Below are 53874 nucleotides of genomic sequence, written 5' to 3'. Positions count from 1 at the left end.
GAGGCTAAAAGAATTATCCGGTATTAGCTCCGGTTTCCCGAAGTTATCCCAGTCTACAGGGCAGGTTGCCCACGTGTTACTCACCCGTCCGCCGCTAAATCAGAGAAGCAAGCTTCTCGTCATTCGCTCGACTTGCATGTATTAGGCACGCCGCCAGCGTTCGTCCTGAGCCAGGATCAAACTCTCCATAAAAAGTGTTTGAAAGCTCATTTGCTTTGCTAGCGTTATCTTGCTCGATAACATTTTTTTCGATTCAATTGAACCGAATTTATTGTGATTACATCTTGCTTGTTCAGTTTTCAAGGTTCATTTCGTTGTCAGTAAGTTTCCTTAGCGACTTAATTATTCTAACATAACTCATTTTCGATGTCAAGAACTTTTTTCAAATTCTTTTTTCGAATTTTTTATCGTTTTGTTAGCGTCACCTCTTAGCGACTTAAATATTATATCAAGTAGAGAACTTAATGTCAACAACTTTTTAAAAATATTTAAATGCTTTATTTCAGCAACTTTATTAGTATACAGCTGCTAACGAAGTTTTTCAAGTATGAATACCTCGTTGATGACAAATACTATTCTAATGTAATTTTGCAGTTATTACAAGACTTAAATTGAACTATTATTACTCTCATAAGAACGTCTTTCGCTATTTCAAGTTCTCTCATTTTAAACATCCTTATAAAATCACTGTTTTTAAACAAAAAGAAAAGGAGCTAGCATAAATCTAGCTCCTTTTTCTACTATTATTAATTAGCGTTGGCGCATTAATGGGAATAATAATACGTCACGAATTGATTGTGCATTTGTTAATAACATGATCATACGGTCAATACCAATACCTAGACCACCTGTTGGCGGCATACCATACTCTAAAGCTTCTAAGAAGTCTTCATCCATATCATGCGCTTCATCATTACCTTGTTCTTTTTCTACCATTTGCGCTTCGAAGCGTTCGCGTTGGTCGATTGGATCATTAAGTTCTGTGAATGCATTTGCATGTTCACGACGTACGATGAATAATTCGAAACGGTCAGTGAAACGAGGATCTTCAGGGTTTTTCTTAGCTAATGGAGAGATTTCCACTGGGTGACCATAGACAAATGTAGGTTGTACTAATGTTTCTTCTACTTTTTGTTCGAAGAATTCATTAATAATGTGACCAACTTCCATTGTATCTTTGATATCAATGTGGTGTTCTTTCGCAAGAGCTTGTGCTTCTTCTTTCGTCATTTCTTGGAAGAAGTCAACGCCTGTAGCTTCTTTAACTGCATCTACCATGTGTAGACGTTTCCAGCCTTTAGATAAATCGATTACGTCGTCGCCGTATTGTAATTGAGTTGTACCAATTACTTCTTGTGCTACGTGTACGAATAAATCTTCTGTTAAGTCCATGATATCGTTGTAGTCTGCATATGCTTCATATAACTCAAGAAGTGTAAACTCTGGGTTGTGACGAGTTGATACACCTTCGTTACGGAATACGCGGCCGATTTCATACACTTTTTCCATACCACCAACGATTAAACGTTTTAAGTATAGTTCGATTGCGATACGCATATACATTTGTGCATCTAAGGCATTGTGGTGTGTCACGAATGGACGTGCTGCTGCACCACCTGCTACTGCATTTAGCATCGGTGTTTCTACTTCTAAGAAACCTTTTGTATTTAAGAACGAACGAATTGCGCTAATAATTTGTGTACGAGTCACAAATGTTTTCATGCTATCATCACTTGTAATTAAATCTAAGTAGCGTTGACGGTAACGTTGCTCAACATCTTGTAAACCGTGGAATTTCTCTGGTAATGGGCGTAAACCTTTAGAAAGGAACGTAAATTCAGTAACTTTAACTGTTAATTCACCTACATGTGTTTTGAATAGGTTCCCTTTTACACCGACGATATCGCCAAGATCGGCTTTTTTCACGATTTCATAAGGATCTTCACCGATTGCATCTTTACGTACGTAAATTTGAATTTGTCCACCGAAGTCTTTGATGTTTGCGAAAGTTACTTTACCTTTACGACGTTTCGTCATGATACGACCTGCTAGTACTACTTCTACAGGGTTTTCTTCGAATTCTTCTTGCGTTGTGTCAGCGTATTGAGCGCGTAAGTCACTTGTTAAGTGCGTACGGTCAAAACGGTGACCGAAAGGATCGATGCCTTGTGAACGGATTTCATCCATTTTGTCGCGTCGAACCTGTTGTTGGTCATTAATTTCTTCTGCCACGATTATTTCACTCCTTAGTATTGTTACAAAAACAGTCCATAATGGATTAATTGTACACAAAAATGCGTGCTAATTCACTACTTCTGCTTAAATTATTTGAAAATCTACCCTTCTATAATAGCAGAAATGAACGAAGTCGCCACTAATTCCTCTACAGCTTACGTCCATTCCACTGTGTTTAAAGGCGCTCTTATGCAAAAGTACACGCTCTGAATTTTTTTAGAATGAGCGATAAATACGTACGCCACCATCGCCAATTTCTTGTAGATGTTCACTAATCGTACGTTTTGTTGTTGGCAATGCAATGGCTTTATCTAATTCCATTAATGGTACGAGCACAAACGCACGCTCATGCATACGTGGATGCGGTACGCTTAATGTATCGGTTTCAATTACTTCATCATTAAATAATAAAATATCTAAATCAATCGTACGTGGCCCCCAGCGAATGATACGCACACGCTTTAATTCCTGCTCAATTTTCTGGCACACTTCGAGTAAGGGCTGTGCGGCGAGTGTCGTTTCAATTTTTACGACAATATTCAAAAACACATCCTGCTCCTCATAGCCAACGGGGTCCGTATCATATATAGAAGAAACTGCTAACACACGGATGCCTTCATGTTCATTTAAAAGCGCAACGGCATGGCGTAGTGCCTCCTCTTTATCGCCCATATTGGACCCTAGTGAAATATAAGCTTCATTCATTAAAAGTCACCTCGTGTAATTTCCACAGCGACCTCGCGGTAATGTCCACGAATCGGTGGATCTGGCTTAATGACTTCAACACGAATGCCTTTCACTGCTGTTGGATACGCCTCACGAACCGCTTTTGCGATGTGCTCTGCTACCGCTTCAATTAATTGATACGGCTTGCCTTCAACGATTTTTTGGCAAATCTCAAATACCTCCGCATAGCTTACCGTATCGGTTAAATCATCCGTTTCCCCTGCATGCTGTAAATCAACCGCAATCGCAAGTGTCACACGAAAGCGCTGACCAAGTACAGTCTCCTGCTCAAGCACACCATGGTAGCCGTAAAATTCCATATCCTTAATATGAATATAATCCATTTGTTTTCCTCCTATTTCAGTGCATCCATCATTTTCATCATGCGTGCAATCGGCTTCACATCATGCACACGTACCATATGACAGCCCTTGTCTACGCCATAACAGCATGTAGCAGCTGTTCCTTCCATTCGCTCGTCCTTCGGTAAATCAAGTACATCACCAATGACGCGCTTACGCGATGTCGCCAACAGAACGGGATAGCCCATATCACTTAGCTCTGGTAGACAACGCATGATTTCTAAATCCTGCGCGCGTGTTTTCGCAAAGCCTACACCTGGGTCGAGCCAAATATGCTCATCAGGAACACCAGCATTTTTCGCAATCGTAATGCTTCGCTCGATATCAGCTTTTGCAGACGCCCAGAAGTTATCGCCGTAATCGGTATTAACACGATTATGCATTAAAATAATTGGGACATGCAGTTCTGCTGCCACATCCGCGATTTTCGGGTCATGCTGTGCCCCCCAAATATCATTAATAATATGCACACCCGCTTCAACTGCTGCGCGTGCTACCTCAGATTTGAATGTATCGACGGATAATAACACATCAACTTCACTACGAATCGCACGGATGACCGGTAAAATTCGTGCCATTTCCTCCTCAGCAGAAATTGGTGTATGCCCTGGGCGTGTAGACTCGCCACCAATATCGATAATTTTTGCGCCATCTGCGACCATTTGCTTCGCATGGGCAACGGCTGTTTCGACCGTATTAAATTGACCACCGTCAGAAAATGAATCCGGGGTCACGTTTAAAATACCCATCACAAAGGTTTCATGTTGAAAATCTAATGTATGTCCAGCTATCTCGACTGGCTTATAATGCTCTAAATTCACCGTTAAGACTCCTTTATCGTTTCAATATAACGTGCATGCAGTGCCTGATAGACCGCACCATCACGTCCCGCAAATTGCTTATCACCTACTGCACGAATCGGAATCAATTCCTGAATCGACGTCGTAATAAAGCATTCATCTGCTCGTAGCATATCCTCTTTTGTAAATGTACCTTCTATCACCGGGGCAAGTGTCATGACATGTGCACGCGTAATTCCTGGTAAAATACCTGTTGATAGTGCCGGTGTATAAATGATACCATCCGTTACCCAAAAGATATTCGACGTAATGCCCTCTGCTACATAGCCCTGATCATTTAAAAAGAAGCCTTCAAGCGATGCTAATGAAGGTATTTCAAAGCGAGCTACGATATTATTCGCATAATGATGTGACTTAAAACGGGTATGTTGCTCCGGCGAATTACGCACCGTATCTAGCCACACTGCATTTTTTTCCGTACCACGAGGCGGCAGCTCAAGCGGCTTGCGAAAAACGATGACAGTTGGCTCGTCGTAAGTCGTCTTCGCAAGACCAATGCCCGCTTCACCGGCTGACACATTTATACGGAAATAACCATCATCACCGCCATTACGCACATTTAATTCCATTATAACATCGTGTAACTCCTGCTCTGTATACGGCAATTGAATATGATAGACACTAAGCGCCTCCTGCATTCGTGTAAAATGTTCATGCCATAAAAAAGGCTTGCTATCATAAGTTCGCAGTGTTTCAAAAACACCTAGACCATACAAATAGCCATGATCAAACGGTGAAATGCGTAAATCCTCTGCCTTTACATACATACCATTATGAAAACACCACATTTATCCGACCTCCACATATGCATCAATAAAGTTTTGGAGCAGCTGCTTGCCACTTTCGGTCATGATCGACTCGGGGTGGAACTGTACCCCTTCGACTGCAAGCGCCTTATGTCGTAGCCCCATGATTTCCCCCTCTGCTGTCCATGCCGTAATTTCTAGACAATCTGGTAGGGTCTTGCGGTCTACAATTAGCGAATGATAGCGCGTCGCCAAATATGGATTTGCGAGTTGCTGATGGACGCCGGTATTGTTATGAAGAATTGGTGAAGTTTTACCGTGCATTAAACGCGTTGCGCGCACGACATCGCCGCCAAATACTTGCGCAATGGCTTGATGCCCCAAGCACACACCAAAAATCGGAATCCGTCCCGCAAAGTGACGAATCACCTCGAGGCTAATGCCCGCATCATCTGGTGTACGTGGTCCTGGTGAAATAACAATCATTTCTGGCGCTAGCGCCTCAATGTCTTGAAGTGTCAGTTGGTCATTGCGTACAACACGAAGCTCCTGACCAAGCTCGCCAAAATACTGTACTAAGTTATACGTAAATGAATCATAATTATCAATCATTAAAATCATCGTGCTACGCCTCCGCCATCTGTTTTGCCTGCCACATTGCCTTCGCCTTATTAAGCGATTCGATATATTCACGCTCTGGTACCGAGTCAATGACAATGCCTGCACCTGCTTGAATATATGCCGTATTATGCTGAATATACGCAGTGCGAATAACGATATTTAAATCAAAATCGCCATTGAAGCCAAGCCAGCCAATCGAGCCGGTATACAGACCACGGCGTACGGGCTCCAGTTCTTCAATAATTTCCATCGTACGAATTTTCGGTGCACCCGTAATCGTTCCTCCTGGGAATACGGCTCGAATCATATCTGCATTCGTTTGGTCTTTGCGTGCTGTACCTCGTACATTCGATACAATATGCTGCACATGGGAATATTTTTCGATAACCATAAATTCATCGACATGGACGGAGCCATATGCTGCTACACGCCCTAAATCATTGCGCTCTAAATCTACAAGCATCACATGTTCTGCACGTTCTTTTTCATTGTCGATTAATTCCTTCGCTAAGGCTAAATCCTCCGCATCATTTGCACCGCGTGGACGTGTGCCAGCAATCGGACGCGTCGATAAAGCGTCGCCCTTTTTCTCAATTAAGAGTTCCGGAGAGCCAGATGCTACCGCAAACGTAGGTGCCGCGATATAGGACATATATGGTGATGGATTAAATGTACGTAGCGCCTCGTATACATCAATTGGTGGGACATCAAGGGTTTCCTCCTGGCGCACCGATAAATTGACCTGAAAAACGTCACCTGCCGCGATATAGTCCTGAATTTTTGTCACAGCTGCTTCAAACTGCGCGCCTGACATTGATTTTAAACGACGTACATCCATCGCTACCGGTAAGGCGTCTGTTTGATTGAATTTTCGCATAGTAAGCCCTACAGTCGCTGCCGCTTCGTAGTCTCTTGCCGCCTGCTCGACATCGATAGAGCTACTTTCTAGCTTCATCATACGTGCGGTATTTGTTGCGACATCTAATACTGCCCAGTGATCAACAACATAAAAGAAAATATCCGGTACCTGTAAGTCATCTTCAGCAATCGTCGGTATTTTTTCGATTTGACGTACATAATCATACGTAATAAACCCAATTGCCCCGCCATAAAAATAATCATGCGGGCAATCAGTGCGATACTGCATAACAAAATCTTCCGCAAGCTGTAGTGCCTCACCGTATTGTTGCTCTACGCGACCATCACGCCACGTAATTTTGATACCACCTTCAATTGCTTCCACAATAGCGAGTGGATTCCATGCGGCAATGGATTGCTTTCCACCTCGGCCACTCTCTAAAAAAAGATGATGTGCTAGATGCGCTGTTTGCTGCTTATAGCCGTAAAAAAAGGCATCTGGTGTTAATGAAAAAGTGTTTGACTGTACAATGTTCACGTCTCGCTACCTCCAACATGTTCTCTGTCTTTTTTCTTACCTACGTGCATCATATAACATAAGTTGTGCTCTGGGACACTTTTTTCCATTAAAAAAAGGAACCGCGTAAAAACGCGATTCCTCTTGCTTCAAACGAATTAATCGTCGAAGTGATATAAAGGAGTTGATAGGTAACGTTCACCGTTAGAAGCAAGTACTGCTACAACGTTTTTGCCTTTACCTAATTTTTTAGCTGTTTCAACAGCAGCCCAAATCGCAGCACCTGAAGAAATACCACCTAAGATACCTTCTTCTTTTGCTACTTTACGAGATGTTTCGAATGCATCGTCATTTTCTACACCGATTACTACATCATATACTTCTGTATCTAGCGTAGCTGGTACGAAACCTGCACCGATACCTTGGATTTTGTGAGGACCTGGTTTACCGCCTTCAAGAACTGGCGAATCTTTTGGTTCAACAGCGATGATTTCAACGTCAGAGAAGTTTTCTTTTAACGCTTTACCAACGCCTGATACTGTACCACCAGTACCAACACCCGCGATGAATGCATCTACTTGAAGATCAGCTTCTTTGAATGCTTTTACGATTTCTTGACCAGTTGTTTCGTAGTGCATTACTGCGTTCACTGGGTTTTCGAATTGTTGTGGTAAGAACCAACCGTTTTCTTTAGATAGTTCTTCCGCTTTCGCGATTGCACCTTTCATACCGTCCGCACCTGGAGTTAAAATTAATTCAGCACCGTAAGCGCGTAATAGGTTACGACGTTCTAGAGACATTGTATCAGGCATTACGATGACTGATTTATATCCTTTTGCTGCAGCGATCATCGCAAGACCGATACCTGTGTTACCTGATGTTGGTTCGATTAATGTGCTACCTTCTTTTAGGATGCCATCTTTTTCTGCTTTTTCTACCATTGCTAATGCTAAACGGTCTTTTACAGAAGAACCTGGGTTCATATACTCTAATTTCACGTATACGTTTGCATCGTTCGGGCCTGTAGCGTGATTTAATTTTACTAATGGTGTGTTACCAACTAAGTCAGCAACAGAATTTGCGATTTGGTATGTCATAATGTTTTCCACTCCTAATTCCTAGTAATTTTATATGTTTTAAGTTTACTCTCACCGTTTCCGAATGTCAACGAAAAAACACACAATATTTTTTAGAATATTGTGTGTTTTTACATAATTCACTTTTTGTATATTACTCTGCCGGGAACCAGCCGTTTGGTTCGACAGATAAACGGATATTAATTTGCTTCACTTCTTGGAATTCTTCAAGGCTGTACTTGCCTAAGCTACGACCAATCCCAGATTGCTTGTAGCCACCCCAAGGAGCTTCTACATATGTTGGATGGTAATCATTCACCCATGTAATCCCAGCGCGTACTTTTTTAATGACGCGCAGCGCCTTCGCACCGTCACCCGAGAACACGCCCCCTGCAAGGCCATAATCGGTATCATTTGCGAGACGAATTGCTTCTTCCTCTGTTGAGAATTTTTGAATCGTCACGACCGGTCCAAAAATCTCCTCTCGTACAATACGCATCTCTGGCGTACAATCTGCAAACACTGTTGGCTCTATAAAGAATCCTTTATCAAGATTATTATCGACAACACGCTTCCCGCCTGCAACAAGACGCGCGCCTTCTGATTTACCAATCTCAATATAGTCTAAAATACGATTCAACTGTTTCTCACTAACGATTGCACCCATATTCGATGTAGGATCTAACCCTGGTCCTACTTTGATCAACTGCGCACGCTCTGCAAAGCGCTCTACATAGCGGTCATAGATACTTTCCTCTACTAGGATGCGGCTCCCTGCTGAGCACACTTGTCCTGAGCCAAAGAAAATACCAAATAAACCATAATCAACCGCCGTTTCTAAATCGGCATCCGCAAAAACGATATTTGGCGATTTACCACCTAGTTCAAGCGAAATCTTTTTCAAATTACCAGCAGCGGCTTTCATAATTTCACGGCCAACTGCTGTACTTCCTGTGAATGACACCATGTCCACCTCATGGCTTTCTGAAATTGTCTGACCGACCGTTGGACCGTCGCCGACAACCATATTTACCACACCGTGTGGGACACCCGCTTCTTCAAAAATCTCAAATAAACGCTGTGCATTCATTGGTGTTACCTCTGAAGGCTTATATACAATGGCGTTCCCTGCTGCTAACGCTGGTGCAAGTTTCCATACAGACATTAAAATTGGGAAATTCCACGGTACGATTAAACCCGTCACGCCAACTGGCTCCTTCACGACCATCGCTTGTACGTTGTCCGGCACGTGATAGGTTTCGCCATCTGGGTGCATAATAATGCCCGCGTAATAACGGAAGCATGTCGCCGCATCAGCTACATCAAATTCGGCTTCGGCTAAGATTTTACCATTATCGATTGTCTCTGCTTTTGCGAGTTCTTCTGCTTCAGCTTCGATTAAATCAGCAATTTTCAACAGGACAGCTGCGCGCTCATGCGTTGTTGCGTCAGCCCATACACCACTATCAAATGCCTGACGTGCGGCATCAATTGCACGCTCCGTATCCTCTTTTGTTGAAAAGGCAATTTTCCCAATCACTTCACCTGTCGCTGGATTAATAACATCTTCCACGCGGTCTGATGAAGGCGCCTGCCATTCACCATTAATATAGTTTTTTAATGTTTTCACTGCTTGCGTTGCTTCCATTTTTGTCATCCCCTTTTCATATGATTTGTTATTTTACTAACGCTTCGTCAAACTTCTCTGCTAATACTTTTTTAAATGTCCCAATTACTTGGTCTGCCTCTTCATATGAAATGGTTAGTGGTGGCTCAATACGAATTGTTTTCGAGTTGATTAATGTACCTGCTACAAGCACGCCCTCATCGAACATTCCTTTTGATACCTCATAGCCGATTTCATCTGTGTGGAATTCGATACCGATCATTAAGCCGATACCACGAATTTCTAATACTTTATCACCGTGTGCTTCCGCTGCCTCGCGAAGACCTTTTAGCATATATTCACCGACTTCTGCCGCACGTTGTGGTAGCTCGTCCTCGATTAAAACGCTAATTGTCGCAAGTGCTGCTGCACAAGCAAGTGGGTTCCCACCAAATGTAGTCGTATGCATGAATGGATTTTCGAATAATACCGAGAATACTTTTTCATTCCCAACAACCGCACCTGCTGGCATAATACCACCGCCGAATGCTTTTGCTAGCGCTAAAATATCTGGTGTTACGCCGAATAACTCGGATGCGAACATCGCACCTGTACGCCCCATCCCTGTTTGTACTTCATCAAAGATTAATAATGCGCCGAACTCGTCACATAAATCGCGGACACCTTGTAAGTATTCACGCGTTGGGATGATAATACCGCCCTCACCTTGGATTGGCTCTAAAATAACCGCTGCTACGTCATCACCTGTTGCCTGACATGCTTCAAATGTTTTACGCATATAATCTAAATCACCGTATGGTACATGGCGGAATCCTGGAATTAACGGTTGGAATGGCTTACGGAAAATGCCTTTTGCTGTGCTTGATAATGCACCTAAACTTTTACCATGGAAGGCTTTTGTTGCTGCGATAAAAGTTGAGCGCTCTGTATTGTACATTTTCGCAATTTTCAGCGCACACTCTACAGATTCCGTCCCACTATTTGTGAAGAATGAATATTTTAAATCCCCTGGCGTAATTTCTGCTAATACTTTGCCAAGCATACCGCGTAGTGGATCTAATAAATCCTGTGAGTGAAGTGCTTGGTGTTGTAATTGATCTGTTACCGCCTTTAATACTTTCGGGTTACGGTGACCGACATTGTAAATACCGAAGCCGCCTAAGCAATCGATGTATTCTTTACCATTAACATCTTTAAAATGAGAGCCCTCATCTGACCATTCTACTGCGGCAAATTGGTTATCAACTGTTACCGTTTTACGATACTCTAAGAAGCCCGGGTTAATATTTTCGCGGAAGCCTTCAACTGTTTCTTCTGTAATCCATTTTGCATCCTCTGGCGTTAACTCTTTCTTTTCTACTAAGCTTAAAACTTGGTTAATATAATTTGCTACTTGTTGGTTTTTTGTCATGATTACTCTCTCCTTTTTAGTCGAAATCAACTTTATTATTTAAAATGTATGGACGGTGTTGTTCTTCTTCAGGTGGTTCCTCATCGTCGTGTGCATGAATTTCATCATAGGTATCAAGCTTCGCAATTTTAATATCGAAGTAGCCAAAGATGACGGCGATGATTGGGCTAATGATACAAAGAAAAGCGTACGGGGCATATTGGACGGTGGCAACGCCAAGTGTAGCCGCCATAAAAGCACCGCATGTATTCCAAGGTACGAGCGGGGAGGTCATCGTTCCAGCATCCTCGATTGTTCGGGACAATGCCTTTGGGTGTAACCCGCGTTTCTTATACGCTGAAAGATACATGCGACCTGGTAGAAGGATTGAAAGATATTGGTCGCAAGCAATGACATTTGCTGAAATACATGTCACTACCGTCGTAGCAATCAAACTACCTGTCGACTTCGCGAACTTTAGTAAGCTCGTCACGAGCGTTTCCAAAATGCCTGTGCTTTCTAAAATCCCGCCTAAACTCATCGCGAGCATCACGAGACTAATCGTGTACATCATGGCTTCGATACCGCCATTGTTCAGTAAATTGCTGATGATTTCATTGTCTGATTTTTGTGTGTATCCTGATACCATCATCGCGAGCATTTCCTTTATCGAAACACCCTGCACAACCACTGCCATCACAAGTCCTAAAATGGAACCGATTAATAACCCCGGTATCGCTGGCATTTTTAAGCCAATCAATACGAGCACAACGACCGGTACAAGCAATAGCCATGGTGAAATGGTGAATAATGCATCTAAATCGTTTTGTAATGTTGTAATCGTATCGGCGCTTCCACCTTTACTATGCTGTGTCCAGCCTAAAAAGAAGAACAGAATCACCGAAATCACCCAAGCGGGCATCGTCGTAAACATCATATTGCGAATATGGTCGAACAACTCAACACCTGTAATCCCAGGCGACATATTCGTCGTTTCAGATAGAGGGGACATTTTATCACCAAAGTAACAGCCCGAGATAACAGCTCCCGCAACCATCGCTGGGTTGTAACCAAAAACCGTTCCAATACCCATTACCGCAATCCCAATCGTTCCCGCTGCAGTCCAAGCATTCCCAGAGGAAACAGCAACAAGACTACAAATGATAATGGCAAGCGGTAAAAATAAACCTTGTGATAAAAACTCGACCCCGTAATAAATCATCGTCGGTACAATTCCAGCTGCTAACCATGTCGAAATCAATGTTCCTAAAATAATTAGAATAAGCAATGCTTGTAAGGAAAGGGTAATTCCCTTGATAATACCTTGCTCTAATTCCTTCCAAGAAAATCCCAAGTACAATGCAACTAAACTCGCAACGACAGCGCTGATCATGATCGGTATGTGCGGGTCAGCTCCATAAATGAAAATCCCTACAAATAACACGATGACCATGGTGATAATGGGTATTAGAGCAATACCCACTGTTGGCACTCTTTTCTCTCGCATTCCCAAGCGAAGTCCCCTCCTTCAAGCTCCTGTTTATTCAGATTATGATGATCCGTTTAACTGGCTATGTGCATGACGCCTCCTTTTTGGTATGTCCTGATTATTTTTCAGAAAAATAAGAATATGGTATAATGACTCCGAGTCATTTTTAGTGCAAAAAAAATTGAGTTTTCTTTTTACATCACACTATTTCTCGTTCGAACATTTTTACGCTGTAAATAATCTTATTCTTCTAACATTACTGAAATTATGCCGATTTATTCAGCAAAAGAAAAGAACCACTTTTGAAAAAAAATAAGAACCAGTTTTCTTAAAGGGAGTTGTGCCGCATGATTCTTCAAGATAAAAAATATAAATACCAAGTTGTGTACGAACGCATCAAAGAACAAATTTTATCAGGAAACTATCAGCCTCACGAAAAACTATTATCAAAACGTAAAATTTCCGAGCAATTTAATGTCAGTATTAATTCCGTCATTGTCGCACTCGACCAACTAATCGTTGAGGGCTATCTCTATAGCTTAGAACGTAAAGGGTATTTTGTTGAGGACATTACGCATTATAGTCAGGATACGCAAAAGTGGCCGAAACTACCTGAAGAGTTAAAAGAGAAGCCTTATAAACATCGCCATGTCACATCGTTTTCGCATATGGCGACGAATCTTCAGCAATTTCCTTATAACGAATGGGCCAAATGTGAACATAAAGCATTCCACGAATTTCGCGATGAGCTCTCTCATCTTTCTCATCAGCAAGGTCCTTATACAGTACGTCAAACACTTGCGAAACATTTAAATTTCAAACGCGGCGTACGCTGTGAGCCCGAACAAATCATCTTTCATTCCTCTAGCCAAGGTCTAATGAGTCAAGTACTGGCGCTATTTGAACCTGGTACGATTGCGCTCGAAAATCCTGGCTATGCACGCTACCGCACATTAATTGAACAAGAGCAGTGGCAAGTGCACCCTGTACCCATTGATGAGCAGGGCTTTAATGTAGCGCATGTAAAAAGTGATGTAAAGCTGCTGTATACGACGCCTGCGCATCAATTTCCAATGGGCGTCATCATGCCGATTTCACGACGCTTTGAGCTACTGAACTGGCTTAATGTTCCACAGGAGCGTTACATTATCGAGGATGACTATGATAGTGAATACAAGTATGAAACTGCGCATATTCCGTCACTGCAAAGCCTTGATAAAAGCCAGCGCACGATTTATATGGGCACCTTTTCAAAAACATTGTTTCCTGGCATTCGTATTAGTTATATGGTGCTACCTCCAGCATTATTAAAACGCTATAAGGAACACTTTTCTCACCTACTTCCTTCATGTAATACGCTCAATTTATATACACTGCACTATTTTATGAAGGACGGTTACTACCAAAAGCATCTAGCGACGATGGCCCAACATTTTGAGAGCATTCGTAAAAAACTAATTCAAGAGTTGCGACATGTATTCGATGAAAAATTAACAATTGTTGATATACCAGCAGGGCTACATTTCATCATTCATTATGACACCACTACGTCATACGAGGAGATTATCGCAAGAGCTCAGGAGGAAAATGTGGAGCTTTTCACACTCGAGCGATTTCTATTAACGATGCTACCTACAGCCAATCGTTCGTTTATTATTGGGTTTGCGAATCTACAAATGAATGAAATACCAAAAGCGGTACAAAAACTAAAGACTGTTTTAACGGCATAAGAAAAGAGGTCAGGAATCAACTCCTGACCTCTTTTACGTGTCAATTAGCGAGATGCTTTTTGTACGCGAATTTCTTCGATCATACCTGCAAGCTCTTCTTCTGAATATTGATATTTTTCCATACAGAAGTGGCATTGTGCTTCAGCACCATGATCTTCATCAATCATCGCTTGTAGTTCCACTTCACCAACACCGATTAAAGCGTTTGAGAAACGTTCTTTTGAACAATTACATGCGAATGCAACTGGTTTTGTATCTAAAAATTCAACGTTATCTTTACCTAGTACTGCTTCTAAAATTTGTTCTGGCGTATAGCCTTTTTCAATCATTTTAGAAACGGGTTCGATATTTGATAATGCTTGTTCGATTTGTGTAATCGTTTCGTCATCCACACCTGGCATTACTTGAACGATAAAGCCGCCCGCTGCAAGAATCGAATCGTCTGGATTTACAAGTACACCTAAGCCTACTGCTGATGGTGTTTGCTCTGATTTTGTGAAGTAATATGCGAAATCTTCGCCTAGTTCACCTGAAATTAATTCTACTTGGCCTGTGAAATAATCACGTAAGCCTGTATCTTTTACGACAGATAGAGAACCTGTTGTTCCTACTGCGCGACGCACATCTAATTTTCCTTGTGCATTTAAATCAAAGTGTACATGAGGATTCACAGCATAACCGCGTACTTCACCTTTTGCATTAGCATCAACGATAATTCCTCTAATATCGCCATCACCTTGTACTTTAATTGTTAAAAGGTCATCACCTTTTTGCATTGCGCCCATCATGGCAGCAGCTGTCATCGTACGACCTAGTGCTGCTGAAGCTGTTGGCCATGTATCATGGCGACGTTGAGCTTCACCTACTGTGTCTGTTGTACGAACGGCAAATGCACGCACGCTACCACCAAAGCCTAAAGCTCGAACTAAATAATCTGACATGCTAAAATTCCTCTTTTCTATAAATGACTTGCGTAAGTTCTGAAAGAATCATAACATAATTTGTTTTGGTTACAAAAGAAACTGTTTGAAGCAACAAAAAAGCGGCTAAAGTCAATGCCTCAGCCGCCTGTTTGGATTAATTAATCTCGTTCTTCTTGAATACCGTCATTATTTTTTCCAGTAACATTTTCATCAGGTAGATCTTTTTTCGTTGGGTCTGTATTTTTCCCTAAAGATACTTTCTCTTCAGATACTACTTCTCCACCGCGTACATCACCCTCTAAAGCTTCTTCCTTTTCTTTAGCAGAAAGGCCTTCAGAGTTGACTGTATGTGTACTACTATACGTACGTTCTGGTAATTTACCGTATTTTTCAAGGTGTTCGATTTGTTCTGCATCTAATGTTTCTTCCACTAATAGTGTTTGAGCGATTAGTTCTAGCAGTTCGCGTCGTTCAGTTAAGATTTCTTTCGTACGTGCGTATTGTTCTTTTACCATACGTTGCATTTCTTCATCAATTTCTTTTGAAATCGCGTCTGAGAATGCTGCACTTGATTCGCCGCCAAGGAACATGTTCCCGCCGCCGCCTTGTTTGCTCGTATATTGTAATTGACCAATACGATCACTCATACCGTACTCTGTCACCATCGAGCGAATAATGCCCGTTACGCGTTCAAAGTCATTATGAGCGCCTGTAGAAACTTCACCAAATGTGATATCTTCTGCAGCACGACCACCTAGTAAGCCCGCTACTTTATCAAGTAACTCTGGTTTTGTCATGAAGTAACGATCTTCTTTTGGAAGCATTACTGCATAACCGCCCGCTTGGCCACGAGGTACGATTGTTACTTTATGAACTTTTTCCGCTTCATCTAGCGTTAAGCCGACAACAACGTGTCCTGCTTCATGGTACGCTACAATGTTACGTTCTTTTTCAGAAATAACGCGACCTTTTTTCGCAACACCCGCGATTACGCGGTCTGTTGCTTCATCGATATCGCCCATGTCGATTTTTTCCTTATTACTACGTGCCGCAACAAGCGCTGCTTCGTTTAATAAGTTTTCTAAATCTGCACCAGAGAACCCTGGTGTACGTTGAGCGATAGCCTTTAAATCTACCGTTTCATCTAAAGGTTTTTTGCGAGCATGTACTTTAAGTACTGCTTCACGACCTTTAACGTCTGGGCGACCGACAGTAATTTGACGGTCAAAACGTCCTGGACGAAGTAATGCAGGGTCTAAAATGTCTGGGCGGTTTGTTGCAGCGACGATAATAATACCTTCGTTTGCACCGAAACCATCCATTTCAACAAGTAATTGGTTTAATGTTTGCTCACGTTCATCGTGACCACCACCAACACCTGCACCACGTTGGCGACCAACTGCATCAATTTCATCAATGAAGATGATACATGGTGCATTCTTTTTCGCGTTCTCGAATAAATCACGAACACGACTTGCACCAACACCGACGAACATCTCTACGAAATCAGAACCTGAGATCGAGAAGAATGGTACGCCAGCCTCACCCGCAACTGCACGAGCAAGTAATGTTTTACCAGTACCCGGAGGCCCTACTAATAGGATACCTTTCGGGATACGAGCTCCGATTTTCTCGAATTTCGTATGGTCTTTTAAGAAATCAACCACTTCAACAAGCTCTTGTTTTTCTTCATCCGCACCAGCAACATCTGTGAAACGAACCTTTTTCTTCTGATCGTCATACAGTTTTGCTTTGCTTTTACCAAAGCTCATCATGCGATTACCGCCGCCTTGAGATTGGTTCATTAAGAAGAAGAACAGAATTAAAATGATCACGAATGGGATAATGCCCGTAAAGAATTGAACGAAGCCGTTCGTTTCTGGGGCTTGTTTGAAGTCAAACGCGTTATCTTTCGCAGCAGCTCGAATATCATTCATAAGCTCTTGGTCATCACGAGGGATGTTTGCTACGAAGCTTTCGCCTTTATCATATCCTTCTAACTTACCTTTAACGACATACACTAGATTATCGGGCTGAATATCAGCTTCGGTAATTTTACCGTTCTCTAATGCTGTCACAAAATCGTGATATGATAATTCTTTCGTTGGTTTGTTTGCACTATTGAATGTGCCAAAAATCCCAACAATAACAAGGAAAATTAATAAATAAAGTATGGTGTATCGAAATATTCGATTCATCCCTAGCCTCCTCACAAGGTAAACAGAAAAACTTTATTGAACCTTTTTCCTACGAACAATGCCTACGTAATCCTACCTGTATAAATTACGCTATCATTTCTATTAGTAGACAATCCCCGTAGCTCAAACGGTTGTTGGTATACTCAGCTGTAAGTCCAATCGGGTTTTTTCAATACAGATAATCCCGATTCTCCTATACAACTAAAGTTGGGAATACTTTCAACTTTACAATAAATCTTATCATATGCAATTTTCGGCGTACAATAAAAAGCACTAAAAATGACGAACTTTCAAATGATTGTTCGCCATAAATTTCTCACAAGCAATTAAGACTTAAAATGAGTAAACAGATTTTTTTAATACACCGATGTAAGGAAGATTACGATAACGTTCTGCATAGTCTAAACCATAGCCAACTACGAATGCATCTGGAACGTCAAATCCAACGTAATCTGCTTTTAAATCTACTTTACGGCCTGTTGGTTTATCTAATAAAGTAACGATTTTGATTGATTTCGCTTTACGGTGTTTAAATAGCTCTACTAAGTAGCTAAGTGTTAACCCACTATCGATGATATCTTCGATAATAACAATGTCGCGACCTTCAACGCTTGTGTTTAAATCTTTTAAGATTTTTACTTCACCTGAAGATACCGTTGCGTTACCGTAGCTAGAAACATCCATAAAATCGATTTCTACATATGTGTCAATACGTTTCATTAAATCTGTCATGAAAGGCATTGCACCTTTTAAAACACCAATTAATAACGGGAATTTATCTTGGTATTCTTCTGTTAATTGAGCACCTAGTTGACCAATTTTCTCCTGAAGTTGTTCCTCTGAAAGTAGTACTTCTTCAATATCTTTTTGAAGCATTGTAAGTTCCTCCTTGATTGTCCTTCTAGACATTATAAGTTGTCGGCGCAATCATAACAGCGACATCATCCGTCGCACGTCGCGTTTTTGAAAACGATGTACTCATTCGTAAGCCAATGACAGCGAGTATGTCTCCATGCTCGTTCACGAGTAGTGGCCATGTTTCCCTTGCGGTATCTGGTATTTTGGCATCAATAAAGATGCGCGATACCTTTTTTGTGCCGCTCATGCCAAGAGGCCGCATTCGGTCCCCGTCCTTTTTCGTACGAATTTGGAGTAATTGCCCCAAATCCGAACGATTCGCATAATAGGTCTGTGCATTTTCGACAAACAAATCATTTGAAATAAGTCGTACACACACGCGCATTTGGTTGGGAACTGTCAGCCATTCGTTTAGCTGTATATTTGCCGAAAAGGCTTCAGCTTGCGTTTTGACCGCCATTTCGATAACAAACTTATCGTAATTGCGACGTATCTGATACCCTTCTGGTAATGTAAGTAATTCATTTCCTACATTAGACTTAGCGATGTCGAGTACACGATTCAAAAGCGTATAACTTTGTATAATCGTCCTATCTTTGTAAAGATATTTTAATAGTAGTTGAATGATTCTCCTTTGTAAAGCTACTGGCTGTAGTTGAAATCGTTTTACATCAACATCTATTAAATTATTTTCACGTAGTATGACAATCTCATCGTAAACTTGCTGCGCCATCATTTGAAAATAAGCCTCATCTTGCTGACGCTGCTCTGTAAATACGCGCACTGCCTCTGCAATATTAGGATTTTCAGCACGTAATAATGGTACGACATGATGACGTAGACGATTGCGTACATACTCATCACTATTATTTGTAGAATCTTCCCGGTAGACGAGCTGATGCTTCGCTGCATAGTTCTCTATTTGCTGACGCGTTGAGGATAGAAATGGACGCACAAGTTCTGCGTTTCCTAACGCACGTCGAACCGGCATCCCTTGCGTACCTTGTTGCAGCCCTTTTGCTAACGCCATGATGACATTTTCAATTTGATCATCTGCATGGTGAGCGAGCGATAGTGTCGCAAAATGCTCTTTGTGCATCACTTCTTCAAAAAAGCGATAGCGCTCGCGTCGTGCAATCGCTTCAACATTTCCTTGCTCTTTTGCTACTAATGCCGGAATCGGAATCGCTTTTAGAAAAAGCTGAATACCGCGCGCCTCACAGTAAGCTTCGACAAACGCTGCATCCTCATCTGATTCTTTGCCACGTAGCATATGATTCACATGAACTGCTGCAACAGAAGTTAAATTTAAGCGCTGTTTTTGTGCTACAAGATAATCAAGTAATACCATTGAATCAATACCACCTGAACAAGCAACGAGGACATTCGTTTGTGCTTTATATAATTGACATTGTTTAATAAAGTCATACGCTTGTTTTTCAAGTTCCAAATGATTTCACCTCGCTATTAGTTTAGCATCGATTAGAAATTCATTCGCTACTTCCCTTTAATTAAACGCTGCAATAGGTTCTAAAGTCGCTCGTTACTTTCGTATTACCCTAATATTTGTAAGAACAAGCACCCGATGAAAAAAATTTATTATTTCTCCGAAAAAAATGTTGACGTCTCAAGCGTTGTCTTGTAATATTAATTTTGTTGTTGCAAATGGCGGCCTAGCTCAGCTGGCTAGAGCGTCCGGTTCATACCCGGGAGGTCGGGGGTTCGATCCCCTCGGCCGCCACCAATAACGGCCCCTTGGTCAAGCGGTTAAGACACCGCCCTTTCACGGCGGTAACACGGGTTCGAATCCCGTAGGGGTCATACTAAAGAAGCACTTACTTGATAAGTGCTTCTTTTTTTATGCCGTTTTCACGATATGATTTTAAAATTTTAATCCATACGGCAGCAATCAACATAACGACTAACAGATACCAAAAAATAGTCAATGACCTTAGAAAGCGTCTTTTAGATACGACATATAATTAAATATGTGTCATCTATAGTCGAATACGTCTAGTTATTGGCTAATCATTTGCTTGAAATGAACAGCATCATAAATAATTACGCATTTTTTGGCGATAATTACGATGAATTTATACAAACTTGAAACAATAACGGGATTATACAATCCCCTTTTTCGTATTTTTGAGCCTATTTTGATTCTCTGACGGACTATTTTTGCAGCAATTATTTTTTAAGCGACGTTGACTTGACGCATTTTGTACCTTTTTAAATAAATGACATGTATTCTGTTCATCAAAGATTTTTTACATAAAAAACACCCGTTAGAGCGCGAAAATAGCCCCGTTTTTTTGATTTCTGTCTCTATTACACTAAGTGTAGTTCTTAAAAATCATAATGATTTGATAAAAAATTAGTAAATAAAAATTTTCATTGACAAGATATGCAAAAAAATTAAAAATACCTTATTTTTTCATGAAGAAATAGTCTTTAGATGACACTTATTTTTAATTATGTCGTAGCCAAAACCCGCTTCTTGAGGTCATAAGCGATTTCATCTAGATTATTTGAAATGGCTCATAAAAAAGAGACTAGCAAAAATGCTAGTCTCTTGCTCAACTCATGCAATAGCTGAGCTGTATTCCAACGTATTAGCCTCGGCGAGCGCCGCGACCTCCGCGTTTTGATTCAGTTGCACGTTTTAATGTTGCTAAACGTTCGTCACTATCTTTAATGAAGCGCGCCATTTTTTGTTCAAAGTTCTCTTGTGGTTGACGAGTTTCGTGACGACCGCCTCCACGATTGTTGTTACGTGGGCGATGCGGACGATCTTGACGTTGTGGACGATCTTGACGTTCTGATTCTGGTTTGGCTTTACGAATAGAAAGACCAATTTTACCGTCAGCTTCTACGTTCATTACTTTCACTTCAACTACGTCACCAACTTTTAAGTGATCGTTGATATCTTTTACATAGTTATCAGCAACTTCACTAATATGCACAAGACCTGTTGATTTGTCCGGAAGTTCTACGAACGCTCCGAAATTTGTAATACCTGTTACTTTACCTTGTACTTTGCTTCCTACTTCGATTGACATAAAAAAAATGCTCCTCCTTAAAATTTAAGCGACTCGTAAGTCAGTCAATAAAATCGATTGCGCGTATTTTTTCGCGCTACTACCTACTTATTATAACTAACAAAAGAACAGTGTCAACAACACTAATTTGACGACTCATCATTTTTTTGTTTCTTTTCATCTTTCTTTGGAAGAGTGAATAGAACCTCACCTTTTTCAGATAAAAATAGCTTTTCCCTTGCTAGCTGGGCAATATAGTCATCATCGTTCAGTTGTTTAATTTCTACTTCAAGGTCTTTTTTTAATTCTTTTTGGTCTTTTAACTCCTGAGTTAAAGCTTGACTTTGTTTTTGTTTTTCTTCTAGTACTTGGCGTTGTTCATGATACGTAAACGCCAATCCACCAATGATAAGGAAAAAGACGCCAAACATAAGCATAAGGCGATTGCGGGCAACTTTACGCTGTCTTTTTTTATAATTAATTTTGCGCTGTTGTTGCTGGTTAAACTCCGGGTGCAATTGTGTCGTTTTGTTTTGAGGATTGCTTTTCGCCATATGTACTCCCTCTCTTTCGCACTCATTATATCGGAATTTTAAACGATTTTTAAGTAGCATCCTTAAAATTTCTATATTCAGGAAATAACACTTAGTCGAATGGCAAACATTAGACCTGTTTCTTATAAAAAAATAGTAAATTTTCCAGAAAAAATGTTTTTCTGCATCATTGTAATTTTTCCCGATTTCTAAAAAAATAAACCCGGTTACCTAAAATGGCAACCAGGCTTATAATTAATCTTCGTCATCAATAAATTGAAGTTCCACTTTTTCTAGCTTCTCTTCACTTAAAACTGTATACATCAAATGAGCTTCATCTTTACGTACGACATCTTTTAACATTTCAATGCGAGCTGTAACGATTTTTTGACCAAAACGAATAGCGAGCACATCGCCAGCTTTTACTTTCGTACTTGGTTTCGCTACTTTGTCATTGATGGTAATACGTCCTTGCTCTGAAACCTCTTTCGCTAATGTACGACGTTTAATTAAACGTGATACTTTTAAAAATTTATCTAAACGCATCGTATCTATCCTTTCGCTTCCGCCCAAAATTGCAGTAACTCATCGACTGAAAAATCTTTCCACTCTTTGCCGCTCTCTTTTACGCGTGCTTCCATTTTACCGAAGCGTTTCGCATATTTCACATTGGCATGTAGCATAGCTTCTTCTGCAGAAATTTTATAATGACGTCCTAAGTTTACAAAGGCAATTAAGGCGTTACTGTATTGATCCATTTTGTTTTCGTTATTCGCTAAAGCAGCATCTTTGAAATCAGATAACTCTTCTTCAAAGTTCCACCAGTATTGTTCATCTTCAGGCCATTCAAAGCCTAATTTAGCAGCGCGACGTTGGTAATTGTAAGCGGTTTGTAATGAAGACATCGCACGGTATTCACCGTCCATAATTGGTGCATCATCTGCTCCTGCTGCTTCATGCTCTTCTTTTTTGATTTTTTCCCAGTTTGCATTAATGTCCTCAACACTATTTACAACCGTATCACCAAAGACATGTGGATGGCGACGCATCATTTTTTCAGCGGCCCCTGCTAATAGGTCCTCTAAGTTGAAGAAACCAGCATCTTCACCGATTTGCGCTTGCATGAAGACAAGCATCAGCATATCACCAAATTCCTCAATCATATGCTCATCATCTTGCTCATCAATCGCTTGAAGTGCTTCATGCATTTCTTCAAGCATATAGCGTTTCATCGTCTCATGCGTTTGTGCTTTATCCCACTCACAACCATTTGGACCGCGCATCGTTGACATAATGTCACGGAATGTTGACCATTCGCGTAGCGCATCCTCACGCTTCGTTACAGGCGGCACATATACAGTCGTTAGATTACTAATTTCTGCGACGTGGTCTAGCTCGTAAAGAGGTACAGTAATAACTGACTCCTGTTTTGAACCAGCCGCTGTCACAATCGTTACGGGATATTCTGCATGGTATTTATCCATTAATGTTAATTTCACTTCTGAGGCGCTAAATTGATCGTACACTTGCGCGATTAGTAAATGATTGTTCATATTGACATGGTGAATCGAGAATGTTGCACCATCAACAAGCTGGAAGCCATCGATTGGATCAATTTTCAATGTTGCAAATACGGCATCTAAAAAGCTTTGACCGCCTTCGATTTTCAACTTCACATTGCCTTGTTTTTCTTCTTCAATTAATAGCTCCACAGTCATTTCAGCTACAAGTGGGTGTCCTGGCACTGCATAGATTACATCATCATGTTCCGCATAGCCTTTTAATGTGTCGACGATTTCTTGATAGACGGGTAAAAACTCGCCATGTTTTTCATAAATAAGGTCAAAACTTTCGAACGTTACGCCCTCCTCTTTTAATTCGTCCAACACGGGATGGTCTTCCGTACGAACATAAATTTTCGGAGCATTTTTTAACGTTTTATAAACACCCATTGGCAGTTGTTCAAAATCACCTGCGCCAAGCCCAATTACTGTAATTTGATGCATAATAAGTTCACCTGTTTCTTTATTTTTTAACGCGATTTACATAAAGCTGGAATGCGGCCACTCGTCGTCCTAATGGAAGAACCGACCAATCCTCGACTGACAGCACCTCTCGTTTTGCACAAACGGTAAGAAATGCGATTGCTCCTACACAGACTGCTGTAAGTGCCGTAATCGTGGCGGTCATTCTAAATGACACATTATAAGTGGCGCACATGAATGTGATGCCGAAAATCCAAATTTCAACTGCAAACGCCATCGCCAATGTAGCCAACAGCACGCCACGTGTAAATGTGGGTGAAACGAGCGAGATAGGATACACTTTTTTGATAAAGCGAATAAGTAGTAGTGCAGTGAAAGCTAGACCGGCATTACTTGCAAGTGCAGCGCCTGCAATACCAAACCATTGGATAAAGACATCATTACATAAAAGTTTAACGATTAAACCGCCAATGAGCAATAGCGAAGGGTGTTTTGTATAGCCAAGTCCTTGTAAAACCGCCATCATCGGCATAATAATCGACAGCCAAACAATTTGTAGCACGAATAACGACAACACCCCTGATAGCGCATTTGTTTTAAACATCATCGCATTCATATAAGGCATAACAAGCATTAATCCAGCCGTTGCTGCAACACCAACGAGCATCGACACACTAAAGGTAAGACGCATATAATTCGCCGCCTCCGCCTTTTGATGACGCTTCATCGCCGTCGTAATCAGTGGCACAATCGCCATCGATAAGGACGAGGCAAGCACAAGACCAACTTGTACAAGCGGCTGCCCGCGGTCGTATATCCCCTTCTCCGCCATCGCTTCGTTGATGGCCATTCCTTTATCTACTAATGTCTCAAAAATTGTAAAGGAATCGACAAGCTGAAATAAAATAAGCAATAAGCTACTCAAGCTAATGCCGATACTATAAATCGTTAAGCGTTTCATTAGATGCCACTGGCGCGCGCGTGAAATGGTCGTACGCTTCCATGAAATATGCGCTTTTTTACGTAGCAATACGTACAGCACTAAAACCCCTGCAACCTCACCAACTACCGTCCCAATCGTTGCAACCTCGCCTGCGATATAAAGGGATGCGCCGGCACGCATGACAAGCCATGTACCAACTAAAATAATCGCGACGCGTACAAGCTGCTCAGCGACCTGTGACTTAGCGACAACATGTAAATCCCCTGTCGCCTGCGCATGACCTTTATAAAGCGCTAAAAATGGAATGGTGAGCGCAATGTAACTACCAACTTTAAGTAGTGGTGCAAGGCCGCTATCACCCATCATCGATGCAAAAAATGATGACAGACTATATAAACCAATAAATAATACGAGCGCGAGTGCTACTAAATAGCGTAGCATGACACGCATCAATTCATCCCAGGATTCGTTCGACTCCGTTAGCACACGAGAAATCGCAATCGCGAGTCCACTTGCCGTCCATGTCATAAATACGGCGACGAACGGATATACTTGCTGATAAATATAAAATCCTTCGTCTCCTACTAAGTTTTGGAAAGGGATGCGATATACCATGCTGAGTACTTTCACAAACAGCATCGCAAGCGTCAGTACCATGACGCCCTTCGCATAGTCCTTCATTCCATTGCTCTTAGACATCCGGCAACCTCTTTTCGTTTAAAATTTCTACGTCAGTATAGCATATAATCAATGTTTTAGGCTTGTGGCCGATAGGTAAGAAGAAGGGGGGCTGGATTCGCCTGTATCTTCTTCATCCAGATGGCACACGTGAATTACTAAGTGAAGAAATCGATACCGCAACGAGTGATTTAATAAAGTAATTAAATACTAGACGTTAAAAAAAGAGGTCGGATGCACCCGACCTCTTTTTTATGCTTCTTTTAATGCATCTGGTAAGCTAAGTACTAATTTTTCAAGTACATCAAATGGCAGCTCACCACTTACTTTACGCTCATCAATTGTGAGCGCCAATTTATTTTCTTCAAATGAGAAGCCGACTGCACGGCCAAACTGCATCGAGTCTGAAACGATTTTAGCGCCGTCAACCATACCAGAGCCCGTTTCTGAAAACTGGATGCGTACGATTTTGTTTTTCTCTTTAATCGACTCAACGCCCACCTTCATCGCAGACGCACGAATTAACGCGATATGCATTAGACGTTCAGTTTCAGCTGGCATATCACCGAATCGGTCCGTCATTTCATCGATCAATTCGTCATACATTTCCTGTCCATCAATCGCTTTAATGCGCTTATACATCTGGATTTTTTGGAAGCCATCCGGGATATATTCATCTGGAATATATGCATCATATGGCAGCATGATTTCTGGGTCTGGTAGACGCGGTTTAGTATCTTCTCCTTTTGCGGCACGACGCTCATTCACCGCTTCTTCAAGCATTTGTGAATACAAGTCGAAGCCGACAGAATCAATAAAGCCATGTTGCTGTGCACCGAGTAGGTTACCCGCACCACGAATCGATAAATCACGCATCGCAATTTTAAAGCCTGAGCCAAGCTCTGTAAACTCTTTAATCGCTTGTAGACGTTGTTCTGATACTTCGGTTAACACTTTGTCTCGTTGGTACATAAAGTACGCATAGGCGACACGATTTGAACGCCCTACACGTCCACGCAACTGATACAGTTGTGAGAGGCCCATATGGTCAGCATTGTTGACGATTAACGTATTGGCGTTTGGCATATCGACACCGGTTTCAATAATCGTTGTCGTCACAAGAACATCATATTCACCCTCAAGGAAACCGTAAATCATTGATTCAAGTTCAGATTCAGTCATCTTACCATGCGCATGCCCAATGCGTGCTTCTGGTACAAGCATCTGGATTTTTTCTACCTCACGTGCCATATCCTCGACACGATTGTGTAAGTAGAATACCTGACCACCACGTGACATTTCACGCTCAATCGCCTCGCGCACAAGCGCTCCGTTGTATTCCATGACATATGTCTGTACTGGGAAGCGGTTTGCGGGCGGTGTTTCAATAACCGATAAATCACGTACCCCAACCATCGACATATGCAGTGTCCGTGGAATCGGTGTCGCCGTTAATGTCAGCACATCCACATTCGCACGTAATGTTTTAATTTTTTCCTTATGTGTCACACCAAAGCGCTGTTCTTCATCGACAATCAGTAAGCCTAAGTCATTGTAAATAACATCCTTCGATAATAAACGATGTGTGCCGACCACAATATCAATCGTGCCGTCTTTTAAGCCTTTAATCGTTTCATTTTGCTGCTTACGCGTACGGAAACGACTTAGCATACCGACATTAACGGCCTCTTCTTGGAATCGCTCCTGAAGCGTCTCAAAATGTTGCTGTGCTAAAATCGTCGTTGGCACAAGGAAGGCCACTTGCTTGCCATCTAAAATCGCCTTATATGCTGCACGGATTGCTACCTCCGTTTTACCGTAACCAACATCGCCGCACACAAGTCGGTCCATCGGGCGTTCACGTTCCATATCCGCCTTCACTTCACGAATCGTCCGCAGTTGATCGTCCGTTTCCTCATACGGGAAATTCATTTCGAATGAACGGATTTCATCGCCATCAGGAGAGAAAGCATAGCCGCGCTCCGCCTCACGTTTGGCATAGAGCTTAATTAAATCATCCGCAATGTCCTGCACCGCAGAAGATACTTTTCGCTTCGTTTTTTGCCACTCTGCGCCGCCTAATTTATGCACTTTCGGGGTTTTATCCTCTGAAGCCACATATTTTTGAATTAAATCAATTTGGTCAACCGGTACGAATAATTTATCATCACCGCGGTACATAATATTCAAATAATCCTTATGTTTGCCGCCTACCTCAAGCGTTTCAATACCGATGTATTTACCAATCCCGTGATGCACGTGGACAATATAGTCACCCGGCTTAATTTCACTATAACTTTTAATACGCTCGGCATTGGTCATTTTTTGAGGGCGTGTTTTTTTCTTCGGCTTCTGCTTAAATAGCTCTTCTTCCGTTACGACCGCAATACGCTGTAACGGTAGCTCAAACCCCGCCGATAAATTGCCAGCCATCGCATAAACACCAGGTCCTTGGGGCGCCCCTAGCTGCACATGAATATTATATTCATCAAACATCGATTGAATAACTGGCAAACGTTCCTCGTCTTCAGTCATAAATAGCACTGTGAAGGCACTATTTAACCAGCGCTCCATTTCATTTTGTAACATCGCCATTTGACCGTGGAAATGTTGCATCGGTTTACATGAAAAGGCCTCGGTTTGTTGGAATCGAACGCCGGCAAAACTACGTGCAAATAACGCAAAGTAAACGGATTGTTGCGATAGATTTGCCATAATCTCTTTTAAATTAAACGATGGCTTTACCGCGTGAACCATTTTGCCCGCTTCAATTAACGATAAGAACCATTCCTGCTCCTCATTTTCCCATGCCTCCATTACTTCTTGCACGCGACCAAGCTCGTCATAAATAACAACGCCATCTTTCGCAAAATAGTCACCTAAAAATGCCGGCTTATCATAAAGTAATGAGCCAAAACGATTCGTGTAATCTGGCAACTCTGCTTGCTGTAATAAATCAATATCCGCTTGAATGTTTTCGTAGAGTAATGTTTTAATGTCATCCGACTGCACCTGCTTCAAGCTATCCGCTAGTGCCTTCTCAAGTCGTGCTGCCAATTGCTGACGTTGTACTTTTGTTAACACAAACTCCGTAGCAGGTAATATCATCATGTGTTCTAGCTTATCAATCGAGCGCTGGTCATCTGCTGAAAACGTACGAATCGAATCAATTTCTGTATCGAAAAACTCCACACGTATTGGCGTTTCCATATACGGAGGATACACGTCTAAAATGCCACCACGCAGCGCAAATTCGCCAGGAGATGTCACCATTTTACCGCGGCTGTAGCCCATCACAACGAGCTGTTCGAGCACCGCATTTATATCGACGTCCTCACCAACAACTAATGGCACACGTAGTTTTTTCCATTCCTCTTTAGGTTGCATCATCTTACGCATACCAGCGATTGGAATAATGTACACACCACGTGCATCATGAATTAAATGATCGAGTGTTTCGATACGTGCCGCACGTAACTCCGGACTCGCTACGGTCATATCTGCAGCGATAAATTCATCCGCAGGATAATAATGCACAACGTCATCCCCTAATAATTTTGCGAGGTCGTCATACATTTTTTGTCCTTGTAATAAGTTTGGTGCCATAATATAAATCGGTTTATTTAATGCTTTAAAAATTGTGTCGATAAAGGCAGGTCTTGCACTTCCTGATAACCCTGTTACGAGCACATTGCTTAAACCTTGCTCAAGCTGCTCGATAAAATGGCTAACATGCTGATCCTGCATAAGTAGCTTGCGTAAAGCTTCCATTCGTGTTCCTCCCGTTTTTGCTATATATAAAAGGCTTTGACCTCACATTCGGCCAAAGCTCATTCCTTATTCGCTGAATCCATTATTTTTGATTAAACTTGTTCATTACTTCTGCAAATGGTTTTTCTGTGAAGAAAGCACAGGCATCCGCCGCCTTGTCGAATGCTTTTTCCATATCAGGCCATTCTTCTTTAGAAAAACGCGATAATACGTAATCCGGTACTTTCATGCCTTGTGGCGGACGACTAATGCCGATGCGCACACGGTTGAAGTTTTGTGTACCTAAATGCTGAATCAATGATTTAATACCATTATGGCCACCAGCACTACCTTTTTGGCGTAAGCGAAGGGTGCCTTTATCAATATCCATATCATCGTAAATAACGACAATGTCTTCGATATCGATATCATAATAATCCATTAATGGGCGCACTGCTTCACCAGATAAGTTCATATACGTTAATGGTTTCATTAACACAACCTTACCTTCTGGGCGGTGAGCCATTCCAAAAACAGCGTTAAATTTCGTTTGGTTCATATCGATGCCCCATTTATCTGCTAATACATCGATTGTATCGAACCCAACATTGTGATGTGTATGTTCATATTGCTTCCCTGGATTTCCAAGGCCAATAAATAATTTCATATGTGAAACCTCTTCCTTTTCAGTTGCTAATCATCCTTTATTTTAACATATGTTGTATGAAATAGCCGAGGAGACTCACTATCGCAAAAATAAAGGCGGGCATCACGCCAACTGCGCAATCCCCGCCTTTTTTATTTATAAGCTTTTCAATTCTAGCTTATTCTTCTTTAGCCTCTTCATCAACCGTACCGTTATCTGCAACTGGTTCAGTTGTTTCAAGATCTGCCTCAAGCTCAGCCTCAGATACTGGTGCTGATACTGTTACTAATACAACGTCATCCTCATCGACAATTGTAAAGTCTACTTTGTCGCGGATGTCGCCAACTGTTAACGTATCACCAATTGCTAATTCTGTAATATCGACTTCGATATTTTCAGGAATATCAGATGGTTTCACCGTTAATTTCAGCTCACGATTTGGTTGTTGTAATACGCCGCCTTCTTTAACGCCGACAGATGTACCTGTTGCAACAACTGGCACCTCAACCTCAAGTTCTTGACGCATGCTTACTGCTAAGAAGTCTAAGTGAATTAATTTACCTTTAAGTGGCTCTTTTTGTACTTCTTTTAATACGGCATTCACCTTTTTGCCATCTACATCTAACGATAAGATTGCATTACGGCCCTCCGTACGAATTGTTTTTTCCAATTCTTTTTCGTTTACTGCGATTGGGGTAGACTCTGTTTTAAAGCCGTACACGATTGCTGGCACGTACCCCGTCTTACGCAATTCTGTTTTTACTGAACGCTTATGCGCTTCTCGAGCTTTTGCTTTGATTGATGTACTCATAAAAAAATTTCCCCTTTCTCATCTATCGAAAAAATTTATATTTGTTTGTGTCACATATAATCTCTTCCCAGTCTGAATGGAATTAAAACATTTACGAGTAAAAAGCACTACTTTTCGAGTGATTAAAACAAGTCCCTAACATGCATCGTAATAGGCTTTGACAGCATTCTAATATAAAAAAAGGGAACTCGATAATTTTACCGAGTTCCCTTATCAAATACGTTAAATATTAATCAAATAATTTACTTACTGATTTGTTTTCGTAAATGCGTACGATCGCATCAGCTAATAATTTTGCAACAGAAAGTTGGTGAATCTTTGGTGATTTTTTCTCTTCTGATAATTGGATTGAGTCAGTTACAACTAATTCTTTAATTACAGAGTTTTCGATACGTTCGATTGCTGGACCAGAAAGAACTGGGTGAGTACAGCAAGCGTAAACTTCTTTCGCGCCAGACTCTTTAAGAGCTGCAGCACCGATAGTGATTGTACCAGCAGTATCGATGATGTCATCGATTAAGATACATGTTTTGCCTTCAACATTACCAACGATGTTCATTACTTCAGCAACGTTTGGTTTTGGACGACGTTTATCGATGATAGCGATTGGTGCTTTAAGACGTTCAGCCATTTTACGCGCACGAGTTACGCCACCGTGGTCAGGTGATACGATTACTAAATCATTACCTTCGAAACCTTTTGATTTGAAGTGATCAGATAATAATGGAACACCTACTAAGTGGTCGATTAAGATATCGAAGAAACCTTGGATTTGTGGAGCATGTAAATCTAGTAATACTACGCGAGTTGCGCCAGCTGTTTCTAGAAGGTTTGCTACAAGTTTTGCCGTAATTGGTTCACGTGAACGTGCTTTACGATCTTGACGAGCATAGCCGTAATAAGGCATTACTACGTTTACTGTGCGTGCAGAAGCACGTTTCACAGCGTCGACCATGATTAATAACTCCATTAAGTTTTCGTTTACTGGAGCTGAAGTTGACTGCACGATAAATACGTCACAACCACGAATACTTTCCTCAATACTGATTTGAATTTCTCCATCACTGAAGTGTTTTACAGAACTTTTACCTAGCTCTACGCCCATTTCCTCGGCGATTGCAGAAGCAAGGGGTTCATTTGAGTTTAGTGAAAAGATTTTTAAATTTGAGTTAGCATATTGATACGGCATGATGGCCTCCTGTTTGATTATAAATTATTTTAAATTTAATTACTTCACGTAGTTTTCTTTGTTCTCTTGACGAGAGCGACCAATTGCAAGCGCGTTGTCCGGTACATCTTTTGAGACCGTCGTGCCCGCTGCAATTAGCGATTTTTCACCTAAAGTGACTGGTGCCATTAAGTTTGCATTACAACCAACGAACGCTTTGTCCTTGATGATTGTTTTGAACTTATTAACGCCATCATAGTTCACAGTAATTGTACCACAACCAATGTTGACGTCAGCACCAATCTCAGCATCGCCTAAGTAAGTTAAGTGAGAAGCTTTACTTCCCTCACCTAGTGTTGTTTTCTTCAATTCAACGAAGTTCCCAACTTTTGCGTGGTTGCCCACATTCGATGCTGGACGAAGATGTGCGAAAGGTCCAACGGCTACGTCTTCTCCAATAACACTTTCTTCTACAACCGAATTTTTCACGTTTGTACGATCGCCGATTTGGCTATCTTTAACGTGCGTATTCGGTCCGATAACACAATCTTCCCCGATAACTACTTTCCCTTCAAGCATTGTACCTGGCAGTAAAATCGTATCGCGGCCGATTTCAACGTCGGTACCGATATACGTATTATCTGGATTAATGATTGTGACACCGTTACGCATATGTTTCTCATTGATGCGAGCGCGCATAAGTGTTTCCGCTTGTGCTAAAGCAAAGCGGTCATTAACACCAAGCGTTTCAGAGAAGTCATCGCAGATTGAAGCTGCAACGATTTCACCTTGCTCTTTTAGAATGCTAATAACGTCCGGTAAGTAGTACTCACCTTGAACGTTGTCATTGTTTACTGATTTCAATGCAGTAAATAATGCTTTGTTGTCAAAGCAATATGTGCCTGTATTGATTTCAGTTACTAAACGTTGTTCTTCTGTTGCATCTTTATGTTCGACAATTGCTTCAACTTGACCGTCAGCAGCGCGTAGGACACGACCGTAACCAGTTGGATCCTCCGCTACTGCAGTTAAAATTGTTGCTTTTGCGTTTTCAGATTCATGATGTTCGATAAGCGCTTTCATTGTTTCTGGACGAATCAATGGCGTATCACCACAAATAACGATTGTTGTCCCTTCAAGGTCGCCTAGTAATGATTCTGCTTGTTGAACGGCGTGACCTGTACCAAGCTGTTCGGCTTGTAGTACATATTCACTCTTATCGCCAAGTTGTTCTTTTACTTTTTCTGCACCATGACCAACAATTGATACTGTACGTGCTACATCAAGCGTTTGAATATGGTCTACCACATGTTCTACCATTGGTTTTCCACATACAGAATGAAGAACTTTATATAATTTAGACTTCATACGTGTGCCTTGGCCAGCAGCCAAAATAACGGCATAAATATTTTTCATGTCAGTAAGTCCTCCAATTAGCTGATTTTCTATTATGACTATATAGCAAATTTCGTTACTTTTCAAGGCTTTAAGACTTGACAAAAAGATGTCATACAACTTAAAATTAAAGCCTTTTGTTTTTTTATATAAGCAAAAATCTCTCGAAACTCTTGTGAAATCAATCTTTCAAGGAATGATTTGACAACTTGTCACTACAATTTACGTCTTAAAAATCATTTAAAATTTCACAAAGAATTTCAATTTCCTTTATCGTTGTCCGGGCGCCAAACGAAATACGGAAAAATTGGCGCGCCTCATCAACTGACGCGCCCATCGCCATAATGGCTTTTGTTCCCGCTTCATGCGAACTATCACAAGCACTTCCAGTCGAGACCATCACCCCTCGTTCGCTTAGCCGTAACATGACATATTGCCCCTCATAGCCATGCACGAGTAAGCCACAAATACCAGGATACTGAACAGCCGCTTCTAGTAACGTGTATTTATTACCCGCTAAACGCTTCTTTAACACGTTTCGAAGCGTTGTAAAATGTCGATGGTTTATTTGGTTACTACATGCCTCAGCTGCAACTGCAAACGCGCCATTTGCAGCCACATCCACTGTGCCACCTCGTAAGCCCTTCTCATGTGTTAATCCTGGGAAAAGAGGGACTATCCTGCTTCCCGGCTTAATATAAACCGCTCCACAGCTTTTAGGCCCGCCTATTTTATGAGCCGAACAAGAAAAAGAATCAATATGCCGAACAAAATCGAGTGGCACTTTCGCAAAAGACTGTACACAATCTACATGTAGTAATACATCATGGCGCCGCGCGATTTCTGCAAGTTGCGCAATTGGCTGAATACTACCGATTTCTGGATTAATATGCTGTAGCGCAAGCATGCACGTATCGTTATCAATCATGCGTTCAACTAATGCACAATCAATCAAGCCATTTTGCTGTAGCGGCAAACGCGTCACACGATAGCCCATGCGTTCAAGCGCATTCATCGCCGCATGTACCGACGTATGCTCGGCCATTGACGTAATAATGTGCCGCTTCTTTGATGCGAGTGCGAGCGACATAATGCCAATTAAATTAGCCTCGGTGCCACTGCCGGTAAAATAAATTCCTCGTGCCTCAACACCTGCAATATGTGCAATCATCGCGCGCGCATTGTCGAGTACTTGCTTTGCCATCCAGCCATCCTCATGCAAGCTAGATGCATTACCATAATATTGTCGTGCAATTTTTTCATACGTTTCAAGCGCCGCCTCACTCATCGGTGATGTGGCCGCATAATCTAAATAAACCATCGTAATCCCCTTTTCTAGCTCTTGTCTTATTGAATATTTTATGTAAATATATGTGACAAGACAACTGTAAAAGAAGGTATGTACACATGCATGTAGACATTATCATCCTCGGTAGCGGCATTGCGGCACTTCAAACGGCACGCCTGCTACCAAAACACAAGCACGTCTTAGTTATTACGAAAGGTGATTTGCGCACGAGTAGCTCCTATATTGCGCAAGGTGGCATTGCGTCTGTCACACAGCCAAAGGATTCATTTGCGAGCCATATCGCAGACACACTTGCTGCTGGTGTCGCGCATAATTACGAGCCACATGTTAACAATCTTGTTACGGATGGCAAAACGGCGCTTGATGCGCTCATCACGCAAGGCTTTGCTATCGATGCGCACGTTGGTTTAGAGGGCGCACATAGTCATCACCGCATCGTTCATGCTGGCGGTGATGCGACCGGGCGACATTTAACCGAGCATTTAATCAACCAGCTTCCTAGCAATGTACACATCCATACACATGAACTTGCCTATGCGCTATTGCACAATACAGCAGGTGACATTATCGGTGTTCGGACAACAACGCAATGTTATTTTGCAGCACAGACGATTATCGCAACGGGCGGGGCTGGCGCGCTCTACACGTACACATCTAATCAACCTAAAAGTTTCGGTGATGGTATCGCAATGGCCGCACTCGCCGGGGCAGCTGTTGCCGATATGGAATTTATGCAATTTCACCCAAGCTTATTGTATAAAGATGAACGTTGCTTTGGACTTGTATCTGAAGCGGTGCGCGGGGCCGGTGCACGTTTTGTAGACGATACCGGCGATTACTTTATGAATGGACAAGACCTTGCACCTCGTCACATCACAGCACGCGCCGTCTATGAGCGTCGTGCAGCCGGTCATGACGTCTATTTAGACATTTCAGCGATTGCAAATTTTGAACAACATTTTCCGACTGTTAGTGCCATTTGTCAGCGCGCAGACGTTCCACTATCCACGCAGCGTATTCCGATTGCACCGGGTAGCCACTTTTTAATGGGCGGCATTTTAACCGATGATGTTGGGCAAACGTCACTGCGAGGCTTATATGCGGTCGGCGAAGCGGCATGTAGTGGCGTCCACGGGGCGAATCGCCTCGCGAGCAATTCATTATTAGAAGGACTGGCGTTTGGTATGCGCCTTGCAGAGCATTTAGCACAAGCGCCAGCACAAACAAATTGGCACTTGCGGCATGCACCTGTCGCACCAAATACGGCGCTATTGCCGCTTGAACAACTTCAACAACTTATGATGCAGCACGCCGGTATTATGCGAAGCGGACTTACGTTACAACAGCTTAAAAATAAGCTCCCGATTATCCACCAGATTGCGCCGGACCAGGCCGAGCTCGCACTTGCACATGTGACTGCACGATTGATTGTCAGCGGAGCACTTGCACGCCAAGAAACACGCGGGGCGCATATACGCGAAGATTACCCTCAACAAAATGACGCGCTATCAAACCGCTTATTGATACAACAACAGCACACCATCGTTAGGAGGACATGGCATGAATTTATTCAAACTACAGCACATGCTGAAAGAATTTTTTATTGAAGATATTGGCGACAATGATTTATCGAGTACGACGATTTTCCCAGCAGATGAAGCCGGACAATTTTCTTTTTATGCAAAAGAAGACGGTATTTTTTGCGGCACGCCTATTATCGAAACGGGCTTTGCGCTATTGCATCCATCTATTCGCGTCACAATGCACGTAGCAGAAGGTGCGCGCATTGCATACGGCGACAAACTTGCAACGATTGCAGGGCCGATTCAACTCTTATTGTCAGGCGAACGTGTCGTACTAAATCTCGTACAGCGCCTTTGTGCAATTGCTACGATGACACACGCTGCCGCTTCGCAAACAGCCGGCACAACGACAAAAATTTGCGATACGCGTAAAACGACACCGGGGCTACGAATGCTCGAAAAGTATGCCGTACGTATCGGCGGTGGCTACAATCATCGCAGCGGCTTATATGACTGCATTATGTTAAAGGACAACCATATCGCGTTTTGCGGTTCGATTACTGAAGCAGTGACGCGCGCACGCCAAGCGATTGGGCACACCGTCAAAATCGAGGTCGAAATCGAAACGCGCGCGCAACTTCAAGAAGCGATCGAGGCGCACGCGGACATTATTATGTTTGATAATCAAACACCTGAAACGATTCGTGAGTGGCAACAACTCGTACCAGAGACGATTGTCACCGAGGCATCAGGCGGTATTACACTCGACACGATTGCTAGCTACGCACAAAGTGGCGTTCACTATATTTCACTTGGCTTCCTGACACATTCGGTGAAAGCTTTCGATATTTCTGCACTTGTTGAACTGAAAGGAGCGTTAAACGCATGATGAATCCAACATTATTCGATCAATTATCAAAATTACCTGAACGTTATAAAACGATGTCAACAAAGGAAATGGAAGCGCGCGTACGAGCGATTAAACAACAGCTTGGTGAGGAGCTTTTCATCCCAGGTCATCACTATCAGCGTGATGAAGTCATTCAATTTGCTGATGCAACAGGTGACTCCTTACAACTTGCACAAATTTGCGCTGACAATACATCTGCAAAACATATTGTTTTTTGCGGCGTGCATTTTATGGCAGAAACAGCCGATATGCTAACAAAAGATGACCAAATAGTTTACCTACCAGACATGCGTGCTGGTTGCTCGATGGCAGATATGGCAACTATCGAACAAACCGACATTACCTGGCAATATTTGCAGCAATTATTCGGGGATACAATCGTACCTCTTACATACGTCAATTCAACCGCAAGCATTAAAGCATTTGTCGGCAAACATGGCGGTGCATGTGTGACATCATCCAATGCTGTCAAAATGGTTGAATGGGCTTTTACTCAGAAGCCACGTCTATTATTTTTACCCGATCAACATCTCGGACGAAATACAGCTTTTTCTCTTGGCGTACCGCTTGAGCACATGGCTGTCTGGGACCCAATTCGTGAAAAACTCGAATATGATGGTGAGCTTGAAGACGTACAAGTGATTTTATGGAAAGGCCATTGTTCGGTCCATGAAGGTTTTAATAAATGGCATATTGACGACATTCGTAAAAATGACCCGGACATGCGCGTTATCGTCCATCCTGAATGTAGTCATGACGTCATACAGGCGGCCGATGATAACGGGTCGACAAAGTATATTATCGACACGATTGAAAGCGCTCCTACAGGTTCTCGCTGGGCGATTGGCACCGAGATGAATCTCGTGAAGCGCCTGATTACGGACCACCCTGATAAACACATCATTTCACTCAATACGAATATGTGTCCTTGCCTAACGATGAATCGCATCGACTTACAACATCTATTATGGGCGCTTGAAACGATTGTAGAAGGCGGTCGCGGCAATGTCATCACCGTTGACGCCGACACAACAGCGCAATCAATTCACGCATTAGAGCGCATGTTACAATTTGCGAAATAAAAAAAGAGGCCTCCCGTCAAAAGGAGACCTCTTTTTTTATGACCTTTTATTTTATACTTGTTCAACAATGCTCTCTTCCTCATTCGTTTCTTCCGCATTTTCATACGCGATTAAGACAGATTGTTGAATCTTTGTACGCATATCTGAGTTAATCGGATGTGCAATATCTCGGAACTCACCATCAGGCGTACGTTTGCTCGGCATAGCGACAAACAGTCCCGTATTCCCGTCAATCACGCGAATATCATGCACAACAAACTCGTTGTCTAGTGTGATGGAAGCGATCGCACGCATGCGACCATCCGTTTGAACACGGCGTAATCGTACATCAGTTACTTCCATTCTTTTCACCACCTCTCATCTTAGATGCAAAAATTAACTCTTTCCTACTATTATATTCGGCAAAAAAACATTTTTTTCCTTCTTTTCATAAAAATATTTTTTGGAAATTTCAAAAAATTTACTTTAAAAAGAAAAAAAGAGAACCTGCTTATGCAGATTCTCTCCTCTCTATTGAAATTATACGAGTGCGATAACTTCGATTTCTACTTTAACATCTTTAGGTAAACGCGCTACTTCCACACAGCTACGTGCTGGTTTGTGGTCGCCGAAATGACGTGCGTATTCTTCATTTAACTCACCGAATTCATTCATATCTGAAATGAATACCATCGTTTTCACGACTTTGTCTAATGAAGAACCCGCTTCAGCTAATACCGCTTTTAAATTTTCGAAAACTTGGTTTGTTTGTTCCGTAATTGTTCCTTCTACAAGGCTACCATCCGCAGTTAATGGGATTTGACCTGAGCTATAGAACATGTTGTTCACAATAACACCTTGCACGTACGGACCGATTGCCGCAGGTGCATTATTTGTTGCTACTACTTTCATTACTTAGTTTCCACCCTTCGAAAAATAATTACCCTCCGTTAACTCAATCGTACGATCCTTCTCATTGACTTCTCTTAATTTCACTAATGAATAATAATCATCGACTAAGCGTTCATCGGGATGTTCAGCCTCAACTAGCACAGCAATGCCCGCTAGTGTACAGTCGAACTCTTCTAATAAATTCTTCATCCCGTTCATCGTACCGCCAACTTTCATAAAGTCGTCGGTGATAAGCACGCGCTGACCACTCTTCATACTACGTTTTGATAGCACCATCGTTTGAATACGACGTGAAGAGCCTGATACATAATTAATACTTACAGTAGAGCCTTCTGTCACTTTATTATCGCGACGTACAACCACAACCGGAACATTCAAATGACGTGCAATCGCATGTGCAATTGAAATCCCTTTCGTTGCTACGGTCATAATAACATCTATTTCTTGATCACAAAATGCTGAGGCAAATACTTTACCAACTTTGTTGATTAACTCGGGGTTACCAAGTAAGTCGGTCATAAATAAATAGCCACCAGGCAGCAGGCGATCGGAATGACTTAATTCTTTAATTAGCTCTGTAATAACTTTCTTAGCTGATTCTTCAGGAACTTTAGGGATGTATTTTACACCACCAGCCGCACCTGGGACTGTAATTAAATGGCCAATCCCTCTTTCTTCAAATGTATCTTTCACAATCGATAAGTCTTCGCTAATGGAGGACTTTGCCGACTGATATGATTCAGCGAAAAATGTAAGGGGGATTAATTGTTGTGGATGCTCCAATAAATAATGCGTCATGTCTACAAGACGCTCACTACGCTTCCATTTCATGAAACCCTCTCCTAAATACGAATGTTTTATACAAAAAATACCATAATTATACGTGTTTATGCAAGCACTATCGGTCGCCGAGTAGGCGCACTGCATATACTTCATCACAAAAACCTTTGAGTCCATTTACAATACGAGTTGTACGCGCCTCTGTCTGCACGAGCGCAAACACTGTCGGGCCGCTACCGCTCATAAGCACACCGTCCGCACCAAAGCGTTTCATTTGTTCTTTAATGCTAGATACTTCAGGGTGCATATCAAGCGTAACGCTCTCTAATACATTGCCTAGTGTACCACACATCTTAGCGTAATCATTCGTCTTAATTGCTTCGACCATACGAGCTGTATCCGGGTGCTTCACATCATCTAGATTCAAGCCACCATAAACTGCCGCAGTCGATACACCAATTGTTGGCTTCGCTAAAATAACCCAACTGCTTGGTGGTGCTGCGATATGTTCGATCTTTTCGCCGCGTCCGCGCGCAATTGCGGTACCGCCATATACACAAAATGATACGTCTGAGCCAATCTCTGCACCTAATTCAGCTAGCTCATCAAGTGATAACCCAAGGCTCCATAATTCATTTAAACCTTTTAAAGTTGCTGCTGCATCACTACTACCACCTGCAAGTCCAGCTGCTACTGGAATTTGCTTATCGATTGAAATTGAAACGCCTGAATTTACATTGAAGCGATCCTTCAATAGCTTCGCTGCTTGATACGCCAAATTACGTTGGTCATCTGGAACAAAGTTATTACTTGAATGAATGAAGATTTCGCCATCTTGACGTAACTCCAAACCAACACGGTCTGCTAAATCAACCGTCGTCATAATCATCTCTACTTCATGGTACCCATCTGGACGTTTATGTAATACATCCAATGTTAAATTTATTTTCGCAGGTGCTTTTACGCAAAGCATATGCTTACCTCACTTTCCTATCTGGCCATCATCGCCCTTTGTTACTGTGTATTATTTTAACACATCAAGACTTTTACATGACGGTTTCAGACATGAAAAAAGCCACGCCAAAAATTCTGCGTGGCTCCGAAAATAAAACACTTATAAAACGGCCCTTCAAACAAGAAGGAATGTTTTATAAGTGCCCGAAAAAATATAAATGCTTACTATTCGGCGATAGCCAGTTTCGACTCGCCTTCGAATGTAATCTCTACTGCTTCTGTTAAGATATCTGTGTAACTGTAAGAAACGCGTTCAAATGCGTTTTCATCTTGATCAAGGTCTACAACGAATACTGCACGATATGTTTCGCGAAGTACACCTGCTCGCTCGATTGTTTTCTTACGGCCACCATTTGCTTTCAATTGCATGCGTTGGCCTAAATGACTGTCTAACGACTTTTTAATGTCGGCTAATGTTTTTGGCATTATGCTTACACCTCACTATAACCTAGTATAACAAGGTACCCTTCAAAAGTCAAGCACAAATTTATATTTTATCAATCTACATTTTCTATGTCAATTATTTTATAGCATTTTTTCTATGATTTTTTTGCATAGACACTATTAGTTAAAATATGGGTGCAATGCATCCGCTAACGCGCCAAATTCTGCGATTGATAATGTTTCACCGCGGCGCGATGGCTCTACGTCAGCTTGCTCAAGCGCACGTAAAATTTCTTCTTTCTTCGCTTTACCATTTGGCAGCTGTGATTGAAGATTGTTTAGTAACGTTTTACGACGTTGTGCAAAGGCTGCACGCGTTACGCTAAAGAAGAACTCCTCATCGATTACAGTAACTGGTGGCTCTTCGTGACGGATTAATTTTAAAACAGCTGAATCAACATTTGGTTGTGGCATAAATACCGTTTTTGGCACAATCATTGCCACTTCCGCTGTACAGTAATATTGAACCGCAATTGATAGTGAACCATATGCTTTCGTTCCTGGTTTCGCTGAAATACGATCTGCTACTTCTTTTTGCATCATCACCACAAAGCCACGTAACGGCAGATTTTCTGTTAATAATTTCATTAAAATCGGTGTCGTCACGTAATACGGTAAGTTTGCGACCACCATGATGTCTTTAAAGCCCGCAAGCTCTGAATCGATTAAACCCTTCACATCCGCCTTTAAAACGTCTGAATGAACGATTTTAACGTTATCATACGGACTTAATGTATCTTCTAGTACTGGTAATAGACGTTGGTCAATCTCAAATGACATGACCTTACCTGCTTCGCGTGCTAAATGCTCTGTTAAAGCGCCAATACCAGGCCCTACTTCGATTGCTGCACTATCCTTTGTTAAATCTGCGTGACCTACAATATTACGTAAAATATTTGGGTCGATTAAAAAGTTTTGACCTAAGCTCTTTTTAAATGAAAAACCATATTTCTTTAAAATTTCCTGCGTACGAATCGGTGTTGCGATATCTTTATGCATTCTCTTCCTCCTGATTAATTTGCGCAATTGCCGCGCCAAATTGTTGCTCGGTAATTTGGAACATTTCCAAACGTTTTATGAGCTGCTTGCCGTTTGTAGAACCAATATTTAAAATTTCCCCTAGACGATCACGACGTTTTTTTGCAGACGGGTGACCAATTAGATGAGCCATTAATATATCTTCTCGCGTAATCGTACACGCCTGAGCATCCTCTTGTACGGTATAGACATTTTCAAGGGCATAGCGAATATCTTCTGACTTCGCATGTTCAATACCTAAGCTCTTGCCATTTTTAGCAATGGTTTTCTTCTTCGGTAAAAACGCATGCTTGATTCCCTTCACATGCTCCTCAATAATTGCACGAATGCGGCGGCCAGGATAATCAGGGTCCGTAAAGACGATGACCCCTCTCACATCTTGTGCATGCTGAATGCGTTGTAAGCACTCTGCAGAAATCGCTGAACCATTCGTTTCAATCGTATCGGCATTTACCGAACGCTTAATCGCTGTCGTATCATCCTTACCTTCAACAACAATAATTTCTTTTATGTCCACTTGTGTGAATCCTCTTTTCGTTAATTACTACGTTCTAAAAATAAACAATATGCTTATTATAATATGTTCGACGCAAAATAAAAAGTGTCGCGTTTTTGGCATAAAAAAAGCAGCCTCACTTTTATGAAGCTGCCTACGATTATTTATAAACGGTTACCGTTACTGAACGACGACCCCAGTTTAAAGCTTTTGATTTTGATGACATAAATACGTCAATTTTATTCCCTTTAATTGCGCCACCTGTATCGCCTGCTACAGCTAAGCCGTAACCTTCAACGTACACTTTAGAGCCTAATGGGATGACACGAGGATCAACTGCGATTACTTTTTTGTTTGGATTCGCACGTAAGTTGATACCTGTTGCTGTGCGTCCTGAACAACCTGCACAGTATGCAGTGTATGCTGTTGATGACACGGTAAATGTACGAGCGCTAGAACCCGTTTTTGTAATACCTGATAAATATTTAGAGTTTACATAACCTTTTTTGCCTTTGTAAGAAACTTTTACCCAGTTTCCTTTACGGCCACCAACGTATGTAACTTTTTTACCTTTTGGAATTTTGTACTTAATGCGGTAGCTTACACCTGCACCAGCACGAGCATTTAAGTATGCTGTTGTTTTCACTGTTTTATTTGCGACAGTTGAAATTTTTTCACCAGCGAAGCGATTCGCGTAATCTGTTGCTGCTTTATCTTGTTGTTCTGTTGTTTTAACTTCTTTTGTTGCCTGTTCATTAGTTGCAGTACTAAATACTGTAGCTACTACAAACGCAATCATAAGTGTAAGTGCTGTTAACAGCATTACGGTTTTAGAGTTTTTTAATGATTCCGGGAACAGTTTTTTCATGGAATTGTTTGACATGAAAAATACCTCCTTATTCACTCGTTGGATTATATAGAGTGTCTTTAGTCCCTGTCAACAGTGGATGAATTTTACATAAAAAGGAAAACCTTATTGTACCAACGTTTTCGTGAGTTTGGAGGAATTAGTTCCAAAGTTTCATTTTATGTTATAGAAACGATGTGCATTTTCGGTCGTCACACGCTCTACCTCTTCAACCGCTATTCCGCGTAGTTGCGCGATTTCTGCGGCGATTAGAGGGATGTATGACGGCTCGTTCCTTTTACCCCGATTTGGATGTGGCGCAAGGAAAGGTGCGTCCGTTTCTAAAATAATTCGTTCAAGCGGTATTTCTGCGGCGACTTTTTTAGGTGTTTTTGCATTTTTGAATGTTACAGGTCCACCTAATCCGACGTAGAAATTTAACTTTTCGATAATCACTTCTGCGATTTCGACGCTTGCGCTGAAGGAGTGCATGACGCCCCCCACCTCTTCCGCATGTTCTTCCATTAACATGCGTACACAATCACCAGTTGCCTCGCGATTATGAATAATAATTGGGAGTTTTACGCGTTTCGCAAGCTGAATTTGCTTGCGGAAGATTTCTTCTTGCACATCTTTGGGTGACTTATCCCAATGATAATCCAATCCTGTTTCTCCAATGGCGACGACTTTGTTATGTTCAGTTGCTAATTTTTCAATCCATGCTAGATCTTCGTCTGTACAATCGATTGCATCAACTGGATGCCAGCCGATCGCTGCGTAAATAAAATCGTATTGCTCAGCAAGTTCAAGCGCTCGCTCAATCGTTGGTCGGTCAAAACCAATCACAACCATCTCTTTGACGTTGTTTTCAAAGGCGCGCTCAATCACCTGATCTAAATCTTCGTTGTATTGCTCGTTGTTTAAATGGACATGCGTATCGATAAACATATGACATGCTCCTTTTCTGAGATTTATTGTACTCATTAAAACCATTTCATAAATAACTTCTATATTACATTTATATTACAAATGTTATAAATAGCTAAAAAATCTTCACATTTTTACGTAAAAAGAAAGTGTAATTTGACATATAAAGTCACTTATTTATACTATATAATTATTAATTCTAAACATATTTTTACTATTTTTTGGCAAACGTAACAGAAAAGGACCGCGCTAACAGCACGATCCTTTCATTAAAATCATCCAATAATTAACGTACGCGAGCGCCGTTTTCTAACGTTGGATCTACTTGTGCAAGTTTTAATGTATCCCCTACACCGCCAGCTAAAATCATCCCTTGAGATAGTTCGCCGCGAAGTTTTACTGGTTTTAAGTTCGCTACAACGATTACTTTTTGACCGACTAATTCTTCTGGCGTGTAGTAAGCAGCAATACCTGATACAACTTGGCGTTGTTCATAGCCAAGATCCACTTGAATTTTTAATAACTTGTCTGCTTTTTTCATTTTTTCAGCAGCTAATACTGTACCGACACGAAGCTCTACTTTCATGAAATCATCAATTGTAATTTCTTCTTCGTGTTCAATATCTTTCGCTACCGCTTCTTCTTTTTTAGGCTCTTCCTGAACTGTTTTTACAGAACCACGCATTTGCTCACGGATGTACGCTACTTCTACTTCATTGTCTAAACGAGGGAAGATAGGTTCACCTTTTGAAATAACCGTTGTACCAGTTGGAATCACGTTTGTAGCCGTTAATGTATCCCATGCTAATAACTCTTCTGATAGCCCTAATTGACGTAAAATCTCTTTTGGCGATTTTGTCATAAATGGTTGAATCATAACCGCTACACGGCGAAGATTTTCAGCTAAGTTATACATAACTGTACCTAGCTTCGGTTTTAATGCTTCGTCTTTTGCGAGTACCCATGGTTCAGTTTCATCGATATATTTGTTTGTACGAGACACTAATGTCCAAATATCAGCTAACGCAACGCTAAATTGCATTTTCTCCATATTATTCTCGAATTTTGTTAATGATTCTTTTGCAGTTGCTTCAAGCGCTGCATCAAAATCTGTGTTTTCTAAGCCTTCAGTTGGAATGACACCACCAAAGTATTTATTCATCATTGAAACAGTACGGTTTAATAAGTTACCAAGGTCATTGGCAAGGTCAAAGTTTGTACGTTCAACGAATGATTCTGGTGAGAATACACCATCTGAACCAAATGGTAGCTCACGTAATAGGAAGTAACGTGTTGCATCAAGGCCGTAGCGCTCGATTAGCATTTCCGGATACACAACATTGCCTTTTGATTTCGACATTTTGCCGTCTTTCATCATAATGAAGCCATGTGCGAATACTTTCTTCGGTAATGGTAAATCTAATGCCATTAAGAAGATTGGCCAGTAGATTGTATGGAAACGTACGATATCCTTCCCTACTACATGAACATTTGCAGGCCAATATTTTTTGAAGTCTACATCATTGTCTGTATCATAGCCTAATGTTGTTAAATAGTTTGTTAAAGCATCTACCCATACGTAAATAACATGCTTCTCGTCGCCAGGGACGCGGATACCCCAATCAAATGATGTACGAGATACAGATAAATCTTCAAGACCTGGTTTAATGAAGTTATTCACCATTTCATTTTTACGAGACTCTGGCTCGATGAAACCTGGGTTTTCTTCATAATATTGAAGTAAACGATCCGCGTATTTCTTCATATTAAAGAAGTAAGACTCTTCTTTTACTTTATGCACAGGACGACCGCAGTCAGGACAATTGCCATCTACTAATTGTGTTTCTGTAAAGAATGACTCACATGGTGTACAGTACCAGCCTTCATATTCACCTTTGTAAATATCACCATTGTCTAGGAAGCGTTTGAAGATTTTTTGTACAGCTGTTGTGTGACGTTCTTCTGTTGTTTGGATAAAGTCATCATATGAAATATCCATTTGAGCCCATAATTTTTTCGCAGCATCTGCAATTTCATCGACATAGACTTTAGGAGCCTTGCCCGCTTCTTCTGATTTCTCTTGAATTTTTTGACCGTGTTCATCCATCCCTGTTTGGAATCGTACGTCAAATCCTCGTAAGCGTTTGTAGCGTGCCATCGTATCAGCAGCTACTGTTGTGTAGGCCGTGCCAATATGGAACTTGCCGCTTGGATAATAAATCGGTGTTGTGATATAAAATGTTTCTTTTTCTTTGTTCACGAAAGCTTCCTCCAGTGTTATACAGTATACCTACTATTCTATCTAAGTAGACAAATTGAAGCAACGATAGTTTATTTTGTCGATTTTGTGTAGAAATTTGTCGAATTAATATCTCGAATTAAAAACACTATTATAAGCGTGAAAATCATCGAAAAAAGCAGTTTTTGGCTAATTAAATCATTTTTTTACGCAATCCTACCTCCATATAAACCATATATTTGAAAAAAAGTTTCGAAACTAGGAGAAAAAATAATTGACGATTATGGTATTAGTTGGTATGATTAGTTCCAGACAAAGAAATGATGTCGAATTTTGACGAAACAAAAAAATAGATCAAACAATTAATTAGGAGGAGATTCATCATGAAATCTACAGGTATTGTACGTAAAGTTGACGAATTAGGTCGCGTGGTTATTCCTATCGAATTACGCCGCACATTAAGCATTGCAGAGAAAGACGCTTTAGAAATTTATGTGGATGATGATAAAATCATCTTAAAAAAATATATGCCTAACATGACTTGTGCTGTAACAGGTGAAGTATCAGACGATAACTTCCGTCTTGCTGGTGGTAACTTAATCTTAAGCCCAGAAGGCGCACAAATCTTAGTAAAAGAAATCCAATCTAAATTAAACAAATAATTTAGTGTTGTAACATCCCATTTTCCAATCCCTTAAAATAGTTAAACCCTTGTTTTTGTATGTGAAAATTATATAAATAGAGGCCCCGATGAATTTTCGCCGATTCATCGGGGCTACGTTTTTATTTGGAGTTTCTTCTATAATATATAGGAATAGACTTTTCAGGTTTTATACCGCTTTAGTTATAAAAAAAGAGCCACAATCAAATAATGATTGCGGCTCTTTTTTAGTCTTCTACATGATATGCTTGGTAGACGTCACGTTTTGGTAATTTACGTTCTTTAGACACTTCCTTGATGGCTTCTTTCGAGCTTTGGCCATTTTCAATAAGTTTTTCAATGTGTTCCACAACACTAAGCGCTGACCACCATGTTACCTCTTCTTCAATGACACTTTCATCTGCACCTTCAACAATGACAACAAATTCCCCTCGAATTTCGCTACTGTTTGCCCATTCAAGTGCCTCTTCAATCGTACCACGTAAAAACTCTTCAAATTTCTTCGTTAATTCCCGCGCTAAAACGATTTTACGGTCACCTAAGATGGCATGCATATCTTTTAATGTATCCTTCATACGATGCGGTGCCTCATAAAAGATAATCGTTTCATGACGTTTTGCTAAGCCTTCAAGCGATTCTTTACGCTCTTTCTTTTGACGACTTAAAAAACCATAAAATAAAAATGGCTGTGCGGGTAACCCAGAGCCGATTAATGCTGTTAATGCCGCATTGGCTCCTGGTAATGGCACAACAGCAAAACCTTCTGCCATCGCCTTCATTGAAATATCTTTCCCTGGATCTGAAATACAAGGCATTCCCGCATCACTTACAAGTGCCACTGTTTTTCCCTCACGTAGCATATGCAGCAACTTCTCGCCGCCCTGCTCCTGATTGAAGTCATGATAGCTTGTTAGTGGCGTTTCAATTTCAAAATAGTTACATAAGCGTTTTGTGTTGCGCGTATCTTCTGCCGCAATCACATCCGCTTCCTTTAAAATACGCAAGGCGCGCATTGTCATATCTTCTAAATTGCCAATCGGCGTCGGGACTAAATACAAAGCACCGCGTTCGTGCTCAGCGCTCATTTGTGATTGAATCATCCGTACGACCTCTTTCTTCTATATAATTTAACTTTTGTTGACGCGTCAAGCGCTTGAAATGATATTCAGCGCTCATCGCCTCATGCTTCGTTTCAAACTCTTCATAATAAATACAGCTTACCGGTAGACGTGCGCGCGTATACTTGGCACCCTTCCCGGCGTTATGTGTCGCAAGTCGCTTCTCTAGGTTATTCGTATACCCAGTATATAAAGTCCCGTCGCTACAACTAACGACATACATGACTTCTTTATTCGGCGTCGCCATAAAGCATCCCACGCACTTCGTCTGTATATTCATTGTCATCTCCGTACACATAAAGTGGTGGCAGAACTTTTAAACCTGGCTTCCCGTCCTTAATACCTTCAATCAACAACGTATTTGCCTCTTTGCCCATTTTTGGGTACACAAGTTGAATTCGTTTTGGTTCAATACGATTTGCACGCATTGCCATGACGATGTCGAGCAGACGCTCTGGGCGATGTACATACGCCGCTTTCCCACCTTGCTTTAATAAGCGTCCTGACGTATAAATCATTTCATCAAGCTTCAAATAAATTTCATGACGCGCGATTTTCACATGCTCTTTTAAGTTTTTATCGCTCGCCTCATGTGCCAAGAAATAAGGAGGATTGCATGTCACGACATCGTATTTTTCAATACCTAAATCTGTCGAAACCGTACGCACATCTCCTTGCATGATTGTAATTTGTTCTTCAAGCTCATTGTATTTTACGCTACGGCTCGCCATATCAACAAGACGATCCTGCAATTCTACCGCTGTAATATGCGCTTTTGTACGCGCGCTTAAAAATAACGGAATCGCTCCATTCCCTGCACATAAATCAACAATTTGTCCTTTATGATGTGGAACATTTACGAAGCGAGACAATAATACGGCATCAAGAGAAAATGAAAATACCGATGGACTTTGTATAATGCGTAGCTCCTCCGCTAGCAAATAGTCCAATCGTTCATCATCCTTTAACCATTGTTCCATGAACTTACCCTCCAACAAACTAAAAGAGGCTTATAGAAGAAGCCCCTTTTTAGTCATTTTGTTTATTTAAAAATGAAAGACAGAACAAGCAATCTTCACCTTTACGCGATGAGCCAAAATGTACATTACATACATGGTAGCCCTCGTGGTAAAGACGCGCTAAATTATCGTATCCTTCACCAACATCTAGCACATCACGTTTTTCTACCGCAATCTCAGGCAACTGCTCTGGTTGTTGTGATAGTACTTCTTCCAAACGCGTACGCAAATGATGATTTTCCATTTGTAGTGTCTGATGTTCCTCCATCATTAAAGCTACAAACTTTTTTAATGCCTCAAATTGAGTTTGCATCGACTCAAGCTGTTGTTCGAATTCCATAACAGTGTCTAAGAAATTATGGTCCTTCACGCAAGCCACCTCATATTCCCCTATTGTACTGAACTTTTTTCAAATTCTACAATTTCATCTAATGTATATTCTAACACACGATTCTCTTCAAACAGTTCTACTTGCAATAAACGTTCTAAAATATTCAAACCAACGACCTTCCCTTTACCGTCAGGCGTTGAAATTGTACGACCGATGTCTGGCATTTTTGAACGAGCGTCTTCATATTCATCATTTTCATATTTTAAGCAGCACATTAAGCGGCCACATAAACCTGAAATTTTTGATGGATTTAACGATAGATTTTGGTCCTTCGCCATTTTAATTGACACGGGCTCAAAATCACCTAAAAACGTTGAACAACATAACATACGACCACATGGGCCAATGCCACCTAACATTTTTGCTTCATCACGTACGCCAATTTGACGTAATTCAATTCGTGTACGGAATACAGAAGCTAAATCCTTTACTAGCTCACGGAAGTCAACACGACCTTCTGCGGTAAAATAAAAGATAATTTTATTGCGATCAAAGGTATATTCGACATCTACTAATTTCATTTCTAGCTTATGCGTTGAAATTTTTTCAGTAGCAAGCTCAAATGCACGCTTCGAGTCTTCAAGATTTTCAGATACTTGAATACTATCGTGCTCATTTGCTTGGCGAACAACTTGCTTTAATGGCAAGATGACATCATCATCTTCCACTTCTTTTGGCGGAACAACTACTTTACCATATTCAATCCCACGTGCGGTTTCGACAATGACATATTCGCCATTTTCAAGTGCATTTTCATTAGGATCAAAATAATATATTTTACCCGCTTTCTTAAAACGGACTCCTACTACTTTATACAAAGGACTTTCCCTCCTGCAGGTTTAGCATTAATTGTTCCATCAGCAATGTACGATTCATATTACTATGCAATGTTTTTCGTGCATGTAATACTGCTTGCAACATTTTTGAAAGTTGCTCGTATGTTAAACGTAATCCTGTGGTCACAAAGAAGTCCTTCATGTCAGGATACGTTAACGCTGCTGTTGGATTTGCCTTTACTGCTACAATATCGCGATACGCATAGAGCAGTAAATCCAATGCTAACTCCATTTGGTCTCTTTCTTTAAAAGTTGGCAACCAATCCTCATGCACAATTAATAATGCCTCATGCACATTTTTCGATAGCGTCGCTTCTATTAATTTTAACACTGTTTTTCTCGCCTGTGCAAACTCGTCATCTTTTGTTAAAGCAATTGCTTCATCTACGTCGCTCGTTACCATACTAACCGTCGCCGCAAGAGATGCACTAATGCCTTGATTACGCAGTTCATCTAATAATAAATGCTTTGGAATTGGTTGAAACGCAATATGCTGACAGCGTGACCGAATCGTCGGCAAAATCGCATTAATATTTTGTGTTGTGAAAATCGCCGTTACTTCACCAATCGGTTCTTCTAAGAATTTTAGCAATTTATTCGCAGATTTTGCATTTAAGCGTTCCGCATCATGTACAATATATACTTTGCGTCCTGCTTCCATACCACGCTTACTCATTTCTATCAGTAGCTCCTCAATTGCCGCTACTTTAATAAATTGCCCATCTGGATACACTTGATGAAAATTAATATGGTTCCCCGTTTCAAGGCGCTGACAGCTACGACATGTGTTACATGGCTCGCCATCGATTGGTTGCTCACATAATAATAACTTCACAAAAAAATGTGCGACTTCTTCCGTTGCCGTCCCTTTTTTACCTTCAAATATGTAGGCTTGACCGATTCGATTTTTACGTTCAATGATTTGTAACTGCTTCATAACGACCGGTTGCAATTGTTTCAGTTGTTCTGTTGTTTTTTCCATTTCCATCACCTTTAAAAAATGAAGCTGTGACACAAGTACAACCGATGCGCTTCATGCCTAAGCACGAATGTTCATCATCAGATGTTTTCCCTAATGCCACAGCTCCGTTATGTGTACAGATTAATGAGTAACCCTTTAATCTCTCCGATTTTCGCTAGAAGATCTACAGAGTCCTTTTCCTCATTCAAAATATCTTCCGTTAATTCAATTAGCTTTTCATCAATTGTATCAACAATCTTTAAACGACGGCCCTCACCAAAACGATTCCACGTATGAGACTGTTTCAACTCCATACCAAACGATACAGACTCTTTCAAAAAGCGTTTAATCAACATTTTAAATTTTGCAAGATCACGTAAATTACGCGACTTCGTAATACGTTCACCCGCAGTCGAAATATCACCTAACAAACGTGTTAGCTGTTCCGTCTGCATTTTTTGGCCCTGTTTTACAACAAGACTACCAAAATTATTCGTCGCCTGTTGCTGCACTTGTCGAGTCTGTGCCTGGTTTCTCCCAACGTGTATGTCTTGGTTAATTTTCATTTATACGGTCGCCTCCACTCTAGAAATGATGGAATTGTTCAATTGGTAATACAAATACCGTTGCGCCACCTACTTCTACTTCTACAGGATAAGGAATATATGAGTCCGCATTGCCTCCCATAGGTGAAATCGGCGCTACCATTTGTTCACGTGAACGGCAGTTGTCACGAATGACATCTAGCGCTTTAGGAACGAGTGAATCCTCCGTACCAATTAAGAAAGTGGTATTTCCTGATTTTAAGAAACCACCTGTACTGGCTAATTTCGTTGCTCGAAAATTATTTTTCGTTAAAGCATTTGAAAGACGGTTACTATCCTGATCTTGTACTACTGCAACTACTAATTTCATCGGCATTCACTCCTGATTCTTTTCAACTATTATATCATAAAGTCAAATTTTTCATCATGGCTAAACAAGTGGTGCAATACATTGCCATGCTGATTCTACTACTTCTTCTAAAGATTTGCTCGCATCAATTACTTGAATGCGCTCTGGGAAACGTTCTGCTAAATGTAAATACGCCTCATGTACAGATTGGTGAAAAGCTAAATCTTCTTTATCCAAACGATTCACTTCACGACCCGCATTCGCATTGATACGCGCTAAACCTACTTCTGGTTCTAAATCAAATAACACCGTCACATCCGGCATTCTGTCGCCAATTGCAAATTCATTAATCGCTTTCACTGCATCGATTCCTAAATTACGGCCAACACCTTGGTACGTTAATGAAGAGTCAATAAAGCGGTCACATAATACTACTTTACCCTCTTTTAGTGCTGGTTCTACAGTTTCTGCAAAATGTTGACTACGTGCAGCCGCATATAATAAAGCTTCTGTACGAGGATCCATTTCAGTATGATTTTTATCTAAAATAATATGACGAATTTTTTCGGCAATCACACTACCACCTGGTTCACGTGTTGCAACAACATCTACACCACGCTCAGTTAGACGTTCCTCAATTTTTTTTAACACAGTTGTCTTACCTGCACCTTCTGGACCTTCAAATGTAATAAACACTGTTTTTTCCATTGAACTCTTACCTCTTTCAATCAATAAATACTATTTTGCTTTTTTAGGTTTTGTTAATAAAGTAATCGTAGCTACAGTCGTTGCAGCAACTAATTTTACAAAAGTCGTTTTTTTCATATTCTGCACCTACTCTCTTACTTCTATTGTAAGTAACTTAGCATGAAAATTCACTTCATATGCCATTTTAAAGCATAAAAAAAGTACTGACTTCTGTCAGTACTTCGGTGTGCCTAGCAACGTCCTACTCTCGCAGGGGGAAACCCCCAACTACCATCGGCGCTAAAGAGCTTAACTTCTGTGTTCGGCATGGGAACAGGTGTGACCTCTTTGCCATCATTACTAGACTATGAAAGATTGTTCTTTCAAAACTGGATAAACTATGACATGAAAGTAATATTTGGTTAAGTCCTCGACCTATTAGTATTCGTCAACTCCGTACATCGCTGCACTTCCATCTCGAACCTATCTACCTGATCGTCTTTCAGGGGTCTTACTTACTTGCGTAATGGGAAATCTCATCTTGAGGGGGGCTTCATGCTTAGATGCTTTCAGCACTTATCCCGTCCACACATAGCTACCCAGCGATGCCTTTGGCAAGACAACTGGTACACCAGCGGTGTGTC

The 53874-nt window shown here is 41.2% G+C and carries 50 protein-coding genes, 2 tRNA genes and 3 rRNA genes; 7 read left to right on the top strand and 48 right to left on the bottom strand.

The window, feature by feature from the left end:
• The 12 genes from QI30_RS00275 to nhaC form a co-directional block, all read right to left on the bottom strand.
• A 16S ribosomal RNA gene (locus QI30_RS00275) occupies positions 1-192 on the bottom strand; the annotation flags it as partial.
• 558 nt (positions 193-750) lie between these two features.
• Positions 751-2232 carry a lysine--tRNA ligase gene (gene lysS, locus QI30_RS00270; protein WP_370323565.1) on the bottom strand — a complete coding sequence of 494 codons (1482 nt, stop codon included), beginning with the start codon at positions 2230-2232 and terminating at the stop codon, positions 751-753.
• Between the two features lie 219 nt (positions 2233-2451).
• Complete coding sequence (folK, locus tag QI30_RS00265; RefSeq protein WP_126988966.1) at positions 2452-2940, bottom strand: 2-amino-4-hydroxy-6-hydroxymethyldihydropteridine diphosphokinase; 489 nt, start codon at positions 2938-2940, stop codon at positions 2452-2454.
• Positions 2940-3305: a dihydroneopterin aldolase gene (gene folB / locus QI30_RS00260; RefSeq protein WP_126988965.1), complete on the bottom strand. Its 366-nt coding sequence runs from the start codon at positions 3303-3305 to the stop codon at positions 2940-2942. The genes folK and folB overlap by 1 nt, the downstream gene beginning before the upstream one ends.
• A gap of 11 nt (positions 3306-3316) precedes the next feature.
• Positions 3317-4144, bottom strand: a complete 828-nt coding sequence (gene folP / locus QI30_RS00255; protein ID WP_126988964.1) for a dihydropteroate synthase — start codon at positions 4142-4144, stop codon at positions 3317-3319.
• A gap of 2 nt (positions 4145-4146) precedes the next feature.
• Positions 4147-4971 carry an aminodeoxychorismate lyase gene (gene pabC / locus QI30_RS00250; protein WP_126988963.1) on the bottom strand — a complete coding sequence of 275 codons (825 nt, stop codon included), beginning with the start codon at positions 4969-4971 and terminating at the stop codon, positions 4147-4149.
• Positions 4972-5550: an aminodeoxychorismate/anthranilate synthase component II gene (gene pabA, locus QI30_RS00245; RefSeq protein WP_126988962.1), complete on the bottom strand. Its 579-nt coding sequence runs from the start codon at positions 5548-5550 to the stop codon at positions 4972-4974. It abuts the gene before it with no gap.
• A gap of 4 nt (positions 5551-5554) precedes the next feature.
• A complete protein-coding gene (locus tag QI30_RS00240; protein ID WP_126988961.1) occupies positions 5555-6946 on the bottom strand; it encodes an anthranilate synthase component I family protein in 1392 nt (463 codons plus the stop codon).
• Positions 6947-7083: 137 nt separating this feature from the next.
• Positions 7084-8022: a cysteine synthase A gene (gene cysK / locus QI30_RS00235; protein WP_126988960.1), complete on the bottom strand. Its 939-nt coding sequence runs from the start codon at positions 8020-8022 to the stop codon at positions 7084-7086.
• Positions 8023-8155: 133 nt separating this feature from the next.
• A complete protein-coding gene (locus QI30_RS00230) occupies positions 8156-9631 on the bottom strand; it encodes an aldehyde dehydrogenase family protein (protein ID WP_126988969.1) in 1476 nt (491 codons plus the stop codon).
• 46 nt (positions 9632-9677) lie between these two features.
• The gene (locus QI30_RS00225) at positions 9678-11039 is read right to left on the bottom strand and encodes a putrescine aminotransferase (RefSeq protein WP_126988959.1); all 1362 of its coding nucleotides are present in this window, start codon (positions 11037-11039) and stop codon (positions 9678-9680) included.
• A 16-nt stretch (positions 11040-11055) separates the two neighbouring features.
• Positions 11056-12525 (bottom strand): Na+/H+ antiporter NhaC, encoded by a 1470-nt coding sequence (nhaC, locus tag QI30_RS00220; protein ID WP_126988968.1) that lies wholly within the window; start codon positions 12523-12525, stop codon positions 11056-11058.
• A gap of 329 nt (positions 12526-12854) precedes the next feature.
• Between nhaC and QI30_RS00215 the strand changes: the two genes are divergently transcribed.
• Positions 12855-14237, top strand: coding sequence for a PLP-dependent aminotransferase family protein (locus tag QI30_RS00215; RefSeq protein ID WP_126988958.1), 1383 nt, complete (start codon positions 12855-12857; stop codon positions 14235-14237).
• A 44-nt stretch (positions 14238-14281) separates the two neighbouring features.
• On the opposite strand, the gene hslO is transcribed toward QI30_RS00215, so the two are convergent.
• From hslO to tilS, 4 genes are all read right to left on the bottom strand, one after another.
• Positions 14282-15178, bottom strand: a complete 897-nt coding sequence (gene hslO / locus QI30_RS00210) for an Hsp33 family molecular chaperone HslO (RefSeq protein WP_126988957.1) — start codon at positions 15176-15178, stop codon at positions 14282-14284.
• A 140-nt stretch (positions 15179-15318) separates the two neighbouring features.
• Complete coding sequence (gene ftsH, locus QI30_RS00205) at positions 15319-17358, bottom strand: ATP-dependent zinc metalloprotease FtsH (RefSeq protein ID WP_126988956.1); 2040 nt, start codon at positions 17356-17358, stop codon at positions 15319-15321.
• A 333-nt stretch (positions 17359-17691) separates the two neighbouring features.
• A complete protein-coding gene (gene hpt, locus QI30_RS00200) occupies positions 17692-18234 on the bottom strand; it encodes a hypoxanthine phosphoribosyltransferase (RefSeq protein WP_126988955.1) in 543 nt (180 codons plus the stop codon).
• 25 nt (positions 18235-18259) lie between these two features.
• The gene (tilS, locus tag QI30_RS00195; protein ID WP_126988954.1) at positions 18260-19666 is read right to left on the bottom strand and encodes a tRNA lysidine(34) synthetase TilS; all 1407 of its coding nucleotides are present in this window, start codon (positions 19664-19666) and stop codon (positions 18260-18262) included.
• A gap of 217 nt (positions 19667-19883) precedes the next feature.
• Between tilS and QI30_RS00190 the strand changes: the two genes are divergently transcribed.
• Together QI30_RS00190 and QI30_RS00185 are read left to right on the top strand one after the other, a co-directional pair.
• Positions 19884-19960, top strand: a tRNA-Met gene (locus tag QI30_RS00190).
• Positions 19961-19965: 5 nt separating this feature from the next.
• Positions 19966-20037 (top strand) — tRNA-Glu (locus tag QI30_RS00185).
• 791 nt (positions 20038-20828) lie between these two features.
• On the opposite strand, the gene QI30_RS00180 is transcribed toward QI30_RS00185, so the two are convergent.
• From QI30_RS00180 to QI30_RS00130, 11 genes are all read right to left on the bottom strand, one after another.
• Positions 20829-21275 (bottom strand): S1 domain-containing RNA-binding protein, encoded by a 447-nt coding sequence (locus QI30_RS00180; RefSeq protein ID WP_126988953.1) that lies wholly within the window; start codon positions 21273-21275, stop codon positions 20829-20831.
• A 122-nt stretch (positions 21276-21397) separates the two neighbouring features.
• The gene (locus tag QI30_RS00175; RefSeq protein ID WP_126988952.1) at positions 21398-21808 is read right to left on the bottom strand and encodes an FtsB family cell division protein; all 411 of its coding nucleotides are present in this window, start codon (positions 21806-21808) and stop codon (positions 21398-21400) included.
• Positions 21809-22042: 234 nt separating this feature from the next.
• A complete protein-coding gene (locus tag QI30_RS00170; protein WP_126988951.1) occupies positions 22043-22333 on the bottom strand; it encodes an RNA-binding S4 domain-containing protein in 291 nt (96 codons plus the stop codon).
• Between the two features lie 5 nt (positions 22334-22338).
• Positions 22339-23793 (bottom strand): nucleoside triphosphate pyrophosphohydrolase, encoded by a 1455-nt coding sequence (gene mazG / locus QI30_RS00165; RefSeq protein WP_126988950.1) that lies wholly within the window; start codon positions 23791-23793, stop codon positions 22339-22341.
• A 19-nt stretch (positions 23794-23812) separates the two neighbouring features.
• The gene (locus QI30_RS00160) at positions 23813-25414 is read right to left on the bottom strand and encodes a putative polysaccharide biosynthesis protein (protein WP_126988949.1); all 1602 of its coding nucleotides are present in this window, start codon (positions 25412-25414) and stop codon (positions 23813-23815) included.
• Between the two features lie 231 nt (positions 25415-25645).
• Entirely contained in the window at positions 25646-29164 is a 3519-nt protein-coding gene (gene mfd / locus QI30_RS00155) for a transcription-repair coupling factor (RefSeq protein WP_126988948.1), read from the bottom strand.
• A gap of 82 nt (positions 29165-29246) precedes the next feature.
• Entirely contained in the window at positions 29247-29810 is a 564-nt protein-coding gene (gene pth, locus QI30_RS00150; protein ID WP_126988947.1) for an aminoacyl-tRNA hydrolase, read from the bottom strand.
• 157 nt (positions 29811-29967) lie between these two features.
• A complete protein-coding gene (locus QI30_RS00145) occupies positions 29968-30600 on the bottom strand; it encodes a 50S ribosomal protein L25/general stress protein Ctc (protein WP_126988946.1) in 633 nt (210 codons plus the stop codon).
• Positions 30601-30829: 229 nt separating this feature from the next.
• Complete coding sequence (locus QI30_RS00140; RefSeq protein WP_126988945.1) at positions 30830-31789, bottom strand: ribose-phosphate diphosphokinase; 960 nt, start codon at positions 31787-31789, stop codon at positions 30830-30832.
• A 39-nt stretch (positions 31790-31828) separates the two neighbouring features.
• Complete coding sequence (gene glmU, locus QI30_RS00135) at positions 31829-33184, bottom strand: bifunctional UDP-N-acetylglucosamine diphosphorylase/glucosamine-1-phosphate N-acetyltransferase GlmU (RefSeq protein WP_126988944.1); 1356 nt, start codon at positions 33182-33184, stop codon at positions 31829-31831.
• Positions 33185-33392: 208 nt separating this feature from the next.
• Positions 33393-34484, bottom strand: coding sequence for an IscS subfamily cysteine desulfurase (locus QI30_RS00130; RefSeq protein ID WP_126988943.1), 1092 nt, complete (start codon positions 34482-34484; stop codon positions 33393-33395).
• A gap of 86 nt (positions 34485-34570) precedes the next feature.
• On the opposite strand from QI30_RS00130, the gene nadB reads away from it, so the two are divergent.
• From nadB to nadA, 3 genes are read left to right on the top strand one after another with little or no spacing between them, the layout of a single operon-like run.
• Entirely contained in the window at positions 34571-36079 is a 1509-nt protein-coding gene (gene nadB / locus QI30_RS00125) for an L-aspartate oxidase (protein ID WP_126988942.1), read from the top strand.
• Positions 36033-36884 carry a carboxylating nicotinate-nucleotide diphosphorylase gene (gene nadC / locus QI30_RS00120; protein ID WP_126988941.1) on the top strand — a complete coding sequence of 284 codons (852 nt, stop codon included), beginning with the start codon at positions 36033-36035 and terminating at the stop codon, positions 36882-36884. Before nadB ends, nadC begins: the two co-directional genes overlap by 47 nt.
• Positions 36884-37987, top strand: coding sequence for a quinolinate synthase NadA (gene nadA, locus QI30_RS00115; RefSeq protein ID WP_370323566.1), 1104 nt, complete (start codon positions 36884-36886; stop codon positions 37985-37987). Before nadC ends, nadA begins: the two co-directional genes overlap by 1 nt.
• Before the next feature lie 51 nt (positions 37988-38038).
• Here nadA and spoVG read toward each other — a convergent pair whose 3' ends face one another.
• From spoVG to metG, 10 genes are all read right to left on the bottom strand, one after another.
• Complete coding sequence (gene spoVG, locus QI30_RS00110; RefSeq protein WP_126988939.1) at positions 38039-38329, bottom strand: septation regulator SpoVG; 291 nt, start codon at positions 38327-38329, stop codon at positions 38039-38041.
• 177 nt (positions 38330-38506) lie between these two features.
• Positions 38507-38878: a RidA family protein gene (locus tag QI30_RS00105; RefSeq protein WP_126988938.1), complete on the bottom strand. Its 372-nt coding sequence runs from the start codon at positions 38876-38878 to the stop codon at positions 38507-38509.
• A gap of 3 nt (positions 38879-38881) precedes the next feature.
• Positions 38882-39709, bottom strand: coding sequence for a pur operon repressor (gene purR, locus QI30_RS00100; RefSeq protein ID WP_126988937.1), 828 nt, complete (start codon positions 39707-39709; stop codon positions 38882-38884).
• A gap of 67 nt (positions 39710-39776) precedes the next feature.
• Complete coding sequence (ispE, locus tag QI30_RS00095; RefSeq protein WP_126988936.1) at positions 39777-40631, bottom strand: 4-(cytidine 5'-diphospho)-2-C-methyl-D-erythritol kinase; 855 nt, start codon at positions 40629-40631, stop codon at positions 39777-39779.
• A gap of 206 nt (positions 40632-40837) precedes the next feature.
• A complete protein-coding gene (gene veg / locus QI30_RS00090) occupies positions 40838-41098 on the bottom strand; it encodes a biofilm formation stimulator Veg (RefSeq protein ID WP_029501085.1) in 261 nt (86 codons plus the stop codon).
• A gap of 138 nt (positions 41099-41236) precedes the next feature.
• Positions 41237-42115: a 16S rRNA (adenine(1518)-N(6)/adenine(1519)-N(6))-dimethyltransferase RsmA gene (gene rsmA / locus QI30_RS00085; RefSeq protein ID WP_126988935.1), complete on the bottom strand. Its 879-nt coding sequence runs from the start codon at positions 42113-42115 to the stop codon at positions 41237-41239.
• A complete protein-coding gene (rnmV, locus tag QI30_RS00080) occupies positions 42108-42671 on the bottom strand; it encodes a ribonuclease M5 (RefSeq protein WP_126988934.1) in 564 nt (187 codons plus the stop codon). Before rnmV ends, rsmA begins: the two co-directional genes overlap by 8 nt.
• 139 nt (positions 42672-42810) lie before the next feature.
• Positions 42811-43533, bottom strand: a complete 723-nt coding sequence (locus QI30_RS00075; RefSeq protein WP_126988933.1) for a 3D domain-containing protein — start codon at positions 43531-43533, stop codon at positions 42811-42813.
• 138 nt (positions 43534-43671) lie between these two features.
• Positions 43672-44445, bottom strand: a complete 774-nt coding sequence (locus QI30_RS00070; protein WP_126988932.1) for a TatD family hydrolase — start codon at positions 44443-44445, stop codon at positions 43672-43674.
• Between the two features lie 265 nt (positions 44446-44710).
• Positions 44711-46684, bottom strand: coding sequence for a methionine--tRNA ligase (metG, locus tag QI30_RS00065; protein WP_126988931.1), 1974 nt, complete (start codon positions 46682-46684; stop codon positions 44711-44713).
• 362 nt (positions 46685-47046) lie between these two features.
• On the opposite strand from metG, the gene QI30_RS00060 reads away from it, so the two are divergent.
• Positions 47047-47325 carry an AbrB/MazE/SpoVT family DNA-binding domain-containing protein gene (locus QI30_RS00060; protein ID WP_126988930.1) on the top strand — a complete coding sequence of 93 codons (279 nt, stop codon included), beginning with the start codon at positions 47047-47049 and terminating at the stop codon, positions 47323-47325.
• Between the two features lie 226 nt (positions 47326-47551).
• Here the strand turns inward: QI30_RS00060 and rsmI are convergent, their stop codons facing one another.
• The 11 genes from rsmI to QI30_RS00005 form a co-directional block, all read right to left on the bottom strand.
• On the bottom strand, positions 47552-48421 hold the full coding sequence (rsmI, locus tag QI30_RS00055; protein WP_126988967.1) for a 16S rRNA (cytidine(1402)-2'-O)-methyltransferase: 870 nt from the start codon (positions 48419-48421) through the stop codon (positions 47552-47554).
• Positions 48399-48689, bottom strand: a complete 291-nt coding sequence (locus tag QI30_RS00050) for a GIY-YIG nuclease family protein (RefSeq protein WP_126988929.1) — start codon at positions 48687-48689, stop codon at positions 48399-48401. Before QI30_RS00050 ends, rsmI begins: the two co-directional genes overlap by 23 nt.
• Positions 48673-49422, bottom strand: a complete 750-nt coding sequence (locus QI30_RS00045; RefSeq protein ID WP_126988928.1) for a tRNA1(Val) (adenine(37)-N6)-methyltransferase — start codon at positions 49420-49422, stop codon at positions 48673-48675. Before QI30_RS00045 ends, QI30_RS00050 begins: the two co-directional genes overlap by 17 nt.
• Positions 49423-49471: 49 nt before the next feature.
• Complete coding sequence (gene yabA, locus QI30_RS00040) at positions 49472-49831, bottom strand: DNA replication initiation control protein YabA (RefSeq protein WP_126988927.1); 360 nt, start codon at positions 49829-49831, stop codon at positions 49472-49474.
• Positions 49832-49851: 20 nt separating this feature from the next.
• Entirely contained in the window at positions 49852-50670 is an 819-nt protein-coding gene (locus tag QI30_RS00035; protein ID WP_126988926.1) for a PSP1 domain-containing protein, read from the bottom strand.
• Entirely contained in the window at positions 50663-51670 is a 1008-nt protein-coding gene (gene holB, locus QI30_RS00030) for a DNA polymerase III subunit delta' (RefSeq protein WP_126988925.1), read from the bottom strand. Before holB ends, QI30_RS00035 begins: the two co-directional genes overlap by 8 nt.
• A gap of 107 nt (positions 51671-51777) precedes the next feature.
• The gene (locus QI30_RS00025) at positions 51778-52215 is read right to left on the bottom strand and encodes a YaaR family protein (RefSeq protein WP_126988924.1); all 438 of its coding nucleotides are present in this window, start codon (positions 52213-52215) and stop codon (positions 51778-51780) included.
• A gap of 19 nt (positions 52216-52234) precedes the next feature.
• Entirely contained in the window at positions 52235-52564 is a 330-nt protein-coding gene (locus QI30_RS00020; protein WP_029501099.1) for a cyclic-di-AMP receptor, read from the bottom strand.
• A 60-nt stretch (positions 52565-52624) separates the two neighbouring features.
• On the bottom strand, positions 52625-53251 hold the full coding sequence (gene tmk / locus QI30_RS00015; protein WP_126988923.1) for a dTMP kinase: 627 nt from the start codon (positions 53249-53251) through the stop codon (positions 52625-52627).
• Positions 53252-53479: 228 nt separating this feature from the next.
• Positions 53480-53595: ribosomal RNA gene (gene rrf, locus QI30_RS00010) — 5S ribosomal RNA — on the bottom strand.
• 53 nt (positions 53596-53648) lie between these two features.
• Positions 53649-53874 (bottom strand): 23S ribosomal RNA (locus QI30_RS00005); the annotation flags it as partial.

It is taken from the genome of Candidatus Kurthia intestinigallinarum, assembly GCF_003991225.1.
GTDB classification, from domain to species: Bacteria; Bacillota; Bacilli; order Bacillales_A; family Planococcaceae; genus Kurthia; species Kurthia populi.
Note: the sequence above shows the minus strand (reverse complement) of the source record. Positions and strands in the feature narration are given on the sequence as shown.

Coding starts and splice junctions, on each gene's coding strand:
- pabC (WP_126988963.1), bottom strand. CDS start 4,971: ATGTGGTGTTTTCATAATGGTATGTATGTAAAGGCAGAGGATTTACGC.
- purR (WP_126988937.1), bottom strand. CDS start 39,709: ATGAAATGGAAGCGTAGTGAGCGTCTTGTAGACATGACGCATTATTTA.
- QI30_RS00145 (WP_126988946.1), bottom strand. CDS start 30,600: ATGAGTACATCAATCAAAGCAAAAGCTCGAGAAGCGCATAAGCGTTCA.
- QI30_RS00140 (WP_126988945.1), bottom strand. CDS start 31,789: ATGCCGTATCAATATGCTAACTCAAATTTAAAAATCTTTTCACTAAAC.
- pth (WP_126988947.1), bottom strand. CDS start 29,810: ATGAAATTATTTATTGGCCTTGGAAATCCAGGGAAGCAATATGAACAT.
- QI30_RS00045 (WP_126988928.1), bottom strand. CDS start 49,422: ATGGAACAATGGTTAAAGGATGATGAACGATTGGACTATTTGCTAGCG.
- QI30_RS00050 (WP_126988929.1), bottom strand. CDS start 48,689: ATGGCGACGCCGAATAAAGAAGTCATGTATGTCGTTAGTTGTAGCGAC.
- nadA (WP_370323566.1), top strand. CDS start 36,884: ATGAATCCAACATTATTCGATCAATTATCAAAATTACCTGAACGTTAT.
- QI30_RS00025 (WP_126988924.1), bottom strand. CDS start 52,215: ATGAAAATTAACCAAGACATACACGTTGGGAGAAACCAGGCACAGACT.
- QI30_RS00070 (WP_126988932.1), bottom strand. CDS start 44,445: ATGTTTATCGATACGCATGTCCATTTAAACAACGAGCAATACAACGAA.
- cysK (WP_126988960.1), bottom strand. CDS start 8,022: ATGACATACCAAATCGCAAATTCTGTTGCTGACTTAGTTGGTAACACA.
- QI30_RS00175 (WP_126988952.1), bottom strand. CDS start 21,808: ATGGCGAAAAGCAATCCTCAAAACAAAACGACACAATTGCACCCGGAG.
- mazG (WP_126988950.1), bottom strand. CDS start 23,793: ATGCATCAAATTACAGTAATTGGGCTTGGCGCAGGTGATTTTGAACAA.
- spoVG (WP_126988939.1), bottom strand. CDS start 38,329: ATGGAAGTAACTGATGTACGATTACGCCGTGTTCAAACGGATGGTCGC.
- QI30_RS00180 (WP_126988953.1), bottom strand. CDS start 21,275: ATGTCAATCGAAGTAGGAAGCAAAGTACAAGGTAAAGTAACAGGTATT.
- nadC (WP_126988941.1), top strand. CDS start 36,033: ATGAATTTATTCAAACTACAGCACATGCTGAAAGAATTTTTTATTGAA.
- veg (WP_029501085.1), bottom strand. CDS start 41,098: ATGCCAAAAACATTAGCCGACATTAAAAAGTCGTTAGACAGTCATTTA.
- QI30_RS00020 (WP_029501099.1), bottom strand. CDS start 52,564: ATGAAATTAGTAGTTGCAGTAGTACAAGATCAGGATAGTAACCGTCTT.
- nadB (WP_126988942.1), top strand. CDS start 34,571: ATGCATGTAGACATTATCATCCTCGGTAGCGGCATTGCGGCACTTCAA.
- ftsH (WP_126988956.1), bottom strand. CDS start 17,358: ATGAATCGAATATTTCGATACACCATACTTTATTTATTAATTTTCCTT.
- glmU (WP_126988944.1), bottom strand. CDS start 33,184: ATGAAAAATATTTATGCCGTTATTTTGGCTGCTGGCCAAGGCACACGT.
- mfd (WP_126988948.1), bottom strand. CDS start 29,164: ATGGAAGCTTTACGCAAGCTACTTATGCAGGATCAGCATGTTAGCCAT.
- QI30_RS00160 (WP_126988949.1), bottom strand. CDS start 25,414: ATGTCTAAGAGCAATGGAATGAAGGACTATGCGAAGGGCGTCATGGTA.
- nhaC (WP_126988968.1), bottom strand. CDS start 12,525: ATGCGAGAGAAAAGAGTGCCAACAGTGGGTATTGCTCTAATACCCATT.
- QI30_RS00130 (WP_126988943.1), bottom strand. CDS start 34,484: ATGGTTTATTTAGATTATGCGGCCACATCACCGATGAGTGAGGCGGCG.
- QI30_RS00105 (WP_126988938.1), bottom strand. CDS start 38,878: ATGAAAGTAGTAGCAACAAATAATGCACCTGCGGCAATCGGTCCGTAC.
- ispE (WP_126988936.1), bottom strand. CDS start 40,631: ATGCTTTGCGTAAAAGCACCTGCGAAAATAAATTTAACATTGGATGTA.
- QI30_RS00225 (WP_126988959.1), bottom strand. CDS start 11,039: ATGACAAAAAACCAACAAGTAGCAAATTATATTAACCAAGTTTTAAGC.
- rsmA (WP_126988935.1), bottom strand. CDS start 42,115: ATGCATAAAGATATCGCAACACCGATTCGTACGCAGGAAATTTTAAAG.
- hslO (WP_126988957.1), bottom strand. CDS start 15,178: ATGTCAGATTATTTAGTTCGAGCTTTAGGCTTTGGTGGTAGCGTGCGT.
- QI30_RS00075 (WP_126988933.1), bottom strand. CDS start 43,533: ATGTCAAACAATTCCATGAAAAAACTGTTCCCGGAATCATTAAAAAAC.
- QI30_RS00215 (WP_126988958.1), top strand. CDS start 12,855: ATGATTCTTCAAGATAAAAAATATAAATACCAAGTTGTGTACGAACGC.
- folB (WP_126988965.1), bottom strand. CDS start 3,305: ATGGATTATATTCATATTAAGGATATGGAATTTTACGGCTACCATGGT.
- QI30_RS00060 (WP_126988930.1), top strand. CDS start 47,047: ATGAAATCTACAGGTATTGTACGTAAAGTTGACGAATTAGGTCGCGTG.
- folK (WP_126988966.1), bottom strand. CDS start 2,940: ATGAATGAAGCTTATATTTCACTAGGGTCCAATATGGGCGATAAAGAG.
- hpt (WP_126988955.1), bottom strand. CDS start 18,234: ATGCTTCAAAAAGATATTGAAGAAGTACTACTTTCAGAGGAACAACTT.
- QI30_RS00170 (WP_126988951.1), bottom strand. CDS start 22,333: ATGCGTTTAGATAAATTTTTAAAAGTATCACGTTTAATTAAACGTCGT.
- holB (WP_126988925.1), bottom strand. CDS start 51,670: ATGGAAAAAACAACAGAACAACTGAAACAATTGCAACCGGTCGTTATG.
- pabA (WP_126988962.1), bottom strand. CDS start 5,550: ATGATTTTAATGATTGATAATTATGATTCATTTACGTATAACTTAGTA.
- tmk (WP_126988923.1), bottom strand. CDS start 53,251: ATGGAAAAAACAGTGTTTATTACATTTGAAGGTCCAGAAGGTGCAGGT.